Raw genomic sequence first — 55,974 nt, 5'->3', positions numbered from 1 at the left:
GAAACCCCTGAGCAACCGCCCCCTCCGACGGGTGCGTCCTTTACGACAAGGGGCGCGCGGCCGTACCGTGCGCCCCGTCGAACGTACGCAGCCAGGGGAGGACCCGAACAGTGAAGCGCCGCCGCACCATAGCCCTCACCGTCGCCACGGCGGCAGCAGCCGCCACGCTCCTGACGGGCTGCGGAGCCCTCGACAAGGCGATGGACTGCGTGAAGACCGCCGACGCGATCGCCACCTCCGTCGGCAAGCTCCAGCAGGCCGTCTCCAACGCCTCCAACGACGTCACGCAGATCGAGGAGTCCCTGAACTCCATCTCCACGGAGCTCGGCAACCTCAAGGACACCACCGACAACGCCGACCTCTCCAAGGCCGTCGACGACCTGACCAAGGGCGTCGAATCGGTCCGCACGGCCGTCAAGGAAGGCGACACGACCCCCGACATCACCCCGGTCACCGACGCGGCCACCGAGATCGGCAAGGTCTGCACCCCGTAGATACTGGGGGCATGACCGGACAGCGCCTGATCCTCGCCACCCGCAACGCGGGCAAGATCACCGAACTCCACGCGATCCTCGCCGACGCGGGCCTCGACCTCGAACTCGTCGGCGCGGACGCGTACCCCGAGATCCCCGACGTGAAGGAGACCGGCGTCACCTTCGCGGAGAACGCCCTCCTCAAGGCCCACGCCCTGGCCCGGGCGACGGGCCTCCCGGCGGTCGCCGACGACTCCGGTCTCTGCGTCGACGTCCTGGGCGGCGCCCCCGGCATCTTCTCCGCCCGCTGGTCCGGCACCCACGGCGACGACAAGGCCAACCTGGACCTCCTCCTCGCCCAGCTCTCCGACATCGCCGACGAGCACCGGGCCGCCCACTTCGCCTGCGCGGCCGCCCTGGCGCTGCCCGACGGCACCGAGCGGGTCGTCGAGGGCCGCATGGAAGGCACCCTCCGCCACGAGCCGGTCGGCGCCAACGGCTTCGGCTACGACCCGATCCTCCAGCCGCAGGGCTACGACGTCACCTGCGCGGAACTCACCCCCGCGGAGAAGAACGCGATCAGCCACCGCGGCAAGGCCTTCCGCGCGCTGGCCCCGGTGGTCCGGGAGCTGCTGGGCTGAGCCCGGAAACGTGAACGGCTCAGTGCATGGACTGCACTGAGCCGTTCGTGACGTACGCCCGGTCGGATTCGAACCGACATACGCGACCACCTAAAGATCGCCGCTCACCAGGTGGCGTACGGGCGCGTGCACGATGCCCTACTTTACTCGCCGTCCGCCTCGACACCAGGTGTCCGTGACCGCATGACAGTTGGGGCACAGCAAGCGCAGGTTCTCGCGCCGGTCGTCGCTCCAGTCCCCGTTGACGTGATCGATCTCCAGGGTGATCGGATCCCCGAGCCACGTGGTCCCGGCCCCGCATTCGGCGCATTCCTCGGGCACGCCCACCTCACGGAGTGCCCGCCGGAGCAGATGCGTCTTGGTCCTGCGCCTGCCCTCGTGGCGGACCAGAATCGCTGCCGCCGGTCGCCTCGGCCCCTTCCTGCCCCGCTGATGGGCCTGTCCAAGGAAGTGGGAGGTAGACAGGTCGTCTTCCTCCACCCACCGATGAAACAGTTCACGCATCTGCCCGCTGTCCTGCCTGCCCAGTAGACGTAGGGCGCCCGAGATGGAGAGGGAGCTCTCGACTGCGTTCCGCAGGTCCTCCGGCGTCGGGCGAAGCGGCTGTTTGCCGCGTTTCCGGTGAGGAAAGTGCGAGATATCGATGCCGTAGTCGGCGAAGCGCTTCAGGAGGTAGCGGCGCAGTTTGTCGTGCGGCTGCGCTCCGAAGAACTCCATCACCTCATGGATGTCCGCGCACCGCGATGCTGCTTCGGTCATCCGTTCGCGGGTGTATCGGATGCCCGCTCTCACTGGCGCCTGCCCTTCCCGCGCCCCCGGTAGTTCTCTGTGGCCGAGTGACAGTTCGGGCAGAGGAACCGCAGGTTCTCCAGGCGATTGTTGCTCCAGTCGCCGTCGATGTGGTCGATCTCGAGCCGGATCGGGCGGTCGCGCCACACGCCTTCGTTGCCGCACCTCGCGCATTGTTTCCGTATCCCGGCCTCCGCCATTGCCCAGGCGAGGCGATCGCTCGGGACGCGCCTGGCCCACGGGCCAGGCTGCTGCACAAGGAAAGTTTCCGGCGTCCGGGGCCGCCAGGGCTTGCCCTGTCGTGACGGTGCGCGGAAGTGCGCCGTGTCGATGCCGTACGCCTTGATGCGGCGGCTGATATGAGTGTGCTGGCCGCCCACCACCTCCACCCCCAGCCGGCGCAGCACCTCGCACATGTTCGTGGATGCCGCCACCGCCTCCGCCAGCGCCTCCCGTGTCCACCGCACCCCCTCCCGCTCGAAGTGCGACGTGTCCACGCCCAGCTTCCGCATGCGGTCGCGCAGGTATCGCCGTGACCCGCTCTTCGGGTCCACCCCCAGCCGCTCCAGCGCCTCCGTCAGCGTTCGCGCCCCTCGTGCCGCCGACTCCAGTCGTTCCCTCGTGTACGGACTCGTCCCCATCGGAACGGACCCCCCTCCCCAGTACGGATCTCGTACGGACTAACGAGCCGAAAATCGGACGGTCACGCTGGGCGCGCACGGAATGCGGACGGGCCCGCACCCTGGCGGGGGTGCGGGCCCGGTGGGGTCCGAGGTGGCTCAGATGCCCAGGTCGCGGATGATCTTGGCCACGTGGCCGGTGGCCTTGACGTTGTAGAAGGCGTGTTCGACCTTGCCCTCCTCGTCGACGACGACCGTGGAGCGGATGACGCCCGTGACGACCTTGCCGTAGAGCTTCTTCTCGCCGAAGGCGCCGTACGCCTCCAGGGTGGACTTGTCGGGGTCTCCGACCAGCGTGACCTTCAGGTTCTCCTTCTCGCGGAACTTCGCGAGCTTCTCCGGCTTGTCGGGGGAGACGCCGATGACGTCGTAGCCGGCGGCGGCCAGGACGTCGAGGTTGTCGGTGAAGTCGCAGGCCTGCTTGGTGCAGCCGGGGGTGAGGGCGGCCGGGTAGAAGTAGACGATGACCTTGCGGCCCTTGTGGTCGGCGAGGGAGACCTCGTTGCCGTCCGCGTCCGGCAGGGTGAAGGCGGGGGCGGTGTCGCCGGGCTGCAGTCGCTCGCTCATGGCTCGCTCTCCTCGGGGGTGTGCGCGTACGCGATGAGCCTAATGGGGGTCGGGGACAGCCTCCCGGCCGCGGAACTGACAGACTGTCCACCAACGACCGGAATACGACTACGGAGGCAGCGTGGTGTCGGACGCCAGGACCCCTGCGCAGATCGAGGCGGACATCGTCCGCCGGCGCGAGCAGCTCGCCGTCACGCTCGACGAGATCGGCATTCGGGTGCACCCGAAGACGATCATCGGGGACGCCAAGGCCAGGGTCGCCTCGACCGTGGACGAGACCGCCGGACGGGCGTTCGTCGCCGTGAACCGTGTCGTCTCCGACGTGAAGGCACGTTTCACCGACGAGGACGGCGCCCCCCGCCTGGAGCGGGTCGTCCCGGCCGCCCTCGTGGCCGTCGCCGTCGTCGGACTGCTGCTGAGCTCGTCCCGGAGGCACAGGGGCTGAGCCGGGCCGGTAGGTTCGTTCCCGTGAGCGAGAACACCCACGACAAGCTGCCCATCCGGATGCTCCACGACCGGGTCCTGGTCCGCACCGACTCCCCGGAGGGGGAGCGGCGTTCCGGCGGCGGGATCCTGATCCCGGCGACCGCCGCGGTCGGCCGCCGCCTGGCCTGGGCCGAGGTGGTCGCGGTCGGGCAGAACGTCCGGACCGTCGAGATCGGCGACCGGGTGCTGTACGACCCCGAGGACCGGGCCGAGGTGGAGGTGCGGGGCGTGGCCTACGTGCTGATGCGGGAGCGGGATCTGCACGCGGTGGCGGCGGACCGGTTCCAGAGCTCGGACTCGACCGGTCTCTACCTGTAGCGGCATGCGTACGCTGTAGCGGCATACGTACACGGAAGGCCCCGGTGACCCTTGTCACCGGGGCCTTCGTCGCTTCCTTGCTAGGCTGGGGGTACCCCGACGAGACGCGCCGTACCGGGTCATCGGAAAAGACGACGCACCGTTCCCGTTCCGTCTCGCGGAGGTGTCTCGTCATGGCCTGGGTTCTTCTCGTCGTCGCCGGTCTGCTGGAAGTCGGCTGGTCGATCGGGATGAAGTACACCGAGGGCTTCACCCGTCTCTGGCCCAGCGTCTTCACCGCGGCCGGGATCGTCGCCTCGATGGTGCTGCTGTCGCAGGCCGCGAAGACCCTCCCCATCGGCACCGCCTACGGCGTCTGGGTCGGCATCGGCGCGGCCGGTGCGGCGGTGCTCGGCATGGTGGTGCTCGGCGAGCCGGCGACCGCCGCCCGGATCTTCTTCGTCGTCCTGCTGCTCGTGGCCGTGGTCGGTCTGAAGGCGACCTCGGGTCACTGACGGCCCTGTCCGCGGGGCTTCCCGGGCTTCTCGGGGCTCCCGGGCTTCAGGGGCGTCGCCGGCCTCCCGGGCTTCGCGGGTCCCGGGCCCGCCTCGCCGGGCTCGTACCGCTCCTCGTCCGCACCGCCTTCCGTTCCGTCCTCGGGCCCGTCCTCGGTTCCGCCCTCCGGCCCGTCCGGAGCGTCCGGTGTCGGCGGTACGTCGGGGAGCTCGGCGCCCGGCATCAGGCGCAGGTCGAAGTCGCGTGCGGGGGTGCCGGCGAGGGCTTCGCGGGTGAAGCGGGCCCAGATCTCGGCGGGCGGGCCGCCGCCGTTGACGCGGGGGAGGCCGAGGGCGCCGTACAGCGGCTCCTGGCCGCCGGTCTCCGGGTCCTGGCCCATCAGGGCGACGACGGTGGCGAGTTCGGGGGTGTAGCCGGCGAACCAGGCCGCCTTGTCGTCCTCCGCCGTGCCCGTCTTGCCGGCCGCGGGGCGTCCGGCGGCCTGCGCGGCCGTGCCGGTACCGGACTCGACGACGCCCCGCAGCACGGCGGTGGTGGTGTCGGCGGCCTCGCGGCCCACGGCCTGCCGGGGCTCGGCGGCGGGCAGCGGCAGCGGTTCCCCGTCCCGGGAGACCGCCGCGACCAGGGTGTGGTCGCCGCGCCGGCCGTGCGCGGCGAGCGTCGCGTACGCCCGGGCCATGTCGAGGACGCTGGCGGTGGCCGGGCCGAGGGCGATGGAGGGGGAGGCGGTGAGGTCGGGGGTGGTGGCCGGCAGGCCGAGGGCGACGGCGGTGCGGCGCACGCGCGCGGGGCCGACGTCGACGGCCATCTGGGCGTAGACGGTGTTCACGGAGAGGTCGGTGGCGGCGGTCACGGGGATCTCGCCGTAGCTCTCGCCGTCCTCGTTGGCGGGGTCGTACGGTGCGCCGGGCCAGCCTTCGACGGGCCGGCGGTCGGTGCCGTCGTAGACGGTGTACGGGGTGATCGGCTCGCCGTACTGCGTCCGCGCGCCGCCCTGCACGGCGGCGGTGAAGACGAAGGGCTTGAAGGTGGAGCCGACCTGGTAGTCGCGGCGGGTGGCGTTGTTGACGTACTGGCGGGTGTAGTCGACGCCGCCGTAGAGGGCGACGACGCGTCCGGTGGCCGGTTCGACGGCGGCGGCCCCGACGCGTACGTACCGGTCGGCGGGGTTCGCGGCGGGGTCGAGGCGGTGGGTGACCCGCTCCTCGACGGCGCGGACGAGCGCGGCCTGCCGGTCGGGGTCGAGGGTGGTGACGATGCGGAAGCCGCCGCCGGCGAGGGTCTTCTCGTCGACGATCCCGCGGCCGGTGAGGTGCTCCTCGACGGCCTGCACGAGGTAGCCGCGCTGGCCGGAGAGGCCGGTGGCGGGGCGGGCGGTCCGCGGGTCGGGGAAGCGGAGGGCGGCGCGTTCGCGGGCGGTGAGCCAGCCTTCCTTGACCATGCCGTCGAGGACGTACGCCCAGCGGGCGAGGACGGCGGGGCGGTTCTCGGGGCGGGTGGTGACGTCGTAGGCGCTGGGGGCCTTGAGGAGGGCGGCGAGGTAGGCGCCCTCGGCGGTGCCGAGGCGTTCGACGTCCTTGCCGTAGTAGGCGTGGGCGGCGGCCTGGATCCCGTAGGCGTTGCGGCCGAAGTAGCTGGTGTTGAGGTAGCCCTGGAGGATCTCGTCCTTGGACTTCTCGCGTTCCAGCTTGATGGCGATGAAGAACTCCTTGGCCTTGCGGGTGAGGGTCTGTTCCTGGCCCAGGTAGTAGTTCTTCACGTACTGCTGGGTGATGGTGGAGCCGGACTGGCGGCCCTTGCCGGTGACGGTGTTCCAGGCGGCGCGGACCATCGCCTTGGGGTCGACCGCGCGCGAGGTGTGGAAGTCGCGGTCCTCGGCGGCGAGGACGGCCTGCCGGACGGTCGGCGGGATCCGGTCGAGGCGGACGTTCTCCCGGTTCACCTCGCCGTCGCGGGCGAGGACGGTGCCGTCGCGGTAGAGGTACAGGTTGGACTGGGCGACGGCGGCGGCGTTGGCGGCCGGGATGGACACCAGCAGGTATCCGGCGGTGAGGGCCCCGGCGAGGAGCAGCCCGCCGAGCAGGACCAGCCAGGCGGTGGCGCGCAGGAGCCGGCGGGGGAGCGAGGCGCGGGGGCGGCTGCGGTTCCGGTCCCGGCGCCGGTTCCTGCCGCGTGGCCGGGTGCCGGTGGGGGGCGGGGCGGGGAGGGTGGGGTCCCGGGGGGCCCAGCCCGGATCGTCCGGGGGTGGTGCGGCGGGCGAGACAGGACGCACAGAAGGGGACATGGCATCACATAGTGCACATAAAGCGGGCGAAACTCCCGAAGGCGAGGGGGAACGGGTGGGGAAATCCGCTCGCGGTGCGGTGTCGGGGGCCACTAGGGTCGTGCGCTTCGCCTGCTTCCCGCAGGCGCCAGGACTCTCCACCCACTCTCCTTCCCCGCCCTCCCTTTCCACGCCCTCTCCGCACGCCCTCAGAAGGGACGCTCCATGCTGCGGCTGTACGCGACCGTGGCCGCGGGTGGCTTCCGGCGGCACTCCACCTACCGGGTGGCCACGCTGGCGGGCCTCTTCACCAACACGGTCTTCGGTTTCGTCCTCTCCTACACCTACATCGCCCTGTGGGCCGAACGGCCCGCGCTCGGCGGCTACTCCATGGCCGACGCCCTCGCCTACGTCTGGATCGGCCAGGCCCTCATCACCGTCTGCGGCATGATGGGCGGCGGCTTCGAGGACGAGCTGATCGAACGGATCAGGACCGGCGACATCGCCGTCGACCTCTACCGCCCCGCCGACCTCCAGGGCTGGTGGTGCGCGGCCAACGCGGGCCGCGCCGCCTACCAGTTGCTCGGCCGCGGCGCCGTCCCGCTGCTGATCGGCGCGGTCGCCTTCGGCTTCACCCTTCCGGCCGGTCCGGCCGGCTGGGCCGCCTTCCTGCTCGCGGTGGCCCTCGGCTCGTTCGTGTCGTTCGCGCTCTGGTACCTCGTGGCGATGAGCGCGTTCTGGCTGCTCGACGGGCAGGGCGTGGTCCAGGTGGCCTGGCTGGCCGGCCTCTTCTTCTCCGGGATGCTGCTCCCGCTCAACGTCTTCCCCGGTGCCCTCGGCGAGCTGGCCCGCGCGCTGCCGTGGGCGGCCCTGCTCCAGGTCCCGGCGGACGTCTACCTCGGCCGGTACGGGGACGGCTGGGGCCTCGTCCGCGCGTACGGCTTCCAGCTCGGCTGGCTCGCTCTGCTCCTGGCGGCGGGGCGGGCGGCGCAGGCGGCGGCGACGCGGAAGGTGGTGGTGCAGGGTGGCTGAGCGGCTGCGTACGGCCGGCGCCCACGGCTCCGGCGCGGTGGAGGTCCTGCGGACGTACCGCCTGGTCGCGGCCATGTGGATCCGGTCCACGATGACGTACCGGGCCTCCTTCGCGCTGACCCTCGTGACGTCCTTCTGCGTGACCTTCTTCGACTTCGTCGTGATCCTGCTGATGTTCGGGCAGGTCCAGGGCCTCGGCGGCTTCTCCTTCGCGGAGGTCGCCTTCCTGTACGGCACCACCGGCACCGCCTTCGGGCTGGCCGACCTGGCGCTGGGCTCGCTCCAGCGGATGGGGCGGCGGATCAGGGACGGTTCGCTCGACGTGTTCCTGCTGCGGCCGGTGCCGCTGCTCGCGCAGGTCGCGGCGGACAAGTTCGCGCTGCGCCGGCTCGGCCGGGTGCTGCAGGGGCTGATGGTGCTGATGTGGAGCCTGGTGCTGCTCCGGCACGAGGTGGCGTGGTCGTGGGGGACGGCCCTGATGGTGCCCGCGATGGTGGCCTGCGGGGCGGTGATCTTCATGGCGGTGATGGTGCTCGGCGCGTCGGCGCAGTTCTGGCTCCAGGACGCCGCCGAGGTCGCCAACTCGTTCACGTACGGCGGGAACACGCTGCTGCAGTACCCGCCGACGATCTTCGCGCAGGACCTCGTGAAGGGCGTGGTGTTCGTGGTCCCGCTCGCCTTCGTGAACTGGCTGCCCGCCCTGTACGTCCTCGGCCGCCCGGCCCCGGCCGGCGTGCCGTCCTGGGCGGCCTTCGCCTCCCCGCTCGTCGCCCTGGTCTGCTGCGCGGTCGCGGGCCTCGCGTGGCGGGCGGGCGTCCGCTCGTACCGATCGACAGGAAGCTGAGAGCACGTGTCCCTCACCGGATCCTTCATCGAACTGGACGGCCTGGAGAAGACCTTCACCGTCCGCCGCAGGACCGGACTCCTCCGCCGCGAGAAGCGGGAGGTCCGGGCCGTCGACGGCATCTCCTTCACCGTGGACCGGGGCGAGATGGTCGGCTACATCGGGCCGAACGGCGCCGGGAAGTCCACCACCATCAAGATGCTCACCGGCATCCTCACCCCCAGCGGCGGCCGCCTCCGCGTCGCCGGCATCGACCCCGCGCGCGAACGGACCCGCCTCGCCCGCCGCATCGGCGTGGTCTTCGGCCAGCGCACCACCCTCTGGTGGGACCTGCCGCTGCGGGACTCGTACCGCCTGGTCCACCGCATGTACCGGATCCCCGACGACCGCTACCGGGAGAACCTCGCCCGCTGCGTGGACCTCCTCGACCTCGGCGACCTGCTCGACGTCCCGGTCCGCCAGCTCTCCCTCGGCCAGCGGATGCGCGGCGACATCGCCGCCGCGCTCCTCCACGACCCGGAGGTGCTGTACCTGGACGAGCCGACGATCGGCCTGGACGTCGTCTCGAAGTCCCGGATGCGGGAGTTCCTCCGGGAACTGAACGCGACGCGCGGCACGACGGTCCTCCTCACCACCCACGACCTCACCGACATCGAACAGCTCTGCTCGCGGGTGATGGTCATCGACCACGGGCGGCTGATGTACGACGGCGGTCTCGCCGGCCTGCACGAGGCCGGCGGGGGCGAGCGGATGCTCGTCGTGGACCTGGAGCGGGAGCTCCCGCCGATCGAGGACGTCCCCGGCGCCCGCTTCGTACGGGCCGACGGGCCGCGCCAGCACCTCGCCTTCCCGGCCTCCGCGTCGGCCGCGCCCCTGGTGGCGGCGGTGGCGGCGGCGTACCCGCTGGTGGACCTCTCGGTGCGGGAACCGGACATCGAGTCCGTGATCGCGAAGATGTACGGGGGAGCGTCCGGGGGAACTCACGAGCGGCGCCGGGAGTCCCTGAGATGAGGATGTGAGGAGGTCTGGCGGATGGTGAGCTTCACGTACACGGCGGCGGACGAAGAACGGAACCGCGGCGTCCGTCGCATGAAGGCCCTGGCGACGGCGCTGCTGGCGCTCGTCGCGGCGGTCTACGCCCTCGCGACCTGGGCGGAGAACGCCGGCGCGGGCGCCTGGGCGGGCTACGTCGCCGCGGCGGCCGAGGCGGGCATGGTCGGCGCGCTCGCGGACTGGTTCGCGGTGACGGCCCTCTTCCGCCACCCGCTGGGCCTGCCCATCCCGCACACGGCGATCATCCCGACGAAGAAGGACCAGCTGGGCGCCTCGCTGGGCTCCTTCGTCGGCGAGAACTTCCTCTCCGCGGACGTCGTACGGGGCCGCCTGCGCGCCCTGGGCGTGGCCGGTCGCCTCGGCACCTGGCTCGCGGACCCGGCCCACGCGGACCGGGTGACGGAAGAGGCCGCGACCGCCCTGCGCGGGGCGCTGACCGTCCTGCGCGACGCGGACGTGCAGGCGGTGGTGGGCGAGGCGATCACCCGCCGCGCGGAGCAGGCCGAGATCGCGCCGGGCGTCGGCAAGACCCTGGAACACATGGTGGCGGACGGCGCCCACCGCCGCGCCGTCGACCTGGTCTGCACCCGCGCCCACGACTGGCTCGTCACCCACGGCGACTCGGTCATGGACGCGGTCCAGGGCGGCGCCCCGGGCTGGACCCCGCGCTTCGTGGACCGCAAGGTCGGCGAACGCGTCTACAAGGAGCTGCTCCGCTTCGTCACGGAGATGCGCGACATGCCGACGCACCCCGCCCGGGGTGCCATCGACCGCTTCCTCACCGACTTCGCCGCCGACCTCCAGGCCGACACGGACACCCGCGCCCGCGTCGAACGCCTCAAGTCCGACCTGCTGGCCCGCCCCGAGGTCCAGGACGTCATCGCCTCCGCCTGGGCGTCCGTCCGCGCCCTGATCATCGCCGCCGCCGAGGACGACCAGAGCCAGCTCCGCCTCCGCGCCCGCGCCTCCCTGATCTCCCTCGGCAAGCGCCTCGCCTCGGACTCCCGGCTCCAGCAGAAGGTCGACGGCTGGCTGGAGACGGCGGTCATCCACCTGGTCACCACCTACCGCCCCGAGATCACCTCCCTGATCACGGACACGGTCGCCGGCTGGGACGCCGACCAGACCTCGAAGAAGATCGAGGCCAACATCGGCCGCGACCTCCAGTTCATCCGCATCAACGGCACGGTGGTCGGCGCCCTGGCGGGCCTCCTGATCTACACGGTCAGCCACGCGCTGGGCGGCTGAGCGGCTCACCCGCGAGCGGGAGCCCAGCCCCGCTCGCGGGTGACGGCCGCCTCGGACAGGCTCGCCCCCGCTCGCGGGTGACGGTGACGGCCCGGAAGGCGGCGGCCGGCGCGCGGCCGACCGCCAGGCGTCTCCGTCAGGCGTTCTGGCGCGTGACGGCCCAGGAGGCGGCGGCCATCCCTCCGGCGACGGCGAACACCGACGGCCAGGCGCCGATCTTCTTCGCCAGCGGATGCGACCCGCCGAACGCCGCCACATAGGCGGCGGACAGTCCCACGGCCGCCTTGACCCCGCCCTCCCGCTGCCACTCCCGAGCGGCGACCCCACCGGCCACGGCCAGCACCACCCCACCGAGCGGCCGCTTCTTGGTCCACCGGGCGACGGCGTAACCGCCGACGAGTCCGGCGGCGGCGATGGCGGGAGAGGGGACGCGGGGCATGGCGGGGCCTTCCTGGTAGGCGGGTCGTCCTTCGAGCGTACGAGATGTGCGCGCGGTGCCACCGGGAGGGCTGACGGTCAGGTGCAAGCAGCGCAGTGTGTCTCGTCGCCGACCGGCCGGAAGAGCATGGGCTGGGTGTGGTCACCGGCACACTCGCGTGTCCCTTCGAGCCGCGCCGAAAGCCGACTTCGGGGAACGTGCGGGGACGACAGCTCTCGGGGCGGTACGTCACGCAGGAGGTACCGCACGAGCCCACCGGGCCGGTGTACGGGCGTCCCGGCGCCGGGCAGACCGCGCAGGATGTGTTGGTGGACGTCGGCGGGGGTGTGGCCGACGTCCAGCCAGCGGGCGGCGAGGCGGGCGAGTTCGTCGCGCATTCCGCGGGGGATGTGGCGCAGGGCGGAGGAGAGGAGAGGCAGAGCGCCGACGAGGGCGCGAGCCTCTTCGAGGCGAGGCGACTCCTCCGTGACCTCCGGGGGAAGGTGGGAGGTCTCCACCTCACGGTCTTTCTCTGGATGACCGCCGGTCGACGGAGTCACCGGCTCGTCGACGGTCGGGGCACCGACGACCGGATTCCGAGGACTCGGTGTGACCTGCGATGACGCGCCGGGCTCTCGCGCGAGGAGCTTTGCGGCCTGGTCGGCGGTCAACGGCGTTCCGGAAACGAGCTGTTGAGTCACCCAGCGCCCGCCACCGACCTGCACTCGCCGTTCATGCACGAACCCTTCCTCCTTGAGCTGCCGCTTCGCCCGCCCGAAGGCACACGCCCCGATCCGGGCGCGTTCGGCGGTGCGGGACAGGGATTCGCGGGCACCTTGGGGGAGCGACAACTGCCAGGTCAGAAGACGGACGGCGTCGGAGGAGAGGCGGGGATGCCGGATGATCTCGTGCGAGAACTGGGTGAAGCCACGTGAGGGCGCGTTAAAGTGCCGGTAGATCACGGTGGAGTGCTTTCCACTAGTGGTTCAGGCCCTCGCCGATGGCTGCAACCATGGCGGGGGCCGTTTTGCGCGACCGTACCGCTCTCCGCCTGACTGAACTCGCACGATGAATGAAGATCGCCCGTGTGGGTGATGTTCTGGTCCGGCGTGGCACTGTTGTCGGCTGCTTGAGGTGAACCTGCATCAGCAGCCCACGAAGCAAGCCCCCAAGGGGGCCCACCTCACACCTGAGGACAGACGCCGTGCTGGACGCGACCTGGGTTCGTTCTTCAGCGCTCGGAGGCGTCTCGCCAGTAGTCCGCGAGCATCTCGCCCGGCCACGTCGGCTGAGTGACGGGCCCGCGCGGGAGCATCTCTTGGAAGACCGCCACGAGATCGACGACCTGAGTGCCGTCGTCGGCGTCGAGGTCCTCGACGTGCAGGTCACGCCCGTTGACCTTGATCAGTTTCGGAAAGGAGGTGGCGAGCCGTGCCGGACGCCGATGGTTGTGGTGAACGAAGGTTCCGGTCGCCGGCCAAGCGGGATTGTCGCGGGGGCTGCGCGCGTGCAGTGCGACATCGTCCGGGGATCCGAGGTGGAAGAACCACGTGACCTGAAGGTGGGAGAACTCCTCGATACCTTGGAGAGTCTCCATGGGGAACTCCGGCCTGAGGCGGATGATCGACTCCACGCCTCCCTTGAAGTCATCAAGTCGCCCGGTGTGGCCTCCGACGACCTCGGCGATGACCGGCACCTGAATGGAGTCTGGGGACACGGATTGCCCTTCTTCCTTGTCAACCCCAGCACTCGCATGGGGCTTTGGGGCGTCAGGGTACTTGTTGCAGTACGGCCCGGGCCCGCGCGTCGACTTCGGAGACTGGGGAAATGCCGCGGTTGCGGAACGGGGATAAGACCGCGCGCATGGTCGTGGCCGCTTCCCTTGTCCTTCCGGACTGGACGCCGTCCATGGCGTCCAGAGCCAAGGTCCAGGTGTGACAAGCGGCCTCAAGGTTTCCTTGTCTGGCCTGGACCGTGCCCATATAGCCCAGGGTGACGGCGTGAGTCCTGCTGAAGGCGTCGGCCCTGCGGTAGCGCACGCTGTCATGAAAATGCCGCAAGGCACCGTCCAAGTCGCCCAAAGCCCATAGGGCGCGAGCCGTCTCGTGGGCGAGGGAGGCTTCCTGGAAGAACCAGATCCGTTGCGGTTCCTCATCGCCTGGCGCGGCCCGGTTGAGGTCGGCCTCGGCCTGGTTGATCGCGGTGACGGCTTGCCTTCTCTGGCCGTTCACCGCTAGCGCTCGTGCCCGCACGATGCCGATGAGGGCCCGTTCACGCGAGGTGGAGTGGGCGTACCTGTCCCGTTCGACTGAGCTGGTGGCGAGTTCCAGTCCTGCCTTGAAGTGCCCCAGGTCTATGGCCTGGTGCGCCATCGCCCGCAGGATATGGCCGGTGAGGGGGGTGTCGTCGGCCTCCGCGGCGAGCTTGAGCGAGAGACTGAAATAGCGGCGCGCGAGTTCGTGCTGGGAGGCGTCGAAACTCATCCAGCCAGCTACGTAGACGGCTTCGGACGCGGCCGAGTACAGCGACCGACGTGCTCGTTCGCTGCCGAAAGAGCCTCCGACGTACCGTGCCACGTCGTCGACGATGTACTGGCAGAGGGCTGTCCGCCCGTCGACACCGCCGTGTCGCTGGTCGCGTCGGGCGAAGAACTCGGTCATTTCGCGAACGGCCCGTACCTCGGTCTCGCCGACCGCGTGGGTGGCTCCTGTGGAGCGGGTGCGGGCCCGGTGAGGAGCCTCGTCCCACCAGGAATCCTGAGGGAGGGCCAGGCCTCCGACAGAGTAGGCGGCGCCCGACAGGAGCCGGCGACGTCCGCGGTCCATGTTGTCCCTCCTCAGGTCGACCAGATTCGTCAGAGTGTCCGCATCCCACTCGGCGGCTAGATCAGGGGACGTGCCTACCAGACCGAGTTCCGCGAGTGTCACGGGGCGCCCCAACCGTCGTGACAGCGTTTCACGCAGGATCGCCGCCGCCTGACCACGAGGACGAGTGCCGGCCACCCACATGGCGATGTGCGAACGCTTGACGGTGAAGACCTCCTCGGCCCCGACCTCCGCTGCCACGCGGACCATCGCGGCGGCCACTGCCGTCTGTGACCAGCCTGTTTCTGCGATTGCCGCAGCCAACTCGACGTTCCTTCGCGGCATGCTCTGCCCCTGTTCACAAGAGAACAATCTTTGACGGGTTTGACGGCATCGAGGCCCCGGCGGGGATATCCGCCTGTCGCGATTCACGGTTCGCTGAGGGAATACGAAACCACCAACGAGCAGAGGAAGGGTGGTTACAGGTGACTTTCAGCCACGTGAGTGACGGAGATGGGCAAGCTGTCTCGGTATCCCGCCTGGCGTCCACGTCTCAGCCGGGTGAACGGAGGGAGGTGTGCGTTCCATGCGCCACGTCTTCGGAGGTGGCCCCCTCCAGTCGTTCCGCTGGCGATGGATCCTGGGCGAGGGAGACGGCCCCGCCTCTTTTGTGGGACCCGGTGATGCAATCAGCGACTTCTCGATCCACGGGGTGCCCCGCGTATTCCCAGACCCTTCCGCGCGAGCCGCGGAGCGCGGTGGTCGCGCGGCGATTGGTTCGCGCGTCGTTGACTCTGTGGGGCTTGGAATCCCTGATCGATGACGCGACGCTCATCGTGACCGAACTGATCGGCCACGCCATCGATCACGGCCGGCTCGCATCGATCCGCGTGGTCGTTTCCAGACACTCTGAGAAAGCGGTTCGAGTGGGAGTGGTCGACCGCTCCAAGGCCGATTCGAAGCGCAGGGTGGATTCTGATGATGACCTTCTCCGGGGGCTGGGGCTTCTTCTGGTTGACGCTCTGGCGGACCGATGGGGAACCGAGCCGTATCGATGGGGCAAGCAGGTCTGGGCTGTGTTGCGGGAGAGGGAAACCCCGTGAGGGAGGGTGGGTGCATGGTGCGTGAGCCGTGGGAACTCTTCTTCCCGGCGGAGCCACGGGAGGTCGCGGGACTTCGCCGAGTCCTGGGGCTCCACCTGAAGCTGTGGGGGCTTTCGCGGCAGCGTGCTGTGGTTCAGCTCTGCGTGAGTGAGCTGGTCACTCAAGTGATCCGGCAGGTGGGCGTGGGCACGCCCACGACGCTCCGTCTGGCGATGGAGGGCACGTGCGTGCGGATCGAGGTGGCCTCTCCGGAAAGTGACGCTGCGCCGACGCGATCCACCAGTGTGTCTGAGGAGGAGAAGGAGAGGTCTTTGGCTGTGATCGGCGGGGTGGCCGAGCGGCACGGTGTCCTGGTGGATGCCGGCCGTCAGGTCAGATGGTGTGAGATCACCACTGACCTCACGACGCCCCACGGCCATGGTGGCGGGTCGCGCGTCACGAGGGCGGAATCCATGATCGAACTTTGCGGTGTCGTCACCCTTCCGCGTGCCGTCAACGCGAGTCGCCTCACCGTCGTCAGGGCCAAGGACGCGGTGGTCGAGGCGATGGTGGACCTCATGCGATGGGCGGACGCCCATGGGTACGACGCGGACGATGTTCTCGACGTGGCCCAAGCCCGGTTTGAGGCAGGACTCTGACGTCCCGACAGGCGAGGTGACAAGGGGTTGTCTCGTCCGTACCCATGCTGGAGTGCCGTGATCTAGATTTCGGTCATGGGGATTCGAGACTTGCTCGCCGAGGTCGCGAGCACTTATGACCGCGCCGCCGGTTCCACGCGTGAGGTGAAGGGACAGCAGGTGCTGCGGGGGGTCGCGACTCGCACCGACCTCGTCCTGCCGCCTGGCTTTAGGGCCGAGGGGCATGGAGGCCAGACCACTCCGGCGGCGACGCCCTGGATCGGAGTTTTCGATACGCGGGGAATGCAGGACCCCAAGAAGGGCCTGTATTTGGCCTACATCTTCAGTGCTGATCTGAAGAACGTGACCCTGACCCTGCAGCAGGGCATCACCTGGCTGGAAGAACCCCTAGGGAAGGGGCGTGCTCGCGAGGAGCATCTTCGCCACCATGCGGCGAGGCTTCGACGGGCTGTGAAGCGTCGGGAGAACGTCGGCTGGGTTGATGAGCCGGACCTGAGGGATTCGGCGACCAGGCCGAGGGCGTACGAGGCCGCCAGTGTGATCGCCAAGGTGTACGACACGGCGAAGCTGCCTGGCGACATCGCACTGCTAGAGGATCTATATGTAGGTGTGCAGTCCCTCCGCCGGGCTGAGGAGTTCGATCGTCTCTGGTGGGCCAGCGGTGAGAACGACGCCTTTCAATTGGCCTACGCGCTAAAGGCGCATGGGGAGCAAGACGAATTCTCTCCTCGGGACTTCGACCCACTCGCTGAGTTCCGTCCGAAGGACAGCGGTGAGTACACGGCGGAGATCAGAGCTCGACAGCAGGTCAAGCAGCGCACTCATGAGAAGCTCGTCGACGACTTCGGAAGACATGTCGTGGGGCGGGGATTCACCCCGATAACACTGCGACAGCACCCGAAGGACTTGGTCCTGAGGCAACAGGAGCCGGCCGAAGGGCAGGTGGACGAGTGGCTCGTCGAAGCGAAGATCGTGCGCCATGGGAATCCGACGGTGGCGGTACGCGAAGCTCTCGGGCAGCTCTTTGAGTACCGCCACTTCCTCTACCCGAAGCAGCCGGCTCCCTTCCTCCTAGGCCTCTTCTCCGAGGAGATCGGCGTCTATTCCTCGTATCTGGAGGAACACGGAGTCGCCTCGGTCTGGCAGTCCGCTGACGGGTGGGACGGGTCCGCTCGGGCGAGGGGTTGGGGAATGACGACGGGCTAGTGCCGCTTAAGACCGCGTCACTCCGCCCCGTGGCACTCCCCGTACGTCTTCTCCGAGCCGCACCAGCAGGCGGCCGTCCTCAAGGGGGGCCAGGGGGTGGCGCGGGAGCGGGCGGCGAGGGTGGTGGCGTATTGGGGGAGGAGGGCCGCCTGGGAGGGGTGGGTGGCTTCGGAGGCGGCGAAGGCCTCGTAGGAGGGGACGGTGGCGCGGACGATGCCGAGGTTGGGGGTGCCGGCCGCGGCGAGTTCGCGGAGGGAGGCTTCGATGTCCGTCAGGTGGGCCCGGTAGGTGGGGTACTCGGTTTCCAGCTCCGGGTAGGCGGCGAGGAGTTCCGTCAGTTCGTGTTCCGGCCAGTGGAGGACCGCCACCGGGAAGGGGCGGGAGAGGGCCGTGCGGTAGGTGCCCAGTTCGGAGCGGAGGCGGGCGATCTCGGCCCGGAGCTCGGTGGGGTCGGAGGAGCCCAGGGACCAGAGGCGCTTCGGGTCGTGGAGTTCGTCCAGGGGGACCTTGCCCTGGTGGAGGCGGTCCGCCCGGGTGTCCCAGTCGTCGTGCGGGCGGGCCAGCATGCGGCGGATGCGGTGGCGGGTGGTGAGGAGGGAGACGGTGGGGTGGGGGAGCTCGGCGGTGTCCCCGGCCAGGAGGGCCGCCGCCTCCGTGAGGGTCTCCTCCGCCGCCTCCAGTTCGTCGTGGGCCTCCAGGGTCTCCGCCGCGATCTCCCAGGGGGGCGCTTCCGTCGGGCGGGAGCGGCGTACGCCTTCGATGATGGCGCGCGCCTCGGCCTCGTGGCCGTACTCCCACAGGTTCGACGCCTTCAGCGCGCGGATCAGGTGGGGGTCCGCCGGGTTGCCGGACAGCAGGTCGTCGTAGAGGGCCGTCGCGCCGGGACGGTCGTCCGCGAGTTCCAGGTGGGCGGCGGCCTGGAGCAGCAGCGGTTCACGGTCGCCGGGGTACTGCTCGGCGGTGCGCAGCAGACGCTCGGCTTCGGCGAGGTGGGCGGCAGGCGTGTCGGGGCGCATGCCGTCCACCGTACTGCGGTGTGCCCCTGGAGAGTTGGTGGCGTAGCCCTTGTCGTGCCCGGCGTGCGGGACTGGGGAGGCAGGGGACGGGAGCGGGTGCCGGTCGTCGTCCAGGGACGTTCGGGGCGCCGGGGGCTTGTCCGTGTGCTGTGGTTCGGGGCCGAGACCGTCGTCACCTGCGGTGTTCTGATCCTGTTGCTGGTCGCGCACCAGGTGTGGTGGACCAATCGGCCGGCCCGCGCCGAGGCCGGTGAGCAGGTGGCCGTGCTGGAGCGCGAGTGGGAGGGGGAGTGGGGGATCTCTCCTTCGGAGGGTTCTTCCCCGTCCCGCCTCCCGTGTCCCCTCCTTCCGGGGCGGGCGGCGGGGGTGGCGGTTCCGGTTCGCCTTCTTCTTCCGCCGCCCCTCCTGTTCCCGTGACCTCCGGCGGTTCCGGGCGGTCCGTGCCTCCGTCCGCCCGTACGCCCTCCGGTTCCGCCTTCGCCGTGCTGAGGATCCCGCGGATCGGGCTGACCGTGCCCGTCGCGCGGGGGATCTCCCGGAGCGAGGTGCTCGACAAGGGGTACGTGGGGCACTATCCGGGGACCGCCGCGCCCGGGCAGGCCGGGAACGTGGCGCCGGCCGGGCACCGGAACACGCACGGCGAGCCGTTCCGGTACGTGAACCGGTTGCGCAAGGGCGACGAGATCACGCTGCGGACGCGGGAGGGGACGCACACCTGTCTCGTCGACCGGATCCTGCCGGTGACCTCGCCGCGCGACACCGGCGTCATCCAGCCGGTGCCGCGGTCGATCGTGAAGCCGTCGTACGGGTACTCCGAGGCCGGCTCCTACATCACCCTCACCACCTGCACCCCCGAGTTCACCTCCCGCCACCGGCTCATCGTCCGGGCGACCCTGCGACGGTGAGGACGGCGCCGGCCAGGGCCAGGGCGGCCGAGGCCACCAGGGCCGCGTCCGGGGTCGCCGCCGACAGGGCCAGCATCAGCGACACGCCGGCCGCCGAGCCGATGTAGCGGGCCGTGTTGTTCGCGCCCGAGCCCATCGCCGCGCGCTCCGGCGGGACGGAGTCGACGGCGAGGCGGGGGAGCGCGGCGTTCAGGAGGCCGCTGCCCGCGCCCGCCACCACCAGGCCGGCGACCAGGCGCGGCCAGGGGAGGGCGGCGGATTGCGTGGTGCCGAGGAGGAGCAGGACGCCCGCCGCCGACAGGGCGAAGCCGCAGGCCAGTTGGTACGGGGCCGAGAGCCGGCCCGCGAGCCGGCGGGCCTGCAGCGCGACCACGAACGCCGCGCCCGACCAGAGGGCGAAGAGCGCCGCCGCGGCCAGCGCCGACAGGCCGGACCCGCGCTGGAACAGCGCCGGCAGCACGCTGAACATGCCGATCACCGCCAGGCCCGTGAAGAGCGCCCCCACCGTCGACGCCCGGAACGCCGGCCTCCGCCACATCCCCGGGTCGATCATCGGGGCCGCCACCCGGCGCTCCACCAGCAGGAACACCGCCGTGAGCGCCACCGCCGCCAGGAGCAGCAGGCCCGGCGCCGGGCGCAGCCAGCCGTCCCGGCCCAGCGTCAGGGCCGTCAGCAGGGCGCCCAGCGCGAGTGCCAGGGCCGTCGCGCCCACCAGGTCCGGGCGCCGACGGCCGCGGGCGCCGCCCGGCGCGGGCAGCGCCGCGGGCGCCGTGAGGGCACGGGCCCCGATCGCCGCCGTCACCAGGGCCGCCGCGCCCAGCACCGCGTACGCCGACCGCCAGTCCACCAGGGCGAGCGCCCCCGCGAGCAGCGGGCCGAGCGCGATCCCGCCGCTCACCGACGCGCCCCAGACGCCCGTGGCCCGGATCCGGTCGCGGCCCGAGGGGTACGCGTCGGCCAGCAGGCCCAGGCTGCCCGCGAGGACCGCCGCGCTCGCCGCGCCCTGCGCGATCCGCGCCGCCGTGAAGAGCACCGTCGAACCCGCGAAGGCGCCGAGCGCCGTCGTCACGCCCAGCGCCAGCGTCCCCAGCAGGAACACCCGCCGCCTGCCGTGCGCGTCGGCCAGCGCGCCCGCGACCAGGAGCAGGACGGCGAGGCCGAGCGGGGTGCCGTTGAGCAGCCACGCCTGCGCCGAGGGCGGCGTCCGGAAGGCCTCCGCCATCTCCGGGAGCGTCGCCATCGGCGCCGTGTAGTTCATGAGGGCGACGCCGGTGGCGAGGGCGGTGACGGCGAGCGTGGCGGGGGAGGGGGAGGGGGAGGGGGAAGGGGCCGCGGGCGGGGCGTCGGAGGCCGGCTGGGTGGTCGGTGTCGTGGGCGTGGTGCGTGAGTGGGCTGTACTCATGGGGCCTCCGCCCGGTCGGTTCGGTCACGACATCACGTCGGTTCGTTCATTGAACCCAGACCTTACTCCGATCGGTTCGTTCAATGAACCCCCTTTGTTACGCTGGTTCCCATGGCCCTCGGCAAGGACTACGCCCAGCAGCAGTGCTCCATCGCCCGCGCCCTGGAGGTCGTCGGCGAACGGTGGACGCTCCTCATCGTGCGCGACGCCTTCTACGGTGTCCGCCGTTACAGCGATTTCCTCGCCCACCTCGGCGCCCCCCGTGCCGTCCTCGCCGCCCGGCTCCAGGCGCTCGTCGACGCCGGCGTCCTCGACCGGCGCCGCTACCAGGAGTCCCCGCCCCGCGACGAGTACGTCCTCACCGGGCGCGGCCTCGCCCTCTGGCCCGTCCTGTGGGCCCTCGGCGCCTGGGGGAGGGCCGAGGTGCCCGGCTCCCTGCCCATGCGCGCCTTCCACCACGCCGACTGCGGTACGGAACTCGGCCCGTCCGGCGAGTGCCCCGCCTGCCGCGTCCTCGTCGCGCCCGCCGACGTCGAGATGCGACCCGGTGCCGGGCTCGACCTCGACCCCGCCGAACCCGTCGCCCGGGCGCTCCTCGCGCCGCGCCGGCTGCTCACGCCGCTGGAGCCGGCGGCTCATCAGGAACGCCGGGAACCTTCTCGTACGGCCGTTCGTCCTACGTGACGGACAGTGAAGTTCGTGGAGCGGGGGGCGTGATGAGCGGGAGTCTGGTCCTGCGGCGAGTCGCGCCCCTCGTCCTGCTTCCCGTCCTCCTGCTGATCGCCTTCGCGGGGCTCGCCCTGACGGACGGCTCCGTCGGCTCCGCCGTCGTCCTCGCCGTCTCCGCCGTCGCCTGCGGCTTCCTCGGCGTCCGTACGGCTCCGGCCGTGCCGCCCACGCGCATACGCACCGCGCTGCGCGACCGGGCCCGCCGCACGGCCTTCCTCCCGCAGCGCGACCCCGACGCGGCCGGTCGCCGCCGGCCCCGGGCGCCGGGGCTCCCCCTCCCGACGACCGCGTAGGCGTTCCCGCAGCCGCACCCGTACCCGTACGCCGTACTTGCGCCTCCTCCGCCTGTACGGACACCGGCGCCCCGTACCCGCACCCGTACGTCGTGCCCGCACCCGTACCCGTACGTCGTACCCGTACCTCGTACCCGTACGTCGTGCCCGCACCCGCCGCGAGACGCCTCCGCGCGGTCCGTCATGCCGAGACGCACCACCCCATCCCCGGCACGACGAACCCGGAGGGTTCCCTTGTCCTTCTTCCCGTCCCCGCTCCTCGACGCCTTCTCCGCGCTCGTCGACCGGCTCGCCGCACTGCTCCAGCCGCTCGCCGCCGACGCCTCGACCGCCCTCGCCGTCGTCCTCTTCACCGTGCTCGTCCGGCTCGCCGTCCACCCCCTCTCCCGCGCCGCCGTGCGGGGGCAGCAGGCCCGGGTGCGGCTCGCGCCCCGGATCGCCGCGCTCCAGGAGAAGCACAAGCGCCGGCCGGAGCGGCTCCAGCGGGCGATCCTGGACCTGCACGCGCAGGAGAAGGTCTCGCCGTTCGCGGGGATCCTGCCGAGCCTGCTCCAGGTGCCCGCGTTCCTCCTCCTGTACGCGCTCTTCTCCTCCGGCGACCGGATGAGCGGGCACGCGCTGTTCGCCGCGCCCCTCGACGGCCGCTGGACCGGGGCCCTCGGCGACGGCGGGCCCTTCGGGCCGGCCGGGCTCGTCTACCTCGCCCTCTTCGCCGTGGCCCTCGCCGTCGCCGCGTTCCAGTACCTCAGGACCCGCCGCGAGACCGCGCGGGCGCGGGCCGCGGCACCGGCGTCGCCCGCCGACGGGCCCGCCGCGGCCGTGGGGCGGATCCTGCCGCTGCTCTCCTTCGGGACCGTCGTGACCGTCGCCGTCGTGCCGCTCGCCGTCGCGCTCTACCTCGTCACCAGCACCTCCTGGGCCGTCGTCGAACGCGCGCTACTCATGCGTAAGGGTCCGCAGGCTGAACGGGGTCTTGCGGGCTGAACGGGAGTCTTGGAGGATCGGACGATCCTCCGATGGCCGCACTCCATCGGCCGGGGCACCGAAGGGCCTCCCCCGGGCCCACCTCGACCACAGGGAGAAGACCATGAAGCTGCTGCGAGTCGGCCCGCCGGGCGCCGAGCGTCCCGCCCTCCTCGACGGGGACGGGACCCTCCGTGACCTGTCCTCCTTCACCGACGACGTCGACGGCAGTCTGCTCTCCGACACCGCCGCGCTCGACCGGATCCGCGCCGCCGCCGAGGCCGGCGTGCTGCCCGCCTTCGGCGGCTCCGGCGACGCCACCGGGCTGCGCGTCGGCCCGCCGGTCGGCCGGATCGGCAAGGTCGTGTGCATCGGGCTGAACTACCACGGCCACGCCGCCGAGACCGGCCAGGCCACCCCGGCCGAGCCGGTCGTCTTCCTCAAGGCCGCCGACACCGTCGTCGGCCCGGACGACACCGTGCTCGTGCCGCGCGGCTCGGTGAAGACCGACTGGGAGGTCGAGCTGGCGATCGTCATCGGCCGGACCGCCCGCTACCTGGAGACCGACGAGGAGGCGCTGGCGCACGTCGCCGGGTACGCGCTCGCGCACGACGTCTCCGAGCGCGAGTTCCAGATCGAGCGCGGCGGCACGTGGGACAAGGGCAAGAACTGCGAGACCTTCAACCCGCTCGGGCCCTGGCTGGTGACCGCCGACGAGGTGCCCGACCCGCAGGACCTCGCCCTGCGCCTCTGGGTCAACGGCGAGCTGAAGCAGGACGGCCACACCTCGGACCAGATCTTCCCGGTCGCCGAGGTCGTCCGGTACGTGAGCCGGTTCATGACCCTCTACCCCGGCGACGTCATCAACACCGGCACGCCCGCCGGCGTCGCCATGGGGCAGCCCGAGCCCAAGCCGTACCTCCGGCCCGGCGACGTCGTCGAGCTGGAGATCGAGGGCCTGGGCCGCCAGCGCCAGGAGCTGAAGAGCGCCTGACGGGACCGCCGGGCCCCGAGCCCGGCCGCCCCGCCGCCTCGTCGCACCGTCGGCCGAGAGGTCGGCGATCCGGCGGCGCCCCGCGTGGGGTGCCGCCATTTCCATCCCTTTTTATGCATATTTCGGCATATGGAACACGTAAGGACCGACCGCGTCCCTCGCCGCAGATCCCGTCTCGCCCTCTCCGCCGCGACGGCGGTCCTCGCCGCCGGCGCCCTCGTCGGCGGACTCGCCGTCACCGGCGCCGCCGATACGCTGCCCGGCGGCCTCGGCCCCTGCAAGCCGGGCAACTGCCCGCCCACGTACCCCGACATCAACAACGGCACCGTCCTGTGGCGCGACAACGCCGTCAACGTCTTCGTCGGCGGCGACTTCCTCGTCCGGGAGTCCGCCGCCGAGGCCGAGGGCAAGGTCGTCGTCCTCGGAAACCTCGACCAGGCCAAGCGCGCCGGCGTCTCGCAGGTCTACAACGTCGGCATCGCCGGCGTCGGCTCGCGCGTCGTCCCCGACGACGACGAACCCTTCCTCAACGTCGGCGGGAACATCACCGTCGCCACCGGCCAGAGCCTCCTCACCGAGGAGGGCACGATCAGCGGCGAGACGCTGTACGCGGGCACCGTCACCGGCACCGTGACCCCGACGCCCGTCAAGGACGCCGCCGCCGTCACCCCGTACCTCGGGCTGCGCGACCGGCTGACGGACGCCAGCCAGTGCTACGCGTACGTCGACGGGGCCTCCCGCACCGCCACCGGAACGGCCGTCAACAACGGCTACGAGACCGTCTTCACCGGCGACGGAACCTCCGCGCTCCAGGTCTTCGCCGTCGACTTCGACCTGGAGTCGGCGGGCGGCGGGCAGCAGGGCATCCGCTTCGAGAACATCCCCGCGAACGCGACGGTCCTCGTCAACGTCCTCGGCGACGACCGCACCGTCGACACCTACATCAACGGCCTGCCCGGGCTCCGCGACCGGCTCCTGTGGAACTTCCCCGACGCGACGCGGGTGAAGTTCGAGGGCACCGCGCAGTTCGCGGGCAGCGTCCTCGTCGGCAACCAGGCCAGCACGGCGACCATCACCATGCCGGGCATGAACGGCCGGTTCTTCACGACCGGCAACCTGACCCACGCCTCCGAGCCGGGCGGGGGCGGCGGCCAGGAGATCCACAACTACCCGTTCAACGGCGACCTGCCGTCCTGCGACGAGGACCCGACTCCGACGGAGCCGACGCCCACGGAGCCGACGCCGACGGAGCCCACTCCGACCGAGCCGACTCCGACGGAGCCGACGCCCACGGAGCCCACTCCGACGGAGCCCACTCCGACCGAGCCGACTCCGACGGAGCCGACGCCCACGGAGCCCACTCCGACGGAGCCCACTCCGACCGAGCCGACGCCGACGGAGCCGACGCCGACGGAGCCCACTCCGACGGAGCCGACGCCGACGGAGCCCACTCCGACCGAGCCGACGCCGACGGAGCCGACGCCGACGGAGCCCACTCCGACCGAGCCGACGCCGACGGAGCCGACGCCGACGGAGCCGACGCCGACGGAGCCGACGCCGACGGAGCCGACTCCCACGGAGCCGACTCCGACCGAGCCGACTCCGACCGAGCCCACGCCCACCCCCACCGAGCCCACGCCCAGCCCGACCGACTCCGCCGACGGCGGCACGGACGGCGGCGGGTCCGACGGTGGCTACGGTGACGACACCGGCGGGTCCGACGGCGGTTACGGTGACGACACCGGCGGCCACCACGGTCCCGGCCCCGACGGCGGCGGCGAGCTGCCCGAGACCGGCGCCGGCACCGGGAAGGTCGTCATGGGTGCGACGGCGGCCGGCCTCGCCCTCGGCGGCGGCCTCCTCGTCGCCGTCAGCCGCCGGCGCCGTCGGTCGAGCGGCGCAGCCTGACGGTGACGCCCTCGCGGGCCGAACGCCGCGCCGCCTCCAGGACGTCCAGGGCGGCGGCGGCCTCGTGCGCGGTGACCGGGTTCGGCCCGGTGCCGCGTACGGCGGCGGCGACGGCCGCGTAGTACGCCGGGTAGTCCCCCGGCACCGACTCGACCGGCGTCCCGCCGCCCGTCAGCGGGGACTCCCCGGCGCCGATCCGGCCCCACAGCTCCTCGGGCTCCACGCCCCAGGCGGCGCCGGTGCCGGGCCGCAGTCCCTCGCGCAGCGCCGCCTCCTGCGGATCGAGGCCGTACGTCACGAAGCCGGCGCGCTGCCCGAGCACCCGGAAGCGGGGGCCGAGCTGGGCGGCGGTGGAACTCACGTACAGGTGGGAACGGACGCCGTTCTCGTGGGTGATCGCGAGGAAGGTGTCGTCGTCGGCCGCGGCGCCCGGGCGGCGCACGTCCGACTCGGCGTAGACGGAGACGGCCGGGCCGAAGAGGACCAGGGCCTGGTCGACGACGTGGCTGCCGAGGTCGTAGAGGAGCCCGCCGACCTCCTCCGGGGAGCCGGACTCGCGCCAGCCGCCCTTCAGGCGGGGCCGCCACCGCTCGAAGCGGGACTCGAAGCGCTGGACCTCGCCGAGCTCGCCCTCGTCGAGGAGGCGACGGAGGGTGAGGAAGTCGCTGTCCCAGCGCCGGTTCTGGAAGACGGAGAGCAGCAGGCCCCGCTCCTCGGCGAGCGCCGCGAGGGCGCGGGCCTCGGCGGCGGTCGGGGCGAGCGGCTTGTCGACGACGACGGGCAGACCGGCCTTCAGGGCGGCCTCGGCGAGCGGGACGTGGGTCTTGTTGGGGGAGGCGACCACGACCAGGTCCAGCTCGGGGGCCCCCTCCGCCCAGAGCTCCTCCGGCCGGGCGAGCACCCGGACGCCGGGATGGGCGGCCCGCGCCTCCGCGGCGCGCTCGGGATTGCCGGTGGTGACGGCGGCGAGGGTCAGGCCGGGGGTGGCGGCGATGAGCGGGGCGTGGAAGACGGAGCCCGCGAGACCGTAGCCGATGAGGCCGACGCGGAGCGGGAGGGGGGTGGTGGTCATGGTCGCCACTTAAGCAACGCTGTTGCCGAAGTGCAAGCAGGGGTGAGAATGGGCCGGTGACGGTGATGAGGAGAGACCCCGGCGGCGGCGCCAACCTGACGGCGCTGCGCGGCCACAACGCGGCGCTCGTCCTGGACCTGCTGCGTACGGCGGGGGAGGAGGGCATCAGCCGTCTCGAACTGGCCGCCCGGACCGGCCTCACTCCGCAGGCCGTCAGCAAGATCACCGCCCGGCTGCGGGCGGACGGGCTGGCGGCGGAGGCCGGCCGCCGCGCCTCGACCGGCGGCAAGCCCCGTACGGTCCTCCGCCTGGTCCCCGGAGCGGCGCACGCGATCGGCGTCCACCTCGACCGCGACGAGGTCACCGTCGCCCTCACGGACCTCACCGGCACCCCGCTCGCCGTCCGCCGCCACGCCGTGACCCTCTCCGACGGCCCGCCCCGGGTCCTGGAGACCCTGGTCCGGGCCGTGCGCGCGCTCCTGGCGGAGCCCGCCCCGCCGCCCGTGCCGCGCACGGCTTCGCCCCGGCCCCCGGTCCCGTCCCCGGCCGTGGCCCCGCCCCGGCCGTCCGGCCCGGTGGGCGCGTACGGTCCGGTGGCGGCGCCGGGCCCGGTCGGCGCGCCGGAGCCGGTGGAGGCGCCGGGCCCGGTCGGCACTCCCGTCGGGCTCCGGCTGCTCGGCGTCGGGGTGGCCATGCCCGGGCCGTTGGAGCACCGGGGCGGGGTGGCGGGGCGGGTCACCGGGGCGCCGGGGTGGGACGGGTTCCCCGTGCGGGAGGCCCTGGAGGCGCGGCTCGGCGTGCCGGTCGTGCTCGACAAGGACACGAACGCCGCCGCCCTCGACCTCGCCGTCCGGCCCGGCGCGCCGCGCTCGTTCGCGTACGTCCACCTCGGTACGGGGCTCGGTGCCGGGCTCGTCGTCGGCGGGCTGCCGCTGCGGGGCGAGCGGACCGGGGCGGGGGAGCTCGGCCACCAGACCGTCCAGCTCGACGGGCCCCGCTGCGACTGCGGGGCGCGCGGCTGCCTGGAGGCGCTGTGCCTCGCGGCGGTGGCGCGGGGCGAACTGCCCGAGGCCGCCCGGATCCTCGGCGCCGGCGCGGCCAACCTGGTCCGGCTCCTCGACATCGACCGGGTCCTGCTCGGCGGCCGGGTGGTGCTGGCGGCGCCGGAGGTCTTCGCGGACGGCGTCGCCGCCGTCCTCGCCGACCGGCGCCTCCCGACCCCGGTCGAGGTGACGGCCACCCCGCACGCCGTGGCCCGCGGCGCCGCCCAGCTGGTCCTCGCCCCGGTCTTCGGCCAGGCCCCGTCGGTACACCCGCCGATGTACTCATCGGAAGAGCGGACCATACGCTGATCGGGCGGATCCGGCGGCATCGGCGGTGTCGCCGAGGAGCCCCGGGCCCGCCCTGTGGCAGCCTCGCCGGCGAGACGTACGTCCGCGAGCAGCAAAGGCATCCGTCCATGGCATCCGCCCCCCGGCCCCTGCGCAGCGCCCGTGTCCTCGCCGCCGCGGCCGTCACGCTGACGGGCGCCCTGCTCCCCGTCCCCGCCGCCTCGGCGGCCCCCGCTCCCGCGCCCGTCTGCGGCGCGGACTCCGACGCCGGCTTCCCCCTCGAGACCCGGATCCAGGACGACGGCTCCGCCGACTACCCCGCCGGCGGGGCCTTCCGGAGCTGGGAGCTGGAGGTGCGCAACACCACCGGGCGGGCCTGTACGCAGGTGCATCCGGTGCTCGTCCTCGTCGACGAGAAGCGGGTGCTGCGGCCCGAGCAGATCCGGCTGGAGTTCTACGACGCGGAGGGCGACCGCTGGCGGCCCGTCGCCTTCGAGGCGACGGAGGAGGCGGAGAGCGTCGGAGCGTTCACCGGAACCGAAGGCGCCGGAGACGGCGCGAGCACCGGAACCCCCGCCGAACCCCGCCGCTTCGACGGCTTCGCCGTCCCCGCCCGCCGTACCGTCACCGTCCCCGTCCGGCTCGCCTTCCGCGCGGACGCCGTGCCCGACGAGGTCGTCGTCAACGCCGCGCTCGTCCAGCGCCGGGGCGCCGACGGCGACTGGGTCGGCCGCTCCGACGACTACCGCCTCACGATCGGACCGCCCGTCCCCGGCGCCACACCCGCTCCCGTCCCTCCCCCCACCCCCGCCGTGCCGACCGCGCCCGCCGAGCCCCCGGGGTCCGCGTCCACCGTCCCCGCCACCCCCGCCATCCCCGTACCCGACCGGGCCCCCCTCCCCCCGCCGCCGTCCGCCGACCGAACCCCCGTTCCCTCCTCTCCCTCCTCCCTCTCCCGCCCTCCCGAACTCGCCCACACGGGACGGGAGCAGGCCGCCCCCCTGGCCCCCTGGGCGGCGGCCCTCGCCCTCGCCGGCGCGTTCCTCGCCCGCGCCGGACGCCGCCTCGGGCGCCGCTGAGGCCCCGAACCCGCGGGTCACCCTCCGTACACCTCCCCGTTCACCCCCGTCTGCGACGATCGCCGGATGAACCACCACCACGTCCCCAGCGCCCCGGGCGCCCCCGTCCGCTCCGGAGTCCCGGAGCACGGCCGGGTGCCGAAGTACTACGCCGTGAAGGCGCGACTCGCCGTGCTCGTCGACGAGTTGGGGGAGGGCGGGGCGCTGCCCACCGAGCGCGACCTCGCCGTGCGGTACGAGGTGTCCCGGGAGACCGTCCGCCAGGCCCTGCGCGAACTCCTCCTGGAGGGCAGGCTGCGCCGGCGGGGGCGGGGCACGGTCGTCGCCGGGCCCAAGCTCGAACAGCCGCTCTCCCTCGCGAGTTACACCGAGGGCGTCCGCCGCCAGGGCCGCCGCCCGGGCCGCAGCATCGTCTCCCTCGACCGCTTCCCCTGCTCCGAGGCGCTCGCCCCCGAGGTCGGCGTGGCGCCCGGCGAGCCCGTCTGGCACATGGAGCGGGTGCTGCTCGCCGACGACGAGCGGGTCGGCCTGGAGAGCACGTACGTCTCCGAGGCCCGCGTCCCCGGCCTCGGCACCGACTTCGACCCCGACTCCTCCTTCTACGGCTACCTCCGCGACCGGCTCGGCATCTCCTTCGGCGACGCCGACGAGCGGATCGAGACCGTGCTCGCCACCCCGCGCGAGGCCCTGCTCATCGGCACCCCGCCCGCCCTCCCGATGCTGCTCCTGCACCGCCTCTCCCGGGACGAGGACGGCCGTCCCCTGGAGCGGGTCCGCACCCTCTACCGGGGCGACCGCTTCAGCTTCACCACCCACCTCGGCCGCCAGGAATAGGCCGTGTTCACCCGATGAGGGAAGCCCGGCGCATCACAGGAAGGTAACGGGTCTAGTCCAAGTTTGTCGGGCCGTTCACCGTCCCGTCGCCCATCCGACCGGACCGGGTCACCCACCGCCCCGACCGTGGACGGCATGAAGGTGATCGTCGTAGGAGCAGGCGTGGTGGGCACCATGCACGCCTGGCAGGCAGTGGAACGCGGCCACGAGGTCGTACACATCGAGCGCGAGGCCGAGGCGCGCGGAGCCTCCCTGAGGAACTTCGGCCAGATCTGGGTCAGCGGCCGCGCGGGCGGCGAGGAGCTCGACACCGCGCTGCGCGCCCGCGAGCTGTGGGAGGGGATCGGCGCCCGCGTCCCCCGCCTCGGCTTCCGGGCCAACGGCTCCCTCACCCCCGTCCGGGGCGCGCTCGAACGGGCCGTCGCCGAGGCGGCCCTGGCCCGCCCGGACGCCCCCGCCCGCGGCTACGAGCTGCTCACCCCCGACGAGGCGCGGGCGGTCAACCCGGCGCTGCGCGGCGACTTCGACGCCGCCCTGTGGTGCGAGCGGGACGCCGCCGTCGAGCCGCGCACCGCGCAGCTCGCCCTCCGCGAGGCCCTCCTCGCCACCGGCCGCTACACCTTCCTCCCGGGCCGCGAGGTCCGCGAGGTCGTCGGCGAGCACGCCGTCCGCGACGACCACGGCGACCTGCACGACGGCGACGCCGTCGTCCTGTGCACCGGCGCCTGGCTCTCCGGCCTGGTCCGCGAGGTCGCCGGTCCGGTACCGGTCCGCCGCGTGCGCCTCCAGATGATGCAGACCGCGCCGCTCGGCGAGCCGCTGACCACCTCCGTCGCCGACGCGGACTCCTTCCGCTACTACCCGGCCTACGCCTCCGGGGCCCTCGACGCGCTCAACGCCGGCCAGGCGCAGGACCCGACCGCCGCCGCCCACAAGATGCAGCTGCTCATGGTGCAGCGGCTCGACGGCGGGCTGACCATCGGCGACACCCACGAGTACGAGCACCCCTTCGCCTTCGACACCGTCGAGGACCCCTACGAGCACCTCGTCCGCGTCGTCGAGTCGCTGCTCGGCCGCCCGCTGCCGGCGATCCGCCGCCGCTGGGCCGGGGTGTACGCGCAGTGCGTGGACACCACCCGGGTCGTCCACCGCCAGCGGGTACGGGACGGGGTCTGGCTCGTGACCGGACCCGGCGGCCGCGGCATGACCTGCTCGCCCGCCATCGCCGAGACGACCGCGAACGAACTGGGCTGGTGACACCCATGACCACGAAGAACACCCACGACCTGATCGTCCTCGACATGGCCGGCACCACCGTCGCCGACGGCGGCCTCGTCGAGCGCGCCTTCACCGCCGCCGCCGAACGCCTCGGCGAGGACCCGGCCACGATGATCGACCACGTCCGCGCCACCATGGGCGAGTCCAAGATCTCCGTCTTCCGCCACCTCCTCGGCGGCGACGAGACCCGTGCCCGGCAGGCCAACCTCGCCTTCGAGGAGGCGTACGGCGCCCTGGTCTCCGAGGGCCTCGTCGCCCCGCTCCCCGGTGCGGAGGAAACGATCGCCCGGCTGCGGGACGAGGGCCGCACCGTCGTCCTCACCACCGGCTTCGCCCGCGTCACCCAGGACGCCCTCCTCGACGCGCTCGGCTGGCGGGACCTCGCCGACCTCACCCTCTGCCCGGCCGACGCCGGCGGCCGCGGCCGCCCGTACCCGGACATGGTCCTCACCGCCCTCCTCCGCACCGGGGCCGTCGACGACGTGCGCCGCACCGTGGTCGCCGGCGACACCTCGTACGACATGCTCACCGGCGCCCGCGCCGGTGCCGGGCTCGTCGCCGGCGTCCTCACCGGCGCCCACGACGAGCCCGCCCTCAGGCGGCACGGCGCCACCCACGTCCTCGCCTCCGTCACCGAACTCCCCGCCGTGATACGGGAGTACGAGTCGTGACCAGCGGCATCCGCTTCGACGGCGTCTCCGTCGCCTACGGGGACACCACCGTCCTCGACGCGCTCACCCTCACCGTCGAACCCGGTGAGGTGATGGCCCTCCTCGGCCCCTCCGGCTCCGGCAAGACCACCGCCCTGCGGACCGTCGCCGGCTTCGTCCAGCCCTCCGCCGGCCGCGTGTACATCGGCGGCCGGGACGTCACCGACCTCCCGCCGTACAAGCGGGGCATCGGGATGGTCGTCCAGCAGTACGCCCTCTTCCCGCACCTGCGCGTCGACGAGAACGTCGCCTTCGGGCTCAAGGCCAGGAAGCACCCCAAGGCGGAGATCCCCGCCCGGGTCGCCGAGGCCCTGGAGATGACCGGGATGGGCGCGTACGCCAGGCGCCACCCCCGCGAGCTCTCCGGCGGGCAGCAGCAGCGCGTCGCCATCGCCCGCGCCCTCGCCATCCGCCCCGACGTGCTCCTCCTCGACGAGCCGCTCTCCGCGCTCGACGCGCAGCTCCGCTCCGGGATGCTCGCCGAGCTGGCCCGGCTCCACCGCGAACTCCCCGACGTCTCCGTCCTCTACGTCACCCACGACCAGGTCGAGGCGCTCACCCTCGCCGACCGGATCGCCGTCATGGACCGGGCCCGGCTCCAGGACTGCGGCACCCCGCAGGAGCTGTACCGGCGGCCGCGCACCGAGTTCACCGCCTCCTTCGTCGGCAACGCCAACCTGCTGCCGGTGCGGGTCGGCGCCGACGGCGTCGACTTCGCCGGCGCCGCCCTGAAGGTCCCGGTCGGCGACGCGTCCCCCGGCGCCGCCGCCACCCTCTGCGTCCGCCCCCACCTCGTCGGCCTCGGCGAGGGCCCCAACGCCCTGCGCGGCCGGATCGCCGAGGTCCAGTGGCGGGGCGCCACCCACCGGCTGTACGTCGACGTCGACGGGCACCGGGTGAAGGCGGACGTGCGGGAGCTGCGGGACACCCCGCCGCTGGGCTCCGAGGTCACCCTGCACTTCGCGCCGGAGGACGCGGTGCTGCTGGGCTCGGGGGTCGGCGACGGCACGGCCCCGGGGGTGAACGATGGCTAGCGCCCGGGCCGCCGCCCCGCCCGTCGTCACCGCGGCCGGCCGGCCCCGGAGGCGTACCGCCCCCACCTGGGCCTGGGCGCTGCCGCCCGTCGCCGTCCTCGGGCTCGTCTTCCTCTACCCGCTGGGCCTCGTCGTCCAGGAGTCGCTCGCGCCCGGCGCGTACGCCGACGTCCTCGCCTCCGCGTCCTTCCGGGACGCGCTGGTCACCACCGTGTGGCTCGCGGTCGGCGCCACCGTCGGCTGCCTCGTCCTCGGCTTCGTCCTCGCGCTGATCGTCGCCTTCGTGCCCTTCCCCGGCGCCAAGGCCGTCTCCCGCTTCATCGACGTCTTCCTCTCCTTCCCCTCCTTCCTCATCACCCTCGCCCTGCTCTTCGTCTACGGCACGGTCGGCATGGCCAACGGGCTGTGGACCGGCGCCACGGGAGCCGCGGAGGGACCGTTCCGGTTCCTGACCACCCCGTGGGGCGTGCTCCTCGCCGAGATCACCTACTTCACGCCCTTCGTGATGCGGCCGCTGCTCGCCGCCTTCTCCCAGCTGGACACCGCCCAGCTGGAGGTGGCGTCCTCGCTCGGCGCCCGGCCCGCCCGGATCGTGCGGAAGGTGATCCTCCCCGAGGCGCTGCCCGCGCTCGCGGCCGGCGGCAGCCTCGTCCTCGTCATGTGCCTCAACGAGTTCGGCATCGTCCTCTTCACCGGCGCCAAGGGCGTCACGACCCTCCCGATGCTCGTCTACTCCAAGGCCATCCTCGAATCGGACTACGCCGCCGCCTGCGTCGTCGCCGTCGTCAACGTCGTGATCTCCGTGGGCCTCTACGCCGTCTACCGGGTGGTGAGCCGCCGTGCTGGTGCATAGCCGTAAGGGCCGGGCCGCGTCCTGGCTCGTCTTCGCGGTCCTCTTCGTGCCGCTCTTCGCCGTCCCCCTCCTCGTCATCGTCGCCGCCTCGTTCTCGACGAACTGGTCCGGCGCCCTCCCCTCCGGGCCGACCACCGAGCACTACGCGGCCGCCGTCCGGGGCGAGTCCCTCCGGGCCCTGACGACCAGCCTCGCCACCGCCGCCGCCGCGAGCCTCCTCGCGCTCACCCTCGGCACCTGGGCCGCGCTCACCGCCGCCTCCCTGCGCGGCAGGGGCCGCCGGCTCCTCGACGCGCTCTTCGTGCTGCCGCTCGCCGTGCCGTCGGTGGTCGTCGGCCTCGCCGTCCTGGTGGCCTTCTCCCGGCCGCCGCTGCTCCTCAACGGCACCCGCTGGATCGTGATCCTGGCCCACACGGTCCTGGTCACGGCCTTCGCCCACCAGTCGGTCTCGGCGGCGATCCGCCGCCTCGACCCGATGTACGAGCAGGCGGCGGCCGGACTCGGCGCCCGCCCCTCGTACGTCCTGTTCCGGGTCAAGCTGCCGCTGCTGCTGCCCTCCCTGGGCGCCGCCGCCGGGCTCTGCTTCGCCCTCTCCATGGGGGAGCTGAGCGCCACGATGATGCTCTACCCGCCGGACTGGACGCCGCTGCCGGTGCTGGTCTTCACCGCCACCGACCGCGGATCCCTCTTCACCGGATCGGCGCTGGCCGTGGTCCTCATGGCCACCACCCTGCTGGTCCTGCTCGCCGTCTCCCGTATCCGTACCAGAGCGTCCTACCGATAACCCTCACGCAGGAGAAGAACGACGTCATGCTTACGTACGCCAAGCCGGTCGCCGCCGTCACCGGAGCCCTCGCCCTCGCCGCCTCCCTCACCGCCTGCGGCGGTTCCTCCGCCGCCTCCGACGAGAAGGTCGTCACCGTCTACAGCGCCGACGGCCTCAAGGGCGAGAAGGGCGACGGCTGGTACGACAAGGTCTTCGCCGACTTCGAGAAGGAGACCGGCATCGAGGTGAAGTACGTGGAGGGCGGCTCCGGGGAGATGGTCCAGCGGGCCCTCCGCGAGAAGTCCAACACGCAGGCCGACGTCATCGTCACCCTTCCGCCCTTCATCCAGCAGGCCGGCTCCAAGGGCCTCCTCCAGAAGTACACGCCGAAGGGCGCCGACCAGGTCGACGGCGCCGACAAGGCCGCCGACGGCTCCTGGACGTCCGTCGTCAACAACTACTTCGGCTTCATCCACAACAAGAAGGAACTGCCCGAGGCCCCCGGCACCTGGGAGGCCCTGCTGGACAAGAAGTTCGAGAACAGGCTCCAGTACTCGACCCCCGGCGTCGCCGGCGACGGCACCGCCGTCCTCATCAAGGCCATGCACGACTTCGGCGGCCAGGCGCCCGCCATGGAGTACCTGAAGAAGCTCCAGGCCAACAACGTCGGCCCGTCCTCCTCCACCTCCAAGCTCGCCCCCAAGGTCGACAAGGGCGAACTCCTCGTCGCCAACGGCGACGTGCAGATGAACTTCGCCCAGGCCAAGTCCATGCCGAACCTCGCCATCTGGTTCCCGGCCAAGGAAGGCGGCAAGCCCACCACCTTCGCCCTGCCCTACGCCGCCGGCCTCGTCGACAAGGCCCCGCACACCGAGAACGGCAAGAAGCTCCTCGACTTCATGCTGAGCGAGGGCGCCCAGCGCGAGGTCAGCGCCGTCGGCGGCGGCTTCCCCGCCCGCAAGGACGTCAAGCCCACCGACGCCAACGCCCTCGCGCTGGCGAAGCTGATCGAGGGCGTCGAGATCTTCGAGCCGGACTGGGCCGACATCGACGAGAACCTGTCGTCCTACGTCGACGCGTGGAAGTCCGCGACCGGCAGCTGAGAGTTCACCGCACGTCCCTCGACCCCCTCCGCAGATAGCGGAAAGATAACGGGTACGGACCAACGCCCCTGTGCGACAAGGGGCGTTGGTGTGCGCATCCACTCCTTTCCCCCTCTCGTGGAGGACACCGACATGCCGCTCCCGGGCATCTCCCGCCGCACCGTGCTCGCCGCCGGAGCCGCCGGCACGGCCCTCGCCGCCACCGGCCTCGCCACCGCCCCCGCCGCCCACGCGGCCGCCGCCGTCCCGACGCTCCCGAACGGCACCAGCCTCGACAAGGTCCTCGTCGTCGGCATGGACGGCCTGCGGCACGACCGCATCGACGCCGCGAACGCCCCCACCCTCAAGTCCCTGATGGCGAACGGCACCTACGGCCGCTCCCTGCTCTACGCCCACCCGATGGCCGCGACCTCCTCCGGCCCCGGCTGGTCGACGATCTCCACCGGCGTCTGGCCCGACAAGCACGGCGTGAAGGACAACACCTTCACCGGCAAGAACTACGCCACGTACCCCGGCTTCCTGGCCCGCCTGCACCAGGTCCGCCCCCAGCTCTCCCTCTTCGCCGCCGTCGACTGGCCCGAGCTCGACACCCACGGCACCGTCACCCCCGGCGCCGACGCCAAGCTCGTCTACGACAACAATTACGTCGTCAACGACAAGGTGATCACCGACATCACCGAGGACGTCCTCCGCAACCAGAACCCGGACGTCCTCTTCGTCTACTTCGGCGAGACCGACGAGATCGGCCACAACCACGGCGCCGCCAGCCAGAAGTACCTCGACGCCATCGCCGTCCAGGACGGCTACCTCGGCCGCCTCCTCGCCGCGATCCGGTCCCGCCCCGCGTACGCCTCCGAGCGCTGGACCGTCCTCGTCACCACCGACCACGGCCACACCGACGCCGGCGGCCACGGCGGCTCCGCCGTCGAGGAGCGCCGCACCTTCGTCCTCGCCCAGGGCCCCGGCATCGCCGCCGGAGCCCGCCCGGTCGACACCCGGCTCGTCGACGTCGCCGCCACCGTCTTCCGCCAGCTCGGCATCGACCCCGACCCGTCCTGGGGCCTCGACGGCAAGCCGATCCAGGAGCGCTCCACCGACCCCTTCGACGCCCTGTACGGCTCGCTGGGCGGCCGGGTCGACGAGACCGGCATCCCCGCCGGCGTCCTCGGCTTCACCCACGCCCCGCCCGCCGGCTGGTCCGTCGTCAACAACGCGATGGGCACGGGCGGCACGACCGAATGGCGCGGCTGGTCCTTCGCCACCGACGAGTTCTGGTCCCGCGCCCAGCGCGACCAGTGGCGCGAGCTGAACGTCCGGGCCCGCGGCGTCTTCGCCGTCGCCGACTCCGACGAGTGGGCGGACAAGTCCTTCTCCGGCGCCTACGACACGACCCTGGTCACGCCCGCGTACGCGGTCACCGGTGCCGCCCGCGTCACCCTCGGCTTCACCACCCTCTACCGTCAGGAGGGCTCCCAGGTCGCCGAGGTGCTCGCCTCCTTCAACGGCGGCACGCCCACCCTGGTCAAGCGCTACACCGCCGACGTCGTCTCCCAGCCCCAGTCCCTCACCGTCCCGGTCCCCGCCGGCGCCTCGAACGTCAGCTTCCGCTTCCGTTACGCCGGTGCCAACAACTGGTACTGGACGATCGACGGGGTCACCGTGACCACTTCCTGACCTACGCTGGGGGCGTCGCCACAGCGCAGTCGCGTCGCCCCCAGCACACGCACGACTTGTACGGCAGGAGTCCCGCACCCATGGCAGAGCGCAAGCCGATCGAATCCTGGCTCACCGACATGGACGGCGTCCTCATCCACGAGGGCGTTCCGATCCCCGGCGCCGACGCGTTCATCAGGAAGCTGCGGGAGACCGGGAAGCCGTTCCTGGTCCTCACCAACAACTCGATCTACACCGCCCGCGACCTCCACGCCCGCCTGATGCGCATGGGCCTGGAGGTCCCCGTCGAGAACATCTGGACCTCGGCCCTCGCCACCGCCGAGTTCCTCGACGACCAGCGCCCCGGCGGCACCGCGTACGTCATCGGCGAGGCCGGCCTCACCACCGCCCTCCACGACATCGGCTACGTCCTCACCGACCACGAACCCGACTACGTGGTCCTCGGCGAGACCCGCACGTACTCCTTCGAGGCCATGACCAAGGCCGTCCGCCTCATCAACGACGGCGCCCGCTTCATCTGCACCAACCCCGACGAGACCGGCCCCTCCCTGGAGGGCCCGCTCCCCGCCACCGGCTCCGTCGCCGCCCTCATCAGCAAGGCCACCGGCAAGCAGCCGTACTTCGCCGGCAAGCCCAACCCGCTGATGATGCGCACCGGGCTCAACGCGATCGGCGCCCACTCCGAGTCCAGCGCCATGATCGGCGACCGGATGGACACCGACATCCTCGCGGGCCTGGAGGCGGGCATGCAGACCTTCCTCGTCCTCACCGGACTGACGACGCAGGCCGAGATCGACCGCTTCCCCTTCCGCCCCTCCAAGGTCGTGAAGTCGATCGCGGACCTCGTCGACCGCGTGTAGTCCTCACGGAGCGTCGCCCCTGCGGATGCGAAACCCGCCGGACCGGGTGACCCTGCCAGTACCAGGAGGTCACAATGCGTTCAGGTCCCCTCGCTCTCCGTGCCGCAGGGGCGGCACTGGCTCTGGTGCTCGCTCCCGGCGCCGTCACCGCCCTCGCCCACGACGGCGTCCAGGTCACCGCGACCCCGTCCACCGCCGCACCCGGAGCCGACGTCGACGTCCGCGTCCAGGGGTGCAAGGGCACCACCGGCGCCGCCAAGTCCCCGGCGTTCGTCGCGGACGCCGAGCTCACCGGCGGTGACGGCGGCGCCCACGCCCTCTTCGGCGGCGCCACCGTCCGCACGGGCCTTCAGGACGGCACGTACAAGATCACCGTCACCTGCGACGGACACGACCACCGCGACATCGGCACCCTCACCGTCCGCCACCACCAGGAACGGCCGGACCACCGCCCGACCCCGGTCGTCCCGGTCGCCCCGGTCCGCGCGGGCGGCGGCGGCACCGCGGCCTTCGCGGCCCCCGCCGCGCCCGGCGTCGCCCAGACGGCCGGCGAGGCCGGCCTCGGCACCCCGTACACCCTGATCGGCCTCGGCATGGCCGCCGTGGCCGCCGTCGCGGTCGCCGTCCGGAGCTCCCGCCGCCGGCGTACGGAATAGGCGTGGCCGCGTCGAGCCGCCCGGTCACCGGCGTGGCCTGGGCGGTCCTGCTCCTCGGGCTCTGGCTCTGGGGCCACGACACGGCCCGGGGCCCCGGCGGCAGCTCGGCCCCGACGCACGGCGACATCGCGGCGGTCGGCCGCCCCCCGGGCGTGGACCTGCCGCCGTCCCGCCCGCCGATACCGGGCGACGCCGCGCCCCGTCGGGTCGAGCTCCCCGCCCTCGGCATCGACGCGCCCGTCGTCCCCCGAGGCCTCGACGCCACCGGGGCGGTCGACCCGCCGCCGTACGAGCTGCCGCACGCCGTCGGCTGGTACGAGCCCGGCGCCACGCCCGGCGCGGCGGGCCCCGCGCTCCTCGTCGGCCACGTCGACACCGACACGCGCCCCGCCGTCTTCTACGACCTCAGCGCCACCCGGCCCGGCGAGACCGTCCGCGTCACCCGAACGGACGGATCGGTCGCGGTCTTCACCATCGACGACGTCTCCGTCGTCCCCCGCGACGCCTTCGACCCCGCGAAGGTCTACGGCCCGCGCGACGCCGCCCGCGCCGAACTCCGCCTCATCACCTGCGGCGGCACCTTCGACCACGCCACCGGCACCTACACCGCCAACGTCGTGGTCTCCGCCTACCTGACCTCCGCCGGGTGACCGCCGTTCCGCCGTGGGCCCGCGTTCCTCCTCCGGGCCTTCGTCCAGGGGAGACCCCGGCGGGACGCCCGCCCCCACGGGACGCGGCGGGGACGCCACCGCGGCGGGCGCGGGTTTCACGGGGCCGGAAGGGCCCCGCCTCGCGGGGGACGGCGCGACGCCGTGCCACGATGGGCACCCTCCGTCACCCCGAACGCGCCCCGAGGCCCGCATGCCCGCACGCCGAGCCACCGCCGCCCTCGCCCTCCTCGCCGCGACGGTCTGCGCACCCGCGGCCGCCGCACCCGCCCCGCCCCCGGCGGCGGACGCGCCCTATTGGGTGAACCCCGACGGGAAGGCCGCCCGGGCCGCCGCCGCGCACCGCGCCGCGGGCCGCACCGCCGAGGCCGCGCTGCTCGACCGGATCGCGACCCGCCCGGTCGCGGAGTGGATCGGCACCGACCGCCCGGAGGCGAAGGCCCGGGCGGTCACCGAGGCGGCGACGAAGGCCGCCCGGGCCTCGCTGCTCGTCCTCTACGACATCCCGCACCGCGACTGCGGCCTCCACTCGGCAGGCGGCGCGCCCGACGGCGAGGCGTACCTCGCCTGGGTGGACGCCGTCGCCCGGGGCATCGGCCCGCGGCGGGCGACCGTGGTCCTGGAGCCGGACGCGGTGATGCACGTCGTCGACGGCTGCACCCCCGCCCAGCACCACGACGAGCGGTACGCCCTGCTCGAGGCCGCCGTCGAGCGCCTCCAGCGGCAGTCCGGGACCACCGTCCACCTGGACGCCGGCAACCCCGGCTGGGCCGCACCGGAGAAGCTGGCCGAACCGCTCCGGCGGGCCGGCATCGCCGCCGCCGACGGCTTCGCGGTGAACGTCTCGAACTTCCGCACGACCGAGGAGAGCGTGGCGTACGGCCGCGAGCTCTCCGCCCTGGTCGGCGGCAAGCCCTTCGTCGTCGACACCAGCCGGAACGGAAACGGCCCCTACACGGAGGGCGACCCGGCGGAGAACTGGTGCAACCCGCCGGGCCGCGCCCTCGGCGAGCCGCCGACCCTGCGGACGGGCGACCCGCTGGTCCGCGCCCATCTCTGGATCAAGCGGCCGGGAGAGTCGGACGGAGAGTGCCGCGGAGGCCCGAGGGCGGGGGAGTGGTTCGACTCCTACGCCCTGGAACTGGCCCGAAACGCACGGTAGTCGACCACGGTGAACAAGAAGGCCCCTCGCTCTCGCGAGGGGCCTTCCCTGTCGGTGCGCCGCCAGGGACTCGAACCCCGGACCCGCTGATTAAGAGTCAGCTGCTCTAACCAACTGAGCTAGCGGCGCCTGCTGACAGAGATAACTCTACCCGACCTCCAGGGGTGCTCCCGACCAACATCCGTCCCTTCCGTCCCGCCCTCCGGCCTGTCGGATGGTCGTATTGGGCCTTTGATCCGTCAAAATGCGTTTTGTCCAGACAGTTGAGAAACTGACGCCCGAAACGAGGCTTAAAGGGATCTTGACAAGTGTGGAGGGGATCACATGAGCAGCGTGCCGGTCTTCGAGGAATTCGAACCCGCGCCCGACTGCGGCTGCCCGGGCTGTGCCCGCCGCCGCCGCGACCTCGCCCTGGGACTGCCGGTCCGCGCGGGCGGCCACCCGGCGGCCCACGGCACCCGCCGGGCCCTGGTCCTGGTGACGGCGGCGGGCGCGGTGCTGGGCGGAGGCGGGGCGGGCGGCATCGCCACCGCCCTCGCTCCCGTGGCCCCGGCCGACGCGGCGGACGCCGCGCGGGGCGGCGACACCCCGCAGGGCGGCCCCGCCCCGCTGCACGGCCCGCCGGGCGCGCAGGCCGACGGCGGGCCGACGCCCGGCGCCGTTCCGACGACCAGTCAGATCGCGACGGAGACGCTGCGGAAGACGACCCGCACGGAGATCATCAACCGGGCCAAGAAGTGGGTCGCGGCCCAGGTGCCGTACTCGATGGAGAAGTACTGGTCGGACGGGTACCGCCAGGACTGCTCCGGCTACATCTCCATGGCCTGGAACCTGCGCAGCAACGAGTGGACCGGCAGCCTCGACCGCTTCGCCGACCGCATCGACCGGACCGAGCTCCAGCCCGGCGACATCCTGCTCTTCCACAATCCGGCCGATCCGACCCGCGGCTCGCACGTGACGATCTTCGGCGGCTGGACGGACTACACCCACACCTCGTACGTCGCGTACGAGCAGACCAAGCCGCGCACGCGGAAGCAGGCCACGCCGATGGCGTACTGGGAGAACTCCTCGCGGTACGTGGCGTACCGCTACAAGGGCCTGGCCGGCGGCGACACCGGCGCGGGCGGCGGAGCGACGACCCCGCCGACGGGCACGGCGGCGTACCCGGGCGGCTCGAAGTTCGGACCCGGCGCGAACAACGCGCACGTCACGAAGCTGGGGCAGATGCTGATCCAGCGCGGCGCCAAGCGCTACTACGCGACCGGCGCGGGCCCGAGGTGGAGCGACGTCGACCGCCGGGCGACCCAGGCGTTCCAGCGCGCGCAGGGCTGGAGGGGCAAGGAGGCGGACGGCCTGCCCGGCCCGCACACGTGGGCGCTCCTCGTCTCGGGCCAGGGCAGGGACATCGGCGGTTCGAGTGGTTCGAGCGGCCCGAGCACAGATGCGAACGGGTTCCCCGGGCGTGGCTCCTTCCGTCCGGGCCAATCCAACGCATATGTGGAGAAGCTGGGCAAACAACTGGTGAAGCGGGGCTTCGGCAAGCACTACGTGTCGGGACCCGGTCCGCGCTGGACGGAGGCGGACCGCCGCAACGTCGAGGCGTTCCAGCGGGCACAGGGCTGGCGCGGCGCAGCGGCCGACGGCTACCCGGGCCCGGAGACCTGGCGGCGTTTGTTCCGATGACCCCGAGAGCATGAGGTGGACCCCGAATGACGGCAGCACCCCCCAACGACTCCGGCGCGGCGGCCTCGCGCGACGCCGCCCGCACGGCGCGCCGCCTCACCGACGGCACCCTCCCCCGCCGCTCCCCGTCCGCGGAGCCCGCGCCCGCCGGTGAGGGGCCGACGGCCGCCCCGCCGGCCGCGGAGCCCTCCCCGGGTCCGCCGGGCCCGGGACCCACCGTCCTCCCCCCGTCCGATCCGGGCCCGGCACCCTCCCCGCCCGCCGCCCGGGCGGACGCGGCCCGGCCGGGGACCGAGGCCGGGCCGCCGCCCGCCGCCCCGGCCCGGGCGGAGTCCTCCACCGGGCGGGCGCCGACGCCCGCCGTGCGCACCCCCGGCGGGTCCGGAGCGGCATCGTCGCCCGCGTCACGCACGGCCGCCGCCCCGCAGGACCGGACCCCGCAGGACCGGACCCCGCCGGGCGAGGCCCGCGCGCAGGCCCCGGCCGGTCCGGGCCCGGCGCGGGACGTCCGCGCGCCGGCCGATCCGCACGCCGCGCCGACGCCTGCGGGCGCGGGCCCCGCCCCGGCCTCGGCCGTCGCCCCGGCGGGCTCCGCCCGGACGGGCCGTCCCGTCGCGGCGGGCCCGACGGCCGCCGCCCGCGAGGCGGGCGCGGTGCCGCGCACGGCCCCCGTCCCGCAGGGCCAGACCCCGCCCCCGGCACCCATCGACGCCCCGACCGCGACCGTCGCCCCGGCAGCCCCGGCCCGGACGGAGACCCAGGCCGATCCGGGCTCGCCGGAGGGCGTCCGGACTCCGGCCGACCCGCACGCGGCGCCGCCCGCCCCGCCCGCCGTGGTGGGGGGACCCGGGTCGGCTCCGGTCCGCGCGGAGGTCCCGGCCGGGCCGGGCTCGGTGCCCGCCCGCGCGGCCGCCGCCGCGGCGGCGGCACGGGTCACGACGGCCCCGGCCGGGGCCCGCGCCGGGGCGGCGTCCCCGCCGGGCGCGACCTCGCCCCCGGCACCGGCCGACGCGTCGTCGTCCGCGTCGAGTGCCGCCGGTGCCCCGGCGGGCCCGGCCCGGACGGAGACCCAGGCCGGGCCCGGCCCGACGCAGGGTGTCCGCACCCCGGCCGACCCGCACGCGGGTCCGGCCCCGGCGGGCCCGGACCGCGCGGAGGCCCCGGCACCCGGCGGCCGTGCGCCGGTCGCCCCGCACGCGGCGCCGGCCGTCCCGGCGCCTTCGGACGCGGGGCCCGTGCCGGCCGCGGCGCGCCCGGGGCCCCCGGCGGGGGCCGGCTCCGTGGCGGGGCGGGGCCGGATCGGTGAGGGGCTCGGCGCGGCCGGGCTCCCCGGCAGCTCCGACCTGCCGGGGAGCCCGGGGGTCGGCGTGTTCAAGGAGGAGCGGGAGCTGCTCGACTTCGGGCGGATCACCGGGATGCGGGTCGCGTCGGTCGCGGTGCCGGTCGCGGGGGTGGGGCGGCTGCCGCGGCGGAAGAACCTCATCGGGGCGGAGACGACCGGCTCGATCCCGGTCCACCTGCTCTTCCGCGACGGCACCGGCACCGCCACCGGCGCCACCTCCGCCGTCGACGACGACGGCGGTCCCGACACCGTCGCCATGGCACCGCCCACCTCGCGGAACGCGAAGAGGACCGCCGTCCCGAGGCCCGCGACCAAGCACGCCCGCCCCGGCCCCGCCCGGCCCGCGCCGACGGCCGATCCGGCGCTGGTGGAGCGGTCGGCGGCGGTGCTGCCGGGCTGGGCCGGCATCGCCGGCGGGCTGCTCGCGCTCGCGGGGTGCGCGGCGGTCGTGTGGTGGGCGGGCGCCGTGCCCGCCGAGGTCGCGCGCATGCTGGGCCTGCCCCCGCGCCCCTACCACGGCATCCGCCTCGCCCAGTGGGCGCTGCTCGCCCTCGGCGTCCTGGTGCTGCTGTTCGCGGTGGGCGGGCTCGGCCGGGGCCGGGTCGGGTACGCCTGGGTGCTGACGCTGTTCGGCGAGTACCGCGGCACCGTCCGCCGTACCGGACTGGTCTGGGTGAGCCCGATGCTGCTGCGCCGCCGGGTGGACGTCCGGCTGCGCCACTGGCGCAGCGAGCCGCTTCCGGCGGTGGACGCGAAGGGCACCGCGCTGGACGTGACGGTCCTCGTGGTGTGGCGGGTCCGGGACACGGTCCGGGCGGCGCTCGGGGTCGACGACCACGAGGACTACCTGCGCGAGCAGGTGGAGGCGGCGATGGCCCGGGTGCTGTCGCAGCTTCCGGCCGACGCGTTCCACGAGGACGCGCCGACGCTCCGGGACGCGGAGGCGGTCGGCGAGGCGCTGACCCGGATGCTGTCGGCGGACTGCGCCCCGGTCGGCCTGGACGTCTTCTCGGCGCAGCCGACCAGGATCGAGTACGCCCCCGAGGTCGCGCAGGCGATGCGCCGCCGCCGGATCGCGGCGATCGACGCGAAGCACCGGGACAGCGTCCTGACGTCGGTGGTGGACGCGGTGGACGACGTGGTCCACCGGCTGACCAGTCGTGGTCTGGTCGAGCTGGACGACTACGAGCGCAAGTCGCTGGTGAAGGACCTGACGGTGGCGTTCTACACGGGCCGCGGCGGCGCGGGGGAGGGGGCCTGAGGGCCGGTTCCGGTCGGTGTCGCGAGGGCGGTCGGGTCTTCCCTGCCGCCCTCGCCGTTGGTATGGACATGTTCAACTTCCGTCCCTACCTTGGTACTTGGTCTAGACCTAAATCGTTCCCTCGGAACAACTCGCACCACCCGCACGACCCGCATCACCAGCAACACCCGCACGCGTGCACCACGGCCCACGGGCATCCAGAACTCCCCCACGTTCTCCCTGGAGCGACAGCATGCGCAAAAAGACAGGGCTCGCCGCCGTGGCGCTCGGCGTCACGGCCGCCTCGCTCTTCGCGACCAGCACCGCGAACAGTCACGGTTACACCGACTCCCCGATCAGCCGCCAGAAGCTCTGTGCCAACGGCACGGTGACCAACTGCGGCAACATCCAGTGGGAGCCGCAGTCGGTCGAGGGCCTCAAGGGCTTCCCGGCCGCCGGGCCCGCCGACGGCACCATCTGCGCCGGCGGCAACTCCCAGTTCGCCCAGCTGGACGACCCGCGCGGCGGCACCTGGCCGGCGACCAAGGTCACGGCGGGCCAGAGCTACACCTTCCGCTGGCAGTTCACCGCCCGCCACCGCACCACGGACTTCCGCTACTACATCACCAAGAACGGCTGGAACCCGAGCAGCAAGCTCACCCGGGCCCAGCTCGACCCCCAGCCGTTCCTCACCGTCCCCTACAACAGCCAGCAGCCGCCGTCGACGCTCTCGCACTCCGGGACCCTCCCGGCGGGCAAGACCGGCAAGCACCTGATCCTCGCGGTGTGGACCGTCGCGGACACGGCGAACGCCTTCTACGCCTGCTCGGACGTCCAGTTCTGACGCACCGCCGGTCACCTTCCGGGCCGTGACGGCCAGGAAGGCCGGCACGGGCAGCACGACACGGGCGGGCGCGGACACCGTCGCGGAGCTCGTACGGCGCCGGGGCGGCCACCGGACCGGGCCGAGGGGCGAGCACCATGCCCTCGGTCACCACCGGGCCGCCGCCGGCGCCCCCGCACGGGCCGCCCCGCTCGTGGATCTGATGCCACCCCGGCCGGGGGCGAGCCGCACCCCGGCCCGCTGCTCGACACCACGCCGGAGCACCCGCTCCGGCTCGGCGCGGCGGCCCCCGCGGGGGCCGCCGTCGCCGGACCCTGCCCCGCCCGCCGCGGCCGCGCCCCGGCTCCCGGCGGTCCTCGCGCGTCCCGCCGAACGGCACGCGTACGTCCGGACCGTCGTCCCCGTCGGCCGCCGTCCGCGCCTCGCAGGAGCCCACCGGCCTCGCAGGAGCCCACCGGGGTGGGCCCAGCCCTACCCCGGCCGCACCCTCCCGCCCCATGGCCCGAGCCCGCCGCGCCCGCCTACGGTGGCGGCCATGGAAGCGTGTGACGTGCGGCAGGCCCTGTTCCTCCGGCCGTGGCGGTATCCCCTCGGGGCCTGGCCCTGGCGGGCCGCCGGCTATCTGGTGAGCGGGGTCGGCGCGGGCGTCCTCGTCTGCGCGGTGCTCCTCGTGCTGCTGGTCGCCTCACTGCTGCTCGTCGGGATCCCGCTGCTGCTCTTCGGGGGGATCGCGCTCGGCGGGGCGGAGCGGCTGCGGCTGCGGCTCGTGGACCGGCGGCCCGCCGCCGACCCGCACCGGGTGCCCGCCGAGCCGGGGCTCGGGGCCTGGGTGCGGGAGCGGGCGGGGGAGCGGGCGACCTGGCGGGAGCTCGCGTACGCGCTCCTCCTCGCCACCGTCCTCTGGGTGCTCGACGCCCTCGTGCTCGCCGTCGCCGCCGGCGTGCCCGGCGCGCTGCTCGCGACCCCGGTCCTGCTCGCCGCCGACGGACACGAGACCAAGATCCTCAAGGCGGTCCTGGTGACCTCGTACCCGCCGGCCCTCGCCGCCGCCGCGCTCGGCGCGCTCCTCCTCGTCGCCCTCGCCTACCCGCTCGGGCTGTACGCGGCCGGGCGGGCCGCGCTCACCCGGGCCCTGATCGCGCCCCGGGAGCGGGACGGGCTCGGCGAGGTCATCGCCTCGCGGGCCCGGCTCGTCGACGCGTTCGAGGCCGAGCGGCGCCGGATCGAGCGGGACCTCCACGACGGGGCCCAGCACCGGCTCGTCGCGCTCAGCATGACCCTCGGCCTCGCCCGGCTCGACGCGCCGCCGGGCGGGCCGCTGGCCGAGCGGCTCGCGCGGGCGCAGGAGGAGGCGGGACAGGTCCTGGCCGAGCTGCGGGAGCTGATCCACGGGATCCATCCGCACGTCCTCGCCGACTACGGCCTCGGGCCGGCCCTCGCGGACGCCGCCGACCGGACCGCCGTCCCCGTCGACCGCGAGCTCGACGGCCTGCCCCGGCTGCCCGTCGCCGTCGAGAGCGCCGCGTACTTCACCGGCCGGGAGGCGCTCGCCAACGTCGACCGGCACAGCGGCGCCGCCCGCGCCCGGCTCACCGGCCGGCACGACGGCCGGGTCCTCGTCCTCACCGTCGAGGACGACGGGCGCGGCGGCGCCGATCCGGCCCGCGGTTCCGGCCTCACCGGACTCGCCGACCGGCTGGCCGTCCTCGATGGCACACTGACGATCACCAGCCCGCCGGGCGGGCCGACGGTCCTACGAGTGGAGATCCCGTGCCGCGTCAGCTCCGCGTCGTCCTCGCCGAGGACGGCGTCCTCCTCCGCGAAGGGCTGATCGGGCTCCTTGCCCGTTTCGGCCACGAGGTGGTCGCCGCGGTCGGGGACGCGGAGGCGCTGCGCGCCGCGGTCGCCGTCCACGACCCGGACGTCGTCCTCACCGACGTGCGGATGCCGCCCGGCTTCCAGGACGAGGGGCTGCGCGCCGCCGTCGCCCTGCGCGCCGAGCGGCCCGGCCTGCCGGTCCTCGTCCTCAGCCAGTACGTGCAGCGGGACTACGCCGCCGACCTCCTCGACTCGGGCGACGGCACCGGCGTCGGCTACCTGCTGAAGGACCGGGTGGGGCAGGTGGAGGAGTTCGTGGACGCCCTGGACCGGGTCGCCGCGGGCGGCACGGTCGTCGACCCGGAGGTCGTACGGCAGCTGCTGCGCCGCCGCCGGGACCCGCTCGCCGCGCTGACCCCGCGCGAGCGGGAGGTCCTGGCGCTGGTCGCGGAGGGACACTCCAACGGCGAGGTGGCCCGCCGGCTCGTCGTCACCGAGGCCGCCGTCGGCAAGCACATCGGCAACATCCTCGCCAAGCTCGACCTGCCGCCGGCCGAGGACACCCACCGCCGGGTCCTCGCCGTCCTCGCCTACCTCCAGGCCTGACGGGTGCACGAAGAAGGCCCCCCGCTTCCGCGAGGGGCCTTCTTCCGTCGGTGCGCCGCCAGGGACTCGAACCCCGGACCCGCTGATTAAGAGTCAGCTGCTCTAACCAACTGAGCTAGCGGCGCCTGCTGACAGAGAAAATACTACCTGGTCCCGACGGGTGCTCGTGACCACCCCGCCGGGGCGCCCCGCCGGGCCGCTCCCGGGGCCGCGCTCCGGGCGCCTCAGATCGCCAGCGACAGCACCACCGGTGCCGCCCGCCGGTTCAGCGTGTCGGCGGCCGAGCGCAGCCGGTGCGCGTGCTCGATCGGGAGCGAGAGCGCCAGGCAGCCCACGGCGGAGCCGGCCGTGAGCGGCACCGCGGCGCAGACCGTGCCGACGGCGTACTCCTGGAGGTCGAGGACCGGGACGGTCGGCGGCTGACTGTCCAGCTTGGAGAAGAGCACCTTCTCGTTGGTGATCGTCCGCGAGGTGAGGCGGGCGATCTTGTGCCGGGAGAGGTGGTCGCGCCGGCCGTTGAGGTCGAGCTGGGTGAGCAGGCACTTGCCGACCGCGCTGGCGTGGGCCGCCGAGCGGAAGTCGACCCACTCGTTGACCTTGGGCGTGCGCGGCCCGTCGGCGAACTGGGTGATCTTCACCTCGCCGTCGATGTACCGGCTGATGTAGACGGCGGCGCCGACGGAGTCGCGCAGCTCGGTGAGGGTCTCCTGGAGCTTGGCCTCCAGGGCCTCGCGGCGGGTCGAGCCGGAGCCGAGGAGGACCAGGGAGTCCCCGATGACGTAGGCGCCGTCGGAGACCTGCTCGACGTACCCCTCGCGCCGGAGCATGAGGAGCAGCGGCGAGAGGTGGTGGGCGGGGAGCCCCGCCTCCCGGGCGATCTGGACGTCCGACACCCCGCCGCCGTGCCGCGAGACCGTCTCGAGGACGCGCAGGGCGTATTGCACCGAGTGGAACGGCGCGGTGGGCTCGGGCTTCAGCGCCACGGTTTCCCCCTACCAGGTTGTGACCGCATGCTTCCGTACCACGATAGCCGCCAAGGGCCGTTTACGGGGCGGCTGTTGGCGAGAATCGTGCGGAGGGACCCGGCCCTGTACAGGGGCGCGCCACTATGGCATATGACATAGGCATGGGTGGCGCGCAGAGGGTGAGGTCAGGGCGGCGCCGCGTCCTGCTCGCGCACGCGTTCGGACGGCGGGCGGGCGAAGATTTTCTGTGGGGAAGCGGACCCGGAGGCGGATCCTCCGGTGGCTGGAATGTGACCCCCGTCACCCGGATCGCGCCCTTCGTCCCGTAATCGGGCGGCATGGAATAAGTGCCGGCGCACCCCTGTTGCCGCTCCGTTGGACGTACTCGATGGAGGAAGGACCGGACGGTGAGCGAGACCGGCACCCAGTCAGAGGCAGGCACGGCGGACGGCCCCCGGGGGGACGCCATACGCGGGGAGGCCCTGGGTTCCGCTCCCGTGCCCCTCTCCGTCCTCGACCTGGTGACCGTGGGCAGCGGCTCCACCGCGAGCCGGTCGCTCGCCACCAGCGTGGAGCTGAGCCGGCTCGCCGAGCGGCGCGGCTACCACCGGCACTGGGTGGCCGAGCACCACTCGATGCCCGGGGTCGCCTCCTCCTCCCCGGCCGTGATCCTCGCCCACCTCGCCGCCCACACCCGCCGCATCCGGCTCGGCTCCGGCGGCGTGATGCTCCCCAACCACGCCCCGCTGGTGATCGCCGAGCAGTTCGGCACCCTGGAGGCGCTCGCCCCGGGCCGGATCGACCTCGGCCTCGGCCGCGCCCCCGGCACCGACGGCGCCACCGCCGCCGCCCTGCGTCGCACCGACACCCTCCACGAGGGCGCCGACGACTTCCCCGAGCAGCTCGCCGAGCTGACCCGGTTCCTGGACGACGACTTCCCGGACGGGCACCGCTACGCCCGGATCCACGCCGTGCCCGGCCCGGTGCAGGGCCCGAAGGGCCGGCCGCCGGTCTGGCTGCTGGGCTCCTCCGGCTTCAGCGCCCGGCTCGCCGGACTCCTCGGGCTGCCCTTCGCCTTCGCCCACCACTTCTCGGCCCGCAACACGATCCCGGCGCTCGACCTCTACCGGCAGTCCTTCCGCCCCTCCGCCGTGCTCGACGCGCCCTACACCCTCATCGGCGTCGGCGCCCTCGCCGCCGACGACGAGCGGGAGGCGTACCGCCAGGTGCTCACCGGCGCGCTGTCGATGCTGCGGCTGCGCACCGGCCGGCCGGGGCTGATCCCGACGCCGGAGGAGGCGGAGGCGTACGGATTCAGCCCGGTGGAGCGGGAGTTCGCGGACGACTGGCTGGCGAACGTCGTGTACGGCACTCCGGACGCGGTCCGCGAGGGTCTGGACGAGCTGCGGAAGCGGACCGGCGCCGACGAGCTGATGCTGACCGCCAACGTGCACGGCGGGGAGGCGCGGCTGCGGAGCTACGAACTCGTCGCGGACGCCTACGGGATGCCGCGACTCGCCTGAATCTCGGATTCCGGATGGACGACTGGTTCACCGTCGAACCACCTCGCCGGCTTCCCTAAAGAAACCTTAAACCGCTCGTCACACATGGTGGCGAGCGGTTTCGTTTTGTGCTGCACGCCTCTGACGAGGGCTTTCCTCCTCAAATTGGTCTAGTCCTCAATCTGGTTCAGACCATTGACGCGCCGTTCGTGCGGGGGCTATCACTGCTCCAACTCCTGTACGGCACCACCAGTACCCCCCCATCGGAGGACGCTCGTGCACCCCCGTAAGTCATTGATCGCCGCGCTGCTCAGCTCGGCCCTCGCGGCCGGCGCGCTCGCCGCCACCGCGGGCCTCGGCTCCGCCCAGGCCGCCGATGCCTCGACCACCGCCTCCGCCGGCGGGGTGCGCATCGCGTACTACGACCAGTGGAGCGTGTACGGCAACGCGTTCTACCCGAAGCACCTCGACACGCGGGGCATCGCGAGCCAGCTCGACGTCATCAACTACTCGTTCGGCAACATCCACCCGACGAACCTCACGTGTTTCATGGCCAACAAGGCCGCGGGTGACGACAACAACCCGAACGCGGGCGACGGCGCCGGCGACTCCTACGCCGACTACCAGAAGTCCTTCTCCGCGGCCGACTCCGTCGACGGCGTCGCCGACAAGTGGGACCAGCCGATCGTGGGCGTCTTCAACCAGTTCAAGGAGCTGAAGGCGAAGTACCCCCACCTGAAGATCAACATCTCGCTCGGCGGCTGGACCTACTCCAAGTACTTCCACGACGCGGCCAAGACGGACGCGAGCCGCAAGAAGCTCGTCTCCTCCTGCATCGACCAGTACCTCAAGGGCGACCTGCCGGTCGAGGGCGGCTTCGGCGGCCCCGGCACCGCGGCCGGCATCTTCGACGGCATCGACATCGACTGGGAGTACCCCGGCTCCTCCGGCGGCCACCTGGGCAACCACTACGGCCCCGAGGACAAGCAGAACTTCACCCTGCTCCTCGCCGAGTTCCGCAAGCAGCTCGACGCGTACGGCGCGGCCAACGGCGGCAAGAAGTACCTGCTGACCGCGGCCCTCCCGGCCGGCCAGGACAAGATCAAGTACATCGAGACGGACAAGATCGGCGCGTACCTCGACTACGCGAACATCATGACGTACGACATGCACGGCGCCTGGGACGGCGACGGGCCGACGTACCACCAGTCGCCGCTGTACTCCGGCTCCAACGACCCGACCGACGTCATCGCGCCGGGCCAGGAGAAGTACTCGATCGACGCCGCCATCGACTCCTGGATCGACGGCAACCCGGCCTACGGCATCACCGGCGGCTTCCCGGCGAACAAGCTGACCCTGGGCTACGAGTTCTACTACCGCGGCTGGAAGGGCGTGCCCGCCGGCACCACCAACGGCCTCGCGCAGACCGCCACCGGCGGCTCCAACGCCCGCCCGCTCTCCCAGCAGGCCGGCATCGCGCACTACAAGGAGCTCGGCGGCGTCGTCGACAACGCCGCGACGACCTTCTGGGACGACCAGGCCAAGTCCTCGTACTTCTACAAGGACGGCGAGTTCTTCACCGGCCTCAACCAGAAGTCCATCCAGGAGCGGGTGAACTACGGCAAGCAGCGCGGCCTCGCCGGCGCGATGATGTACTCCCTCCTCGGCCTGGACGAGAACGTCACCCTGCTGAAGCAGATCAACACCGCGCTCGGCGGCACCACCGTCCCGCCGACCACGCCGCCCACCACGCCTCCGACCACCCCGCCCACGACCCCGCCGACCACGCCGCCGACCACGCCTCCGGCCGGCTGCGGCTCGCTCCCGGCCTACGTCGCCGGCACGGTCTACAACGCGGGCAACGAGGTCTCCCACAACGGCCGCAAGTGGAAGGCCAAGTGGTGGACCCAGAACGAGGCCCCCGGCACCACGGGCGAGTGGGGCGTCTGGCAGGACCTCGGCGCCTGCTGAAGCCCTGAGCCCGCCCCGTAGGGCCGCATGAACCGCTGCCCCCGCCCGGAATGTCCCTCCGGCCGGGGGCAGTTCCATGCCCGCGAGCCCCCGGGCTCAGACCCGCAGCGGCGTCGTGCCCTCGATCATCGCGGCGATCCGGTCCGGAGCCACCGCCCGCGAGTAGAGCCAGCCCTGCCCGGTGTCGCAGCCGATCCGCCGCAGCCGCGCCGCCTGCCCGGAGGTCTCCACGCACTCCGCCGTCACCGTCAGGCCGAGCCGGTGGGCGAGCTGCACCAGCGCCTCCACGATCAGCTCGTCCGCCGGGTTGGCGTGCTCCTCGTCCTGGAAGCCGCGCACGAAGGAGCCGTCCAGCTTGAGCACGGAGACCGGCAGCCGGCTCAGGTAGGCGAGGTTCGAGTAGCCGGTGCCGAAGTCGTCGATGGCGATCCGCACGCCCATGTCGCTGAGCGCCTGGAGGGCCTGGAGCGGGCGGCCCGCCGAGCCCATCACCGCGGACTCGGTCAGCTCCAGCTGGAGCAGGTGCGGGGCGAGCCCGGTCTCGGCGAGGATCCCCGCCACGTCCGCCACCAGGTCGGAGTCCCAGACCTGGCGCACCGCCACGTTCACGCTCACGAACAGCGGCCGCTCGCGCGGATGGTCCTTCTGCCACTGCCGTGCCTGCTCGCAGGCGGTCCGCAGCACCCACCGCCCCAGCTCCACGATGGAGCCGTCCTCCTCGGCGATCGCGACGAACCGATTCGGCGGCAGCACCCCGAACTGCGGGTGGTGCCACCGCACCAGCGCCTCCACCCCGCGCACCGCCCCGCCGGCCAGGTCGACCAGCGGCTGGTACTCCAGGGCGAACTCCCCGCGCTCCACCGCCGGGCGGAGCGTGGAGGAGAGCGCCTGCCGGGTCATCCGGTGGGCGTTGCGCTCCGGGTCGAAGAGCGTCCACCGGGCCTTGCCGTCGGCCTTGGCCCAGTACAGCGTGGTGTCGGCGGCCTGCATCAGCTCCGTGGCGGTGGTGCCGAAGGCGGCGCGCTCGACGACGCCGATCGAGGCCGAGACGGAGAGCCGCTGCCCGCCCAGGTCGAAGGGCCGTTCCAGAGAGGCGAGCACCGAGCGGGCCAGGTCGGCGAGTTGTTCCGTGCCGGTGGAGTCCTCGACGAGGACGGCGAACTCGTCCCCGCCCAGCCGTGCCACGAGGTGGCCGCCGCTGCGGGTGTAGCCGGCGCTGTCGGCGCACTCGGTGAGCCGCCCGGCGACGGCGGCGAGCAGCCGGTCGCCGACCCGGTGCCCGAGCGTGTCGTTGACCGCCTTGAAACCGTCGAGGTCCAGGTAGCAGAGGCCGATCCGCCCTGTTCTGCCATGGCTGTGTGATCGGTACGACCGGTACGCGCCGGGGGACCGGTACGGCTCCGGGGCGCCGGCCGGCTCGGTCGGTCCGGCCGCGCCGGTGGCCGCCTCGACGCTCTCCGCCGCCGCGCACTCCAGGGCGGCCGAGAGGCGCTCGAAGAAGAGCGCCCGGTTGGGCAGCCGGGTCACCGGATCGTGCATCTGGAGGTGGCGCAGCCGGGCCTGGAGCTCGCGCCGCTCGCTGATGTCCGCGACGGAGAGCAGCACCCGGCCGGTGTCGGGGACCGGGGCGACGGTGACCTCGGCCCACAGCTTGCGCCCGTCGGGGTGCTTGAGCCGGCGGGTGCAGCGGAACCGGGAGCGGCGGCCGCGCAGGACCTCGCGGTAGGCGTGCCAGGTGCGGCCGTCGGCGGCGAGGTCCACGAGGTCGGCGGCGGCCTGCTCCCGCAGGGCGGCGCCGTCGGTGCCGAGGAGGGCGCCGAGGGAGTCGTTGGCGGCGACGACCAGGCCGTCCCGGTCCACGAGGGCCATGGCGAGCCGGGAGACGCGGAAGGCGGCCCGGTAGTCGTGGAGTTCACGCTCCGTGAGTGCCGGGCGGGCCGGCGGGATGCCGGGCGGTTCTGGGTGTGCCGGTCCTTCGGGGGTTCCGCTCACCGCTCGCTCCCGTGGTGCTGGGGGGCCGTTCACATGTGGTCAGGATGGTCGGCCTCCGGACAAGTCTGCCGATCATAGAGCCAGCCCGGGGGACCGTTCCAGCTCCTGGGCGGGGGAGCGGGGGCGCGGGCGGTGTGAGTCCGGACACCGGGCGCCGCCCCTTCGACCGATTCCGCTCGACCCTGACGGACGGCGTCGCCGGAATGACCGATTGTGACTGTCCGTGAGATCGACTCCGCCCGTCTCGCGTCCACCGGGCGCCACGCTCTCACCCGACCGGGGCAGCGGAAATATGCGAAACGACGCGAACCGGCACAAGGTGGGGGAGGTGTCCCGCACTCGCGAACCGGAGGTCCACGTGGAGGGTCAGCAGCCACCCGGGGGAGTGGAGCGCTCCCGGCTGCGCGCCGGAGCCGCCTCGTTCACCGCGCTCGCCGCGCTCGCGGCCACCGGCCTGGTCGCCGGGCCCGCCGCGGCCGCGCCCTCGGCCGGCCCGTGCGCCCTGCCCCGTACCGCCGCCCACCACTCGCTCGGCCTCGACAGCTGGAACGGCTCCTACCCGCGCCCCGACCGCGCCCTCGACGCGGTCATGATCTTCCTGTCGTTCCCGGACGCCGCCCCGCTGACCACCCCGGAGGAGCTGGCCGCCGACCACTTCCCGGCCACCACCGAGTTCTTCCAGCGGGCCTCCTACGGGCGGTTCACCCTGCGCCCGCACCCCCGCACCGTCTGGACGCCGATGCCCCGTCCGTCCACCGCGTACGACATACGGCGTGACTGGGACGCCGGGAAGCGGGCGGAGTACCTGCGGGACGCGGTCGCGGCGGTCGACGACTCCGTGGACTTCTCCCGGTACGACATCGTCTACCTGGTCGCCGACCCGGACGCGCCCGGCGTCGACTCGGACGCCACCAAGGTCGTCAACCTGGAGCACCCGCTGGTGGCCGACGGCGCGAAGATCCGGCGGGTCGTCACCGTCTTCGAGCGACACCCCCCGGACCGGAACGTCCTCGCCCACGAGACCGGCCACGTCTTCGACCTGCCCGACCTGTACCGCCGCCCGGCGGACGGCAAGGGCGACTGGGACACCCACGTGGGCGACTGGGACGTCATGGGCAGCCAGTTCGGGCTGGCTCCCGACCCCTTCGGCTGGCACAAGTGGAAGCTCGGCTGGCTCGACCGCTCCCAGGTGGCCTGCGTCCAGGGCGGCGAGCCCCGCGTGGTCGGCCTGGAGCCCGTCTCCACCGCCCCCGCGACGCCGGAGGCGCGCTCCACCCGGCTCGCCGTCGTCCGCACCGGCCGGGACAGCGTGCTCGCGATCGAGGCCCGTGCCGCCACCGGCAACGACGCCGACACCTGCACCGAGGGCGTCCTGGTCTACCGGGTCAGGGCCCGCGAGGCCTCCGGCGAGGGCCCCGTCCAGGTCGTCGACGCCCACCCGGGCACCGAGGCCTGCTGGGAGCGCTCGGTCTACCCGCCGCTCGCGGACGCCCCCCTGGAGGTCGGGGAGACGCTCACCGTGCCCGGCACGGACGTCCGCGTCGAAGTCTCCGACCGCAGCGAGTCCGGCGTCTGGACGGTGAAGATCACCCCGCCGGGCGCGGACTGACCACCGGGACCGGACGACGCGAAAAGACCCCCTCGCTTCCGCGAGGGGGTCTTT

At 73.2% G+C, this 55,974-nt stretch carries 53 protein-coding genes, 3 tRNA genes and 1 riboswitch; of the genes, 40 read left to right on the top strand and 16 right to left on the bottom strand.

Features of this window, described 5'->3' with window-relative positions; genetic code table 11:
* The first annotated feature begins 110 nt into the window (after positions 1–110).
* Both IE245_RS06645 and rdgB read left to right on the top strand, forming a co-directional pair.
* A complete protein-coding gene (locus tag IE245_RS06645; protein WP_189945778.1) occupies positions 111–494 on the top strand; it encodes a hypothetical protein in 384 nt (127 codons plus the stop codon).
* A gap of 11 nt (positions 495–505) precedes the next feature.
* Positions 506–1,114: an RdgB/HAM1 family non-canonical purine NTP pyrophosphatase gene (rdgB, locus tag IE245_RS06640; protein ID WP_189945777.1), complete on the top strand. Its 609-nt coding sequence runs from the start codon at positions 506–508 to the stop codon at positions 1,112–1,114.
* Between the two features lie 53 nt (positions 1,115–1,167).
* On the opposite strand, the gene IE245_RS06635 is transcribed toward rdgB, so the two are convergent.
* From IE245_RS06635 to bcp, 4 genes are all read right to left on the bottom strand, one after another.
* Positions 1,168–1,240: transfer RNA gene (locus IE245_RS06635), tRNA-Leu, on the bottom strand.
* A gap of 12 nt (positions 1,241–1,252) precedes the next feature.
* Entirely contained in the window at positions 1,253–1,873 is a 621-nt protein-coding gene (locus tag IE245_RS06630) for an HNH endonuclease signature motif containing protein (protein WP_229851108.1), read from the bottom strand.
* Positions 1,874–1,902: 29 nt separating this feature from the next.
* Positions 1,903–2,544, bottom strand: coding sequence for an HNH endonuclease signature motif containing protein (locus tag IE245_RS06625; RefSeq protein ID WP_189945775.1), 642 nt, complete (start codon positions 2,542–2,544; stop codon positions 1,903–1,905).
* 138 nt (positions 2,545–2,682) lie between these two features.
* Positions 2,683–3,150, bottom strand: coding sequence for a thioredoxin-dependent thiol peroxidase (gene bcp / locus IE245_RS06620; RefSeq protein ID WP_189945774.1), 468 nt, complete (start codon positions 3,148–3,150; stop codon positions 2,683–2,685).
* A gap of 124 nt (positions 3,151–3,274) precedes the next feature.
* Here bcp and IE245_RS06615 point away from each other — a divergent pair, with 124 nt between their 5' ends.
* From IE245_RS06615 to IE245_RS06605, 3 genes are all read left to right on the top strand, one after another.
* Positions 3,275–3,595: a DUF3618 domain-containing protein gene (locus IE245_RS06615; protein WP_189945773.1), complete on the top strand. Its 321-nt coding sequence runs from the start codon at positions 3,275–3,277 to the stop codon at positions 3,593–3,595.
* Positions 3,596–3,618: 23 nt separating this feature from the next.
* Entirely contained in the window at positions 3,619–3,954 is a 336-nt protein-coding gene (locus tag IE245_RS06610; RefSeq protein ID WP_031011657.1) for a GroES family chaperonin, read from the top strand.
* A gap of 70 nt (positions 3,955–4,024) precedes the next feature.
* Positions 4,025–4,095: riboswitch (guanidine-III (ykkC-III) riboswitch) on the top strand.
* A 32-nt stretch (positions 4,096–4,127) separates the two neighbouring features.
* A complete protein-coding gene (locus IE245_RS06605; protein WP_189945772.1) occupies positions 4,128–4,448 on the top strand; it encodes a DMT family transporter in 321 nt (106 codons plus the stop codon).
* Here the strand turns inward: IE245_RS06605 and IE245_RS06600 are convergent.
* Positions 4,442–6,733 carry a transglycosylase domain-containing protein gene (locus tag IE245_RS06600; RefSeq protein ID WP_229851107.1) on the bottom strand — a complete coding sequence of 764 codons (2,292 nt, stop codon included), beginning with the start codon at positions 6,731–6,733 and terminating at the stop codon, positions 4,442–4,444. The two genes, IE245_RS06605 and IE245_RS06600, sit on opposite strands and share 7 nt — an antisense overlap.
* A gap of 207 nt (positions 6,734–6,940) precedes the next feature.
* On the opposite strand from IE245_RS06600, the gene IE245_RS06595 reads away from it, so the two are divergent.
* Genes IE245_RS06595 through IE245_RS06580 form a run of 4 tightly spaced genes read left to right on the top strand, consistent with a single transcriptional unit; the run spans position 6,941 to position 10,889 of the window.
* Positions 6,941–7,744, top strand: coding sequence for an ABC transporter permease (locus IE245_RS06595; RefSeq protein WP_189945867.1), 804 nt, complete (start codon positions 6,941–6,943; stop codon positions 7,742–7,744).
* Positions 7,737–8,588, top strand: coding sequence for an ABC transporter permease (locus IE245_RS06590; protein ID WP_373305282.1), 852 nt, complete (start codon positions 7,737–7,739; stop codon positions 8,586–8,588). The genes IE245_RS06595 and IE245_RS06590 overlap by 8 nt, the downstream gene beginning before the upstream one ends.
* A 6-nt stretch (positions 8,589–8,594) precedes the next feature.
* The gene (locus IE245_RS06585) at positions 8,595–9,599 is read left to right on the top strand and encodes an ABC transporter ATP-binding protein (protein WP_189945771.1); all 1,005 of its coding nucleotides are present in this window, start codon (positions 8,595–8,597) and stop codon (positions 9,597–9,599) included.
* 21 nt (positions 9,600–9,620) lie between these two features.
* Positions 9,621–10,889, top strand: coding sequence for a DUF445 domain-containing protein (locus tag IE245_RS06580; protein WP_189945770.1), 1,269 nt, complete (start codon positions 9,621–9,623; stop codon positions 10,887–10,889).
* 136 nt (positions 10,890–11,025) lie between these two features.
* Here IE245_RS06580 and IE245_RS06575 read toward each other — a convergent pair whose 3' ends face one another.
* From IE245_RS06575 to IE245_RS06560, 4 genes are all read right to left on the bottom strand, one after another.
* On the bottom strand, positions 11,026–11,328 hold the full coding sequence (locus IE245_RS06575) for a hypothetical protein (protein ID WP_189945769.1): 303 nt from the start codon (positions 11,326–11,328) through the stop codon (positions 11,026–11,028).
* Between the two features lie 77 nt (positions 11,329–11,405).
* The gene (locus IE245_RS06570) at positions 11,406–12,269 is read right to left on the bottom strand and encodes a hypothetical protein (RefSeq protein ID WP_189945768.1); all 864 of its coding nucleotides are present in this window, start codon (positions 12,267–12,269) and stop codon (positions 11,406–11,408) included.
* 269 nt (positions 12,270–12,538) lie between these two features.
* The gene (locus IE245_RS06565; protein WP_189945767.1) at positions 12,539–13,024 is read right to left on the bottom strand and encodes a TrmO family methyltransferase domain-containing protein; all 486 of its coding nucleotides are present in this window, start codon (positions 13,022–13,024) and stop codon (positions 12,539–12,541) included.
* A gap of 52 nt (positions 13,025–13,076) precedes the next feature.
* Positions 13,077–14,435: an NsdA family TPR-like regulatory protein gene (locus IE245_RS06560; protein ID WP_308436599.1), complete on the bottom strand. Its 1,359-nt coding sequence runs from the start codon at positions 14,433–14,435 to the stop codon at positions 13,077–13,079.
* 359 nt (positions 14,436–14,794) lie between these two features.
* On the opposite strand from IE245_RS06560, the gene IE245_RS06555 reads away from it, so the two are divergent.
* From IE245_RS06555 to IE245_RS06545, 3 genes are all read left to right on the top strand, one after another.
* Entirely contained in the window at positions 14,795–15,214 is a 420-nt protein-coding gene (locus tag IE245_RS06555) for an ATP-binding protein (protein ID WP_189945765.1), read from the top strand.
* A 14-nt stretch (positions 15,215–15,228) separates the two neighbouring features.
* On the top strand, positions 15,229–15,852 hold the full coding sequence (locus tag IE245_RS06550) for an ATP-binding protein (RefSeq protein ID WP_189945764.1): 624 nt from the start codon (positions 15,229–15,231) through the stop codon (positions 15,850–15,852).
* A gap of 75 nt (positions 15,853–15,927) precedes the next feature.
* A complete protein-coding gene (locus tag IE245_RS06545; RefSeq protein ID WP_189945763.1) occupies positions 15,928–17,058 on the top strand; it encodes an MrcB family domain-containing protein in 1,131 nt (376 codons plus the stop codon).
* 17 nt (positions 17,059–17,075) lie between these two features.
* On the opposite strand, the gene IE245_RS06540 is transcribed toward IE245_RS06545, so the two are convergent.
* A complete protein-coding gene (locus IE245_RS06540; RefSeq protein ID WP_189945762.1) occupies positions 17,076–18,074 on the bottom strand; it encodes an SEC-C domain-containing protein in 999 nt (332 codons plus the stop codon).
* Between the two features lie 482 nt (positions 18,075–18,556).
* Here IE245_RS06540 and IE245_RS37905 point away from each other — a divergent pair, with 482 nt between their 5' ends.
* Positions 18,557–18,979 (top strand): sortase, encoded by a 423-nt coding sequence (locus IE245_RS37905; RefSeq protein ID WP_308436597.1) that lies wholly within the window; start codon positions 18,557–18,559, stop codon positions 18,977–18,979.
* On the opposite strand, the gene IE245_RS06530 is transcribed toward IE245_RS37905, so the two are convergent.
* Positions 18,951–20,381: an MFS transporter gene (locus IE245_RS06530; RefSeq protein WP_189945761.1), complete on the bottom strand. Its 1,431-nt coding sequence runs from the start codon at positions 20,379–20,381 to the stop codon at positions 18,951–18,953. The genes IE245_RS37905 and IE245_RS06530 overlap by 29 nt on opposite strands.
* Positions 20,382–20,492: 111 nt before the next feature.
* Between IE245_RS06530 and IE245_RS06525 the strand changes: the two genes are divergently transcribed.
* The 5 genes from IE245_RS06525 to IE245_RS06505 all read left to right on the top strand — a co-directional run bounded on the left by IE245_RS06525 (position 20,493) and on the right by IE245_RS06505 (position 25,268).
* The gene (locus IE245_RS06525; protein WP_189945760.1) at positions 20,493–21,065 is read left to right on the top strand and encodes a winged helix-turn-helix transcriptional regulator; all 573 of its coding nucleotides are present in this window, start codon (positions 20,493–20,495) and stop codon (positions 21,063–21,065) included.
* Positions 21,066–21,097: 32 nt separating this feature from the next.
* On the top strand, positions 21,098–21,403 hold the full coding sequence (locus IE245_RS06520; protein WP_189945759.1) for a DUF6412 domain-containing protein: 306 nt from the start codon (positions 21,098–21,100) through the stop codon (positions 21,401–21,403).
* A 234-nt stretch (positions 21,404–21,637) separates the two neighbouring features.
* Positions 21,638–22,387: a YidC/Oxa1 family membrane protein insertase gene (locus IE245_RS06515; RefSeq protein WP_229851106.1), complete on the top strand. Its 750-nt coding sequence runs from the start codon at positions 21,638–21,640 to the stop codon at positions 22,385–22,387.
* 103 nt (positions 22,388–22,490) lie between these two features.
* A complete protein-coding gene (locus IE245_RS06510; protein ID WP_189945757.1) occupies positions 22,491–23,360 on the top strand; it encodes a fumarylacetoacetate hydrolase family protein in 870 nt (289 codons plus the stop codon).
* Between the two features lie 129 nt (positions 23,361–23,489).
* Positions 23,490–25,268 carry a choice-of-anchor A family protein gene (locus IE245_RS06505; RefSeq protein WP_189945756.1) on the top strand — a complete coding sequence of 593 codons (1,779 nt, stop codon included), beginning with the start codon at positions 23,490–23,492 and terminating at the stop codon, positions 25,266–25,268.
* Here IE245_RS06505 and IE245_RS06500 read toward each other — a convergent pair.
* Positions 25,231–26,340 (bottom strand): Gfo/Idh/MocA family oxidoreductase, encoded by a 1,110-nt coding sequence (locus IE245_RS06500; protein WP_189945755.1) that lies wholly within the window; start codon positions 26,338–26,340, stop codon positions 25,231–25,233. The two genes, IE245_RS06505 and IE245_RS06500, sit on opposite strands and share 38 nt — an antisense overlap.
* 65 nt (positions 26,341–26,405) lie before the next feature.
* Between IE245_RS06500 and IE245_RS06495 the strand changes: the two genes are divergently transcribed.
* The 14 genes from IE245_RS06495 to IE245_RS06430 all read left to right on the top strand — a co-directional run bounded on the left by IE245_RS06495 (position 26,406) and on the right by IE245_RS06430 (position 40,348).
* A complete protein-coding gene (locus tag IE245_RS06495) occupies positions 26,406–27,692 on the top strand; it encodes an ROK family transcriptional regulator (protein WP_189945866.1) in 1,287 nt (428 codons plus the stop codon).
* A 107-nt stretch (positions 27,693–27,799) separates the two neighbouring features.
* A complete protein-coding gene (locus IE245_RS06490) occupies positions 27,800–28,750 on the top strand; it encodes a hypothetical protein (protein WP_189945754.1) in 951 nt (316 codons plus the stop codon).
* A 66-nt stretch (positions 28,751–28,816) separates the two neighbouring features.
* Positions 28,817–29,584 (top strand): GntR family transcriptional regulator, encoded by a 768-nt coding sequence (locus IE245_RS06485; protein WP_189945753.1) that lies wholly within the window; start codon positions 28,817–28,819, stop codon positions 29,582–29,584.
* Positions 29,585–29,719: 135 nt separating this feature from the next.
* Positions 29,720–30,841 carry a TIGR03364 family FAD-dependent oxidoreductase gene (locus tag IE245_RS06480; RefSeq protein ID WP_189945752.1) on the top strand — a complete coding sequence of 374 codons (1,122 nt, stop codon included), beginning with the start codon at positions 29,720–29,722 and terminating at the stop codon, positions 30,839–30,841.
* A gap of 5 nt (positions 30,842–30,846) precedes the next feature.
* Complete coding sequence (locus tag IE245_RS06475; RefSeq protein ID WP_189945751.1) at positions 30,847–31,533, top strand: phosphonatase-like hydrolase; 687 nt, start codon at positions 30,847–30,849, stop codon at positions 31,531–31,533.
* Positions 31,530–32,606, top strand: coding sequence for an ABC transporter ATP-binding protein (locus IE245_RS06470; protein WP_189945750.1), 1,077 nt, complete (start codon positions 31,530–31,532; stop codon positions 32,604–32,606). The genes IE245_RS06475 and IE245_RS06470 overlap by 4 nt, the downstream gene beginning before the upstream one ends.
* On the top strand, positions 32,599–33,459 hold the full coding sequence (locus IE245_RS06465; RefSeq protein ID WP_189945749.1) for a 2-aminoethylphosphonate ABC transporter permease subunit: 861 nt from the start codon (positions 32,599–32,601) through the stop codon (positions 33,457–33,459). The genes IE245_RS06470 and IE245_RS06465 overlap by 8 nt, the downstream gene beginning before the upstream one ends.
* On the top strand, positions 33,446–34,243 hold the full coding sequence (locus tag IE245_RS06460; RefSeq protein ID WP_189945748.1) for an ABC transporter permease: 798 nt from the start codon (positions 33,446–33,448) through the stop codon (positions 34,241–34,243). The genes IE245_RS06465 and IE245_RS06460 overlap by 14 nt, the downstream gene beginning before the upstream one ends.
* A 26-nt stretch (positions 34,244–34,269) precedes the next feature.
* Positions 34,270–35,328 carry a 2-aminoethylphosphonate ABC transporter substrate-binding protein gene (locus IE245_RS06455; protein ID WP_189945747.1) on the top strand — a complete coding sequence of 353 codons (1,059 nt, stop codon included), beginning with the start codon at positions 34,270–34,272 and terminating at the stop codon, positions 35,326–35,328.
* 132 nt (positions 35,329–35,460) lie between these two features.
* Complete coding sequence (locus tag IE245_RS06450; protein ID WP_189945865.1) at positions 35,461–37,002, top strand: alkaline phosphatase family protein; 1,542 nt, start codon at positions 35,461–35,463, stop codon at positions 37,000–37,002.
* 80 nt (positions 37,003–37,082) lie between these two features.
* The gene (locus IE245_RS06445; protein WP_189945746.1) at positions 37,083–37,862 is read left to right on the top strand and encodes an HAD-IIA family hydrolase; all 780 of its coding nucleotides are present in this window, start codon (positions 37,083–37,085) and stop codon (positions 37,860–37,862) included.
* 74 nt (positions 37,863–37,936) lie between these two features.
* The gene (locus IE245_RS06440; protein WP_189945745.1) at positions 37,937–38,518 is read left to right on the top strand and encodes a hypothetical protein; all 582 of its coding nucleotides are present in this window, start codon (positions 37,937–37,939) and stop codon (positions 38,516–38,518) included.
* Positions 38,515–39,168 carry a class F sortase gene (locus IE245_RS06435; protein WP_189945864.1) on the top strand — a complete coding sequence of 218 codons (654 nt, stop codon included), beginning with the start codon at positions 38,515–38,517 and terminating at the stop codon, positions 39,166–39,168. Before IE245_RS06440 ends, IE245_RS06435 begins: the two co-directional genes overlap by 4 nt.
* Before the next feature lie 211 nt (positions 39,169–39,379).
* Entirely contained in the window at positions 39,380–40,348 is a 969-nt protein-coding gene (locus IE245_RS06430) for a glycoside hydrolase family 6 protein (RefSeq protein ID WP_189945744.1), read from the top strand.
* Between the two features lie 55 nt (positions 40,349–40,403).
* Here the strand turns inward: IE245_RS06430 and IE245_RS06425 are convergent.
* A tRNA-Lys gene (locus IE245_RS06425) sits at positions 40,404–40,477 on the bottom strand.
* A 195-nt stretch (positions 40,478–40,672) separates the two neighbouring features.
* Here IE245_RS06425 and IE245_RS06420 point away from each other — a divergent pair.
* The 5 genes from IE245_RS06420 (at position 40,673) to IE245_RS06400 (ending at position 47,881) form a co-directional block, all read left to right on the top strand.
* On the top strand, positions 40,673–42,031 hold the full coding sequence (locus IE245_RS06420; protein ID WP_189945743.1) for a peptidoglycan-binding protein: 1,359 nt from the start codon (positions 40,673–40,675) through the stop codon (positions 42,029–42,031).
* A 26-nt stretch (positions 42,032–42,057) separates the two neighbouring features.
* Positions 42,058–44,634 (top strand): SPFH domain-containing protein, encoded by a 2,577-nt coding sequence (locus IE245_RS36725; protein WP_229851104.1) that lies wholly within the window; start codon positions 42,058–42,060, stop codon positions 44,632–44,634.
* A 232-nt stretch (positions 44,635–44,866) separates the two neighbouring features.
* Complete coding sequence (locus IE245_RS06410) at positions 44,867–45,457, top strand: lytic polysaccharide monooxygenase auxiliary activity family 9 protein (RefSeq protein WP_189945742.1); 591 nt, start codon at positions 44,867–44,869, stop codon at positions 45,455–45,457.
* Positions 45,458–45,992: 535 nt separating this feature from the next.
* Positions 45,993–47,288: a sensor histidine kinase gene (locus IE245_RS06405; protein ID WP_189945741.1), complete on the top strand. Its 1,296-nt coding sequence runs from the start codon at positions 45,993–45,995 to the stop codon at positions 47,286–47,288.
* Positions 47,228–47,881 (top strand): response regulator, encoded by a 654-nt coding sequence (locus IE245_RS06400; RefSeq protein WP_189945740.1) that lies wholly within the window; start codon positions 47,228–47,230, stop codon positions 47,879–47,881. Before IE245_RS06405 ends, IE245_RS06400 begins: the two co-directional genes overlap by 61 nt.
* A 51-nt stretch (positions 47,882–47,932) precedes the next feature.
* Here IE245_RS06400 and IE245_RS06395 read toward each other — a convergent pair.
* Together IE245_RS06395 and IE245_RS06390 are read right to left on the bottom strand one after the other, a co-directional pair.
* Positions 47,933–48,006 (bottom strand) — tRNA-Lys (locus IE245_RS06395).
* Positions 48,007–48,105: 99 nt separating this feature from the next.
* Complete coding sequence (locus tag IE245_RS06390; RefSeq protein ID WP_189945739.1) at positions 48,106–48,864, bottom strand: IclR family transcriptional regulator; 759 nt, start codon at positions 48,862–48,864, stop codon at positions 48,106–48,108.
* A 389-nt stretch (positions 48,865–49,253) separates the two neighbouring features.
* Between IE245_RS06390 and IE245_RS06385 the strand changes: the two genes are divergently transcribed.
* Both IE245_RS06385 and IE245_RS06380 read left to right on the top strand, forming a co-directional pair.
* A complete protein-coding gene (locus IE245_RS06385; protein WP_189945738.1) occupies positions 49,254–50,369 on the top strand; it encodes an LLM class flavin-dependent oxidoreductase in 1,116 nt (371 codons plus the stop codon).
* A gap of 255 nt (positions 50,370–50,624) precedes the next feature.
* Entirely contained in the window at positions 50,625–52,319 is a 1,695-nt protein-coding gene (locus tag IE245_RS06380) for a glycosyl hydrolase family 18 protein (RefSeq protein ID WP_189945737.1), read from the top strand.
* 96 nt (positions 52,320–52,415) lie between these two features.
* On the opposite strand, the gene IE245_RS06375 is transcribed toward IE245_RS06380, so the two are convergent.
* Entirely contained in the window at positions 52,416–54,311 is a 1,896-nt protein-coding gene (locus IE245_RS06375) for a putative bifunctional diguanylate cyclase/phosphodiesterase (RefSeq protein WP_189945736.1), read from the bottom strand.
* Positions 54,312–54,639: 328 nt separating this feature from the next.
* Between IE245_RS06375 and IE245_RS06370 the strand changes: the two genes are divergently transcribed.
* Complete coding sequence (locus tag IE245_RS06370) at positions 54,640–55,920, top strand: M6 family metalloprotease domain-containing protein (protein WP_373305281.1); 1,281 nt, start codon at positions 54,640–54,642, stop codon at positions 55,918–55,920.
* The last annotated feature ends 54 nt before the right edge of the window (positions 55,921–55,974 follow it).

The sequence above is a fragment of the Streptomyces roseolus genome, from assembly GCF_014649855.1.
Lineage (GTDB): Bacteria > Actinomycetota > Actinomycetes > Streptomycetales > Streptomycetaceae > Streptomyces > Streptomyces roseolus.
This window is presented reverse-complemented; position numbering and strand designations above follow the sequence as displayed.

What these genes read in the sequence shown, in the direction of transcription:
- IE245_RS06500 (WP_189945755.1), bottom strand. Translation starts at nt 26,340, where the DNA reads ATGACCACCACCCCCCTCCCGCTCCGCGTCGGCCTCATCGGCTACGGT.
- IE245_RS06495 (WP_189945866.1), top strand. Translation starts at nt 26,406, where the DNA reads ATGAGGAGAGACCCCGGCGGCGGCGCCAACCTGACGGCGCTGCGCGGC.
- IE245_RS06430 (WP_189945744.1), top strand. Translation starts at nt 39,380, where the DNA reads ATGCCCGCACGCCGAGCCACCGCCGCCCTCGCCCTCCTCGCCGCGACG.
- IE245_RS06485 (WP_189945753.1), top strand. Translation starts at nt 28,817, where the DNA reads ATGAACCACCACCACGTCCCCAGCGCCCCGGGCGCCCCCGTCCGCTCC.
- IE245_RS06630 (WP_229851108.1), bottom strand. Translation starts at nt 1,873, where the DNA reads ATGACCGAAGCAGCATCGCGGTGCGCGGACATCCATGAGGTGATGGAG.
- IE245_RS06555 (WP_189945765.1), top strand. Translation starts at nt 14,795, where the DNA reads ATGCAATCAGCGACTTCTCGATCCACGGGGTGCCCCGCGTATTCCCAG.
- rdgB (WP_189945777.1), top strand. Translation starts at nt 506, where the DNA reads ATGACCGGACAGCGCCTGATCCTCGCCACCCGCAACGCGGGCAAGATC.
- IE245_RS06575 (WP_189945769.1), bottom strand. Translation starts at nt 11,328, where the DNA reads ATGCCCCGCGTCCCCTCTCCCGCCATCGCCGCCGCCGGACTCGTCGGC.
- IE245_RS06525 (WP_189945760.1), top strand. Translation starts at nt 20,493, where the DNA reads ATGGCCCTCGGCAAGGACTACGCCCAGCAGCAGTGCTCCATCGCCCGC.
- IE245_RS06530 (WP_189945761.1), bottom strand. Translation starts at nt 20,381, where the DNA reads ATGAGTACAGCCCACTCACGCACCACGCCCACGACACCGACCACCCAG.
- IE245_RS06455 (WP_189945747.1), top strand. Translation starts at nt 34,270, where the DNA reads ATGCTTACGTACGCCAAGCCGGTCGCCGCCGTCACCGGAGCCCTCGCC.
- IE245_RS06450 (WP_189945865.1), top strand. Translation starts at nt 35,461, where the DNA reads ATGCCGCTCCCGGGCATCTCCCGCCGCACCGTGCTCGCCGCCGGAGCC.
- IE245_RS06625 (WP_189945775.1), bottom strand. Translation starts at nt 2,544, where the DNA reads ATGGGGACGAGTCCGTACACGAGGGAACGACTGGAGTCGGCGGCACGA.
- IE245_RS06600 (WP_229851107.1), bottom strand. Translation starts at nt 6,733, where the DNA reads ATGTCCCCTTCTGTGCGTCCTGTCTCGCCCGCCGCACCACCCCCGGAC.
- IE245_RS06545 (WP_189945763.1), top strand. Translation starts at nt 15,928, where the DNA reads ATGGGGATTCGAGACTTGCTCGCCGAGGTCGCGAGCACTTATGACCGC.
- IE245_RS06445 (WP_189945746.1), top strand. Translation starts at nt 37,083, where the DNA reads ATGGCAGAGCGCAAGCCGATCGAATCCTGGCTCACCGACATGGACGGC.
- IE245_RS06480 (WP_189945752.1), top strand. Translation starts at nt 29,720, where the DNA reads ATGAAGGTGATCGTCGTAGGAGCAGGCGTGGTGGGCACCATGCACGCC.
- IE245_RS06520 (WP_189945759.1), top strand. Translation starts at nt 21,098, where the DNA reads ATGAGCGGGAGTCTGGTCCTGCGGCGAGTCGCGCCCCTCGTCCTGCTT.
- bcp (WP_189945774.1), bottom strand. Translation starts at nt 3,150, where the DNA reads ATGAGCGAGCGACTGCAGCCCGGCGACACCGCCCCCGCCTTCACCCTG.
- IE245_RS06605 (WP_189945772.1), top strand. Translation starts at nt 4,128, where the DNA reads ATGGCCTGGGTTCTTCTCGTCGTCGCCGGTCTGCTGGAAGTCGGCTGG.
- IE245_RS06410 (WP_189945742.1), top strand. Translation starts at nt 44,867, where the DNA reads ATGCGCAAAAAGACAGGGCTCGCCGCCGTGGCGCTCGGCGTCACGGCC.
- IE245_RS06510 (WP_189945757.1), top strand. Translation starts at nt 22,491, where the DNA reads ATGAAGCTGCTGCGAGTCGGCCCGCCGGGCGCCGAGCGTCCCGCCCTC.
- IE245_RS06405 (WP_189945741.1), top strand. Translation starts at nt 45,993, where the DNA reads ATGGAAGCGTGTGACGTGCGGCAGGCCCTGTTCCTCCGGCCGTGGCGG.
- IE245_RS36725 (WP_229851104.1), top strand. Translation starts at nt 42,058, where the DNA reads ATGACGGCAGCACCCCCCAACGACTCCGGCGCGGCGGCCTCGCGCGAC.
- IE245_RS06490 (WP_189945754.1), top strand. Translation starts at nt 27,800, where the DNA reads ATGGCATCCGCCCCCCGGCCCCTGCGCAGCGCCCGTGTCCTCGCCGCC.
- IE245_RS06475 (WP_189945751.1), top strand. Translation starts at nt 30,847, where the DNA reads ATGACCACGAAGAACACCCACGACCTGATCGTCCTCGACATGGCCGGC.
- IE245_RS06580 (WP_189945770.1), top strand. Translation starts at nt 9,621, where the DNA reads ATGGTGAGCTTCACGTACACGGCGGCGGACGAAGAACGGAACCGCGGC.
- IE245_RS06420 (WP_189945743.1), top strand. Translation starts at nt 40,673, where the DNA reads ATGAGCAGCGTGCCGGTCTTCGAGGAATTCGAACCCGCGCCCGACTGC.
- IE245_RS06465 (WP_189945749.1), top strand. Translation starts at nt 32,599, where the DNA reads ATGGCTAGCGCCCGGGCCGCCGCCCCGCCCGTCGTCACCGCGGCCGGC.
- IE245_RS06550 (WP_189945764.1), top strand. Translation starts at nt 15,229, where the DNA reads ATGGTGCGTGAGCCGTGGGAACTCTTCTTCCCGGCGGAGCCACGGGAG.
- IE245_RS06505 (WP_189945756.1), top strand. Translation starts at nt 23,490, where the DNA reads ATGGAACACGTAAGGACCGACCGCGTCCCTCGCCGCAGATCCCGTCTC.
- IE245_RS06540 (WP_189945762.1), bottom strand. Translation starts at nt 18,074, where the DNA reads ATGCGCCCCGACACGCCTGCCGCCCACCTCGCCGAAGCCGAGCGTCTG.
- IE245_RS06440 (WP_189945745.1), top strand. Translation starts at nt 37,937, where the DNA reads ATGCGTTCAGGTCCCCTCGCTCTCCGTGCCGCAGGGGCGGCACTGGCT.